Genomic DNA, 57671 nt, shown 5'->3' with positions numbered 1-57671 from the left:
AATGAACTGGATCACGGCGCCTACATGTCCGAGACCATGCGTATCGACTCTTCCAACAGCCGCCTCGAAGCGCTGGTGGAAATCTATCGCATGATGCGTCCGGGCGAGCCGCCGACGCGTGAAGCAGCCGACACCCTGTTTGAAAACCTGTTCTTCTCCGAAGACCGTTATGATCTCTCCACCGTAGGCCGGATGAAATTCAACCGTCGCCTGTTCCGTGATGAGTCTACCGGTGCCGGTACCCTGACCAAGTCCGATATCGTCGACGTGATGAAGCGTTTGATCGACATCCGTAACGGTAACGACGAAGTGGACGATATCGACCACCTGGGTAACCGTCGTATTCGTTCCGTGGGCGAAATGGCAGAAAACCAGTTCCGCGTCGGCCTGGTCCGCGTTGAGCGGGCGGTGAAAGAGCGTCTGTCTCTGGGCGATCTGGACACCCTGATGCCGCAGGATCTGATTAACGCCAAGCCGATTTCGGCGGCCGTTAAGGAGTTCTTCGGTTCCAGCCAGCTGTCCCAGTTCATGGATCAGAACAACCCGCTGTCGGAAGTCACCCACAAGCGCCGTATTTCGGCCCTGGGCCCGGGCGGTCTGACCCGTGAGCGTGCCGGCTTTGAAGTGCGAGATGTACACCCGACCCACTATGGTCGTCTGTGTCCCATCGAAACGCCTGAAGGTCCGAACATCGGTTTGATCAACTCATTGGCCTGCTACTCGCGCACCAACGAATACGGTTTCCTCGAGACCCCGTATCGTAAAGTGATCGACAGCAAGATTACCGATGACGTGGATTACCTGTCTGCCATCGAGGAAGGTCACTTCGTGATCGCCCAGGCCAACGCGGCCATCGATGAAGAAGGCCGTCTGATGGACGAACTGGTTCCGTCGCGTCACAAGGGTGAAGCCACCTACATGAACGCGGATCAGGTCCAGTACATGGACGTGAGCCCGCAGCAGATTGTTTCTGTGGCGGCCTCCCTGATCCCCTTCCTCGAGCACGATGATGCCAACCGAGCCCTGATGGGTTCGAACATGCAACGTCAGGCCGTACCGACTCTGCGCGCCGACAAGCCGCTGGTAGGTACCGGTATCGAGCGCGCGGTGGCGGTAGACTCCGGTGTGACCTCGGTTGCCAAGCGTGGCGGTATCGTCGACTACGCCGATGCCTCGCGCATCGTGGTCAAGGTGAATGAAGAAGAGATGCTGCCGGGCGAAGCCGGTATCGACATCTATAACCTGACCAAATACACCCGCTCCAACCAGAACACCTGTATCAACCAGCGTCCTTGCGTGATGCCGGGCGAGCGGGTACTGGCCGGTGACGTACTGGCCGATGGCCCGTCTACCGATCTGGGTGAACTGGCGCTGGGTCAGAACCTGCGCGTGGCATTCATGCCCTGGAATGGTTACAACTTCGAAGATTCCATCTTGCTGAACGAGCGGCTGGTAGAAGAAGATCGTCTGACCACCATTCACATTCAGGAACTGACCTGTATCTCCCGTGACACCAAACTGGGTCCGGAAGAGATCACCGCCGACATCCCCAACGTGGGTGAAGCGGCGCTGAGCAAGCTGGATGAGTCCGGTATCGTCTACGTGGGTGCAGAAATGCAGCCCGGCGATATTCTGGTCGGCAAGGTGACGCCGAAAGGCGAAAGCCAGCTGACTCCCGAGGAGAAGCTGCTGCGAGCCATCTTCGGTGAGAAGGCGTCCGACGTGAAGGATTCTTCACTGCGGGTTCCCAACTCCGTATTCGGTACTGTTATCGACGTGCAGGTCTTTACCCGCGATGGCGTGGAAAAAGACAAGCGTGCTCAGGACATCGAGCACATGCAGCTCAAGCAGGCCAAGAAAGATCTGACCGAAGAGTTCAGCATCCTCGAAGACGGCGTTTACGCTCGTGCTCGTAATGTGCTGATTGCCTCCGGTGTCAGTGCGGCCCAGGTCGACAAAATTCCTCGTAACCAGTTGCTGGAACAGGCGATTGACGACGAAGCCAAGCAAATCGAGCTGGAACAGCTCGCCGAGCAGCAGGCCGAGCTGAAAGCCGACTTCGACAAGAAGTTCGAGAACAAGCGTCGCAAAATCACCCAGGGCGATGATCTGGCCCCGGGCGTACTGAAAATCGTCAAGGTTTACCTGGCGGTCAAGCGTCGCATTCAGCCGGGTGACAAGATGGCGGGTCGTCACGGTAACAAGGGTGTTATCTCCACCATAGTGCCGGTAGAAGACATGCCGCACGATGAGCACGGTACCCCGGTCGATATCGTACTGAACCCGCTGGGTGTACCGTCGCGGATGAACATCGGTCAGATCCTCGAAACGCACATGGGCCTCGCGGCCAAGGGCGTGGGCGAGAAAATCGACCGCATGATCAAGGAACAGCAAGAGCTGGCCCGTCTGCGCGAATTCATCCAGGAAGTTTATAATCTGGGTGACAAGGTGCAGCAGAAAGTGGACCTGTCCACCTTCAGCGACGAAGAAGTCCGTGTGCTGGCCAACAACCTGCGCAAGGGTGTGCCGATTGCCACGCCTGCCTTTGACGGTGCCAGCGAGCACGAGATCAAGCGCATGCTGAAGCTGGCCGATCTGCCGGAATCCGGTCAGATCACCCTGTTCGACGGTCGTACCGGTAACACCTTCGAGCGTCCGGTCACCGTGGGCTATATGTACATGCTGAAGTTGAACCACCTGGTGGACGACAAGATGCATGCCCGTTCTACTGGCTCCTACAGTCTGGTTACCCAGCAGCCGCTGGGTGGTAAAGCCCAGTTCGGTGGTCAGCGTTTCGGTGAGATGGAAGTGTGGGCACTGGAAGCATACGGTGCCGCCTATACTCTGCAGGAAATGCTGACCGTCAAGTCGGACGATGTTAACGGCCGGACCAAGATGTACAAGAACATCGTGGACGGCGATCACCGCATGGAGCCGGGCATGCCCGAGTCCTTCAACGTATTGTTGAAGGAAATTCGCTCCCTCGGTATCAACATCGAGCTGGACGAAAGTTAAGGCGACAGACTGCCTCGGAAATAACGGCGCCCCTTCTTCCTTTGGGAAGGGGGGGTGCCCAGGTAGAACTCCTCACAGGAGACTAACGTGAAAGACTTGCTTAAGTTTTTGAAAGCGCAGAATAAGACCGAAGAGTTTGACGGTATCAAAATCGGTCTGGCTTCGCCGGACATGATCCGCTCTTGGTCCTATGGCGAAGTCAAGAAGCCAGAGACCATTAACTACCGTACCTTCAAGCCGGAGCGTGACGGCCTTTTCTGTGCCCGGATTTTCGGTCCGGTCAAGGACTATGAGTGTCTGTGCGGTAAGTACAAGCGCCTCAAGCACCGCGGTGTTATCTGCGAGAAGTGTGGCGTTGAAGTTACCCAGACCAAGGTGCGCCGCGAGCGTATGGGTCACATCGAGCTGGCCAGCCCGGTTGCCCATATCTGGTTTTTGAAGTCCCTGCCCAGCCGTATCGGCCTGTTGCTGGACATGACCCTGCGTGACATCGAGCGGGTACTGTACTTCGAATCCTTCGTCGTTATCGAACCGGGTATGACCAACCTGGAGCGAAGCCAGATGCTGTCTGAAGAACAGTACCTGGATGCGCTGGAAGAATGGGGTGATGAATTCGACGCCAAGATGGGTGCCGAAGCCGTACTGGCTTTGCTGCGCGACATCGATCTGGAAAGCGAAATCAACACCATGCGCGAAGAGCTGGGTCAGACCAACTCCGAAACCAAGCGCAAAAAAATTACCAAACGCTTCAAGCTGATGGAAGCCTTCTTCGGCTCGGGCAACAAGCCCGAGTGGATGGTGATGACAGTGCTGCCGGTACTGCCGCCGGATCTGCGTCCGCTGGTACCCCTGGACGGTGGTCGCTTCGCGACTTCGGATCTGAACGATCTGTACCGTCGGGTGATCAACCGTAACAACCGTCTGAAGCGCCTGCTGGATCTGGCCGCGCCCGATATTATCGTGCGTAACGAAAAGCGGATGCTGCAGGAATCTGTGGATGCGCTGCTGGACAACGGTCGTCGTGGCCGTGCCATCACCGGCTCCAACAAGCGCCCGCTGAAGTCCCTGGCCGACATGATCAAGGGTAAGCAGGGTCGTTTCCGTCAGAACCTGCTGGGTAAGCGCGTGGACTACTCCGGTCGTTCCGTTATTACCGTGGGTCCGACGCTGCGTCTGCATCAGTGCGGTCTGCCCAAGAAGATGGCGCTGGAGCTGTTCAAGCCCTTCATCTACGGCAAACTGGAAGCGCGTGGCCTGGCTACCACCATCAAGGCGGCCAAGAAAATGGTCGAGCGCGAGGAAGCCGTGGTCTGGGATATCCTGGACGAGGTGATCCGCGAGCATCCGGTACTGCTGAACCGGGCACCGACCCTGCACCGTCTGGGTATCCAGGCGTTCGAGCCGGTGCTGATCGAAGGCAAGGCCATCCAGCTGCACCCGCTGGTGTGTGCGGCTTATAACGCCGACTTCGATGGTGACCAGATGGCGGTACACGTACCGCTGACCATTGAAGCGCAGCTTGAAGCCCGTGCGCTGATGATGTCGACCAACAACATACTGTCACCGGCCAACGGCGAACCCATCATAGTTCCTTCACAGGACGTGGTACTGGGTCTGTATTACATGACCCGCGACAAGATCAACGCCAAGGGCGAGGGCATGTTGCTGACCAGCGCGAAAGAGGCCGAAAAGGTCTATCGTGCCGGCCACGCCGAACTGCACGCCCGGGTCAAGGTACGGATCACCGACTTCGAAAAAATGGAAGGCGGTGAAGTGGTTGAGCGTACTGCCATCCGTGACACTACCGTTGGTCGTGCCATCCTGTCGCTGATCGTGCCCAAGGGTCTGCCCTTCGAGATGATCGATCAGGCGATGGGCAAGAAGCAGATCTCCAAGCTGCTGAACGGTTGTTACCGTCGTCTGGGTCTGAAAGACTCCGTCGTGTTCGCCGATCAGCTGATGTATACCGGTTTCCATTACGCCACCCTGTCCGGCGTATCGGTCGGTATCAACGACATGGTGATCCCGGATGCCAAGAAAGACATCATTGATGAAGCGGAAGCGGAAGTAACCGAAATCCAGGAGCAGTTCCAGTCTGGTCTGGTTACCGCCGGCGAGCGTTACAACAAGGTTATCGATATCTGGGCCAGCGCCAACGAGCGTGTGTCCAAGGCGATGATGGAAAACCTGTCGAAAGACGTGGTGGTCAACCGTGACGGTGAAGAAGAGCTGCAGGATTCGTTCAACAGCATCTTCATGATGGCCGACTCCGGCGCTCGTGGTAGTGCCGCCCAGATCCGTCAGCTGGCGGGTATGCGTGGCCTGATGGCCAAGCCGGATGGCTCCATCATCGAAACGCCGATTATCGCGAACTTCCGTGAAGGTCTGAACGTACTGCAGTACTTCATCTCGACCCACGGTGCTCGTAAGGGTCTGGCGGATACCGCACTGAAGACCGCGAACTCCGGTTACCTGACTCGTCGTCTGGTAGACGTGGCCCAGGATCTGGTCATTACCACCGATGACTGTGGCACCTATAACGGTCTGTGGATTACCTCCCTGATCGAAGGCGGTGACGTGGTTGAGCCCCTGCGTGAGCGGGTGCTGGGTCGTGTGGTTGCGGAAGACGTGATCAAGCCGGGTACCGAAGACGAAATCATGGTTGCCCGTAACACCCTGCTCGACGAGAAGTGGTGTGACGAGCTGGAAGAGAACTCCGTTGACCGGGTCAAGGTACGCTCCGTTATCACCTGTGATAACGACCATGGCGTTTGTGCCCACTGTTACGGTCGTGACCTGGCTCGTGGCCACCTGGTGAACCAGGGCGAAGCGGTCGGTGTTATCGCCGCTCAGTCCATCGGTGAACCCGGTACCCAGCTGACCATGCGTACCTTCCACATCGGTGGTGCGGCTTCGCGGGCAGCAGCAGAAAACAGCATCCAGGTGAAGAACGCCGGTACCGTCAAGCTGCAGAACGCCAAGTTCGTTACCAATGCCGACGGCAAGACCGTCATCGTGTCCCGCTCTTCCGAGCTGAACATCATCGATGACATGGGGCAGACCCGGGAAAACCACAAGCTGCCTTACGGTGCGCTGCTGGACAAAGCCGACGGTGAAACCGTGCAGGTTGGCCAGGTAGTGGCAACCTGGGATCCGCACACCCACCCGATCGTTACCGAGGTGGCGGGTCAGATCAAGTTCATCGACATGATCGACGGCGTGACCATCAGCCGTCAGACCGACGAACTGACCGGTCTGTCCAGCATCGTGGTGATGGATGTCAACGAGCGTCCGAGCTCCGGTAAAGAGCTGCGTCCGACCGTGAAACTGGTCGACGATGCCGGCAAGGATGTGTTCATCCCCGGTACCGATCTGTCTGCGCTGTACTTCCTGCCTGGCCGCGCCATCGTCAGCCTGGAAGATGGCGCCGTGGTGAACGTGGGTGACGCGGTTGCGCGTATTCCGCAGGAATCCAGTGGTACCAAGGACATCACCGGTGGTCTGCCGCGGGTTGCCGACTTGTTCGAAGCCCGTCAGCCGAAAGAACCGGCCATTCTGGCCGAAGTATCCGGCACCATTTCCTTCGGTAAAGAGACCAAAGGCAAGCGCCGTCTGGTCATTACCCCGCTGGAAGGTGGCGATGCCTACGAAGAGATGATTCCGAAATGGCGTCACCTCAACGTGTTCGAAGGTGAAAAGGTCGAAAAAGGCGAAGTACTGGCCGACGGTCCCGAATCTCCGCACGATATCCTGCGTCTGCGCGGTATCAGCCCGGTGGCGAACTATATCGTCAACGAGGTGCAGGAGGTTTACCGTCTGCAGGGCGTTAAGATCAACGACAAGCACATCGAGACCATAGTGCGTCAGATGCTGCGTCGTGCCGAGATCATGAGCGCCGGTGACTCCGACTTCATCACCAATGAACAGGCCGAAGTGGTGCGTATCCGTCAGGCCAACCGCGCGCTGGAAGCAGAAGGCAAACAGCCGGTTGCTTACCGCCACGTGCTGATGGGTATTACCAAGGCATCTCTGAGCACCGAATCCTTCATCTCGGCGGCGTCCTTCCAGGAAACCACCCGAGTGCTGACCGAAGCAGCCGTCTCCGGCAAGGTAGACGATCTGCGCGGCCTGAAGGAAAACGTGATCGTGGGCCGTCTGGTACCTGCCGGTACCGGTTTCGCCTACCATCAGGGCCGTCATGCCAACCGTAATCCGGAACAGCCGGTGATCGTATCGGCAGACGAAGCCGAGCAGAACCTGGCTAACCTGCTGAACGCGGCCGGCGGCAACGAAGAATAAAGTTATCTCGACTCGCTGATAAGACAAGGGCTCCCGCAAGGGAGCCTTTTTTTGTTTCAGCCAGGAGTAAGCCGTGAGGGGCCGATCCCCTCACGGCTTATACCAATCTGAGTAAAAATATGATCTATTTGAAACTGGATACTCGAGGAAACAGAGCCACCTCACACGACACGCCACTGGTAAATGACACTCACCGTTGCAGCTTACTGCGAACATTCACTGGATGTTCGGTCAAGCTGCAACCGCTCGTCACGGCGAGACAAGCTCGCCCCCTGAGGGCTCGGGAAATGCCGTCCATGGCATTTCATGGTCGTGGGAGCCGATCTCTGTTGCCTCTCCTCAAGCACCGAGCTGTCTGCAGGTCGCTCCCACAGGCGACGCTGCAGCATTGGGGCGGATGAAGGGTTCTACTCCAGCGACCATCATATGACAGGATGTCATGTGCTGAGCGTCGCAGGGATGCGGTTCAGCGTGTCGGTGGAGTAGTCCCTTCGTTCGACCTTTACCGTGAAGCCAAGTAGATCAGTTAGTTTCCCAGATTGGTATTACTCTTCACTTGTGTCTCATATTCTTTATAAGTATAAAAAATCATCTTTTATTCTTTATTGTTTTCCCTTGCCCTGGCTTAAGCTATATCCAATCTGGAAAAGTGGAAGTTAATGTCATGCTTTTAAAGGAACTCGCGGCGTCTGCCAGCCCGCTCAACGAACAGCAAGTCCATAAGCTTACTCAGGTGGCAGCCGAGTTGAGCGCGACTCAGCTGGCCTGGGTCAGCGGTTATTTTTACGGCATCAGCCAGCAGCCGAGCGGCATTGCCGCTCCTGCGGCGGCGGCTCAGCCTGCCGGCAAGCTGACCATTATCTATGCCTCTCAAACCGGTAATGCCAAGGGCCTTGCCGAGAGCCTCAAGGCCCAGGCGCAAGCCGCCGGCGTGGCGGTCGAGTTGTTTAATGCGGCCGACTACAAGGTCAAGCAGCTCAAGAAAGAGACTCACGTACTGATCGTCGCCAGCACCAATGGCGAAGGCGAAGCGCCCGATGATGCCATCGAGTTCCATAAGCAACTGAAAGCCGGCAAGGCCGGTAAGCTCGACGGCCTGCATTACGGCGTGCTGGGACTGGGAGATTCGTCTTACGAATTCTTCTGCCAGACCGGTAAAGACTTCGACGAGTACCTGCAAAAAGCGGGTGCAACCTCCTTGCTGGGCAGACTCGACTGCGATGTGGATTACGATGCCGCCGCCGAAAGCTGGAGTCAGTCGGTTGTCGCACTGGTGCAAGACGCGTTGCAGGCGGATGCCGCCAATGACGTGGCGCCCGTGGTGCCCCTCACTCAGGGCGCGGTCAGCCTGTACAACAAAAAGAACCCCTTTGCCGCCGAGCTGGTAACCAACCAGAAGATCACCGGCCGGGATTCTGACAAGGATATCCGTCACTTCGAGATTTCGCTCGATGGCTCCGACCTGAGCTATCAGCCAGGCGATGCGCTGGGTGTCTGGTTCAGTAATGACGAGAAGCTGGTCGATACTCTGCTGGCTCTGGTTGAACTGGCCCCCGAGACTTCGGTCAAGGTAGACAATGAGCCGGTCGGTATCCGCGAGGCGCTGATCAACCATTACGAGCTGACCCAGGGCTATGTCGGCTTCGTGCAGGCTTATGCCGAGCTGTCCGGTTCCGACAAGCTGAAGGCGCTGGTGGAAGACAAGGCGGCCCTGCGTGAATATTGCGCCAGCCATCAGATCCTGGACATCGTTCGGGAGCAGCCAGCCGGCCTGACCGCCGAGCAATTGCAGGGTGCGCTGCGCCGCCTGACCCCGCGCCTCTATTCCATCGCTTCTGCCCAGGCGGAAGTGGAAGACGAAGTTCATCTGACCGTAGGTGTGGTGCGCTTCGAGCAGGACGGCGAGCCGCGCAGCGGCGGTGCTTCCTCTTTCTTGTCTGATCGGTTGCAAGAGGGTGGCCAGGTACGGGTGTTCGTTGAGCACAACGACAATTTCCGCCTGCCGGCCAACGACGAGACCCCGGTGATCATGGTGGGTCCCGGTACCGGCATAGCGCCGTTCCGCGCCTTCATGCAGCAGCGTGAAGCGCAGGATGCCACTGGCCAGAACTGGTTGTTCTTCGGTAACCCGCATTTCACCCAGGACTTCCTCTATCAGACCGAATGGCAGCGCTACGTCAAATCCGGCTTGTTGAACAAGATTTCTCTGGCCTTCAGCCGCGATCAGCAGGAAAAGGTCTACGTGCAGCACAAGCTGCGCGAGCAGGGCGCCGAGGTGTATGCCTGGCTGGAGCAGGGCGCCCACTTCTATGTGTGTGGCGATGCCAACAAGATGGCCAAAGACGTACACGAAGCCCTGATTGAGCTGGTGGCCGAGCACGGTGGCAGAAGCCGCGAACAGGCCGAAGAATATGTAGATGCGCTGCGCAGTGCCAAGCGTTACCAAAGGGATGTTTACTGATGAGCGAACAAAAACTGTCCGACAACGAGCGCCTCAAGCGCGAGAGCAACTTTCTGCGCGGCACCATAGAGCAGGATCTGCAGGACGAACTGACCGGCGGCTTCAACGGCGACAATTTTCAGCTGATCCGTTTTCACGGCATGTATCAGCAGGACGACCGCGATATTCGCAACGAGCGTACCGCCCAGAAGCTGGAGCCGTTGCACAATGTCATGCTGCGCGCCCGCCTGCCCGGCGGCATCATCAACCCGGACCAGTGGCTGGCGATCGACCAGTTTGCCGAAGAGAGCAGCATCTACGGCAGCATTCGTCTGACCACTCGCCAGACGTTCCAGTTTCACGGCGTGCTCAAGCGGGATATCAAGCACATGCACCAGGTGCTGAACAGCACCGGTATCGATTCCATCGCCACCGCCGGTGACGTGAACCGTAACGTGCTCTGTACCAGCAACCCGGTCGAATCCGAGCTGCATCAGGAAGCCTACGAGTGGGCCAAGAAGATCTCCGAGCACCTGCTGCCCAAGACCCGCGCCTATACCGAAATCTGGCTGGACGGCGAGCGACTGGACACCCCGGATGAAGAGCCGATTCTCGGCTCCACCTATCTGCCGCGCAAGTTCAAGACCACGGTGGTGATACCGCCGCAGAACGACGTGGACGTGCACGCCAACGACTTGAACTTCATCGCCATCGCCGACAACGGCAAGCTGGTGGGCTTCAACGTGCTGGTGGGCGGCGGCCTGGCCATGACCCACGGCGACAACGCCACCTACCCACGCAAGGCCACCGACTTCGGCTTTATTCCGTTGTCCCACACCCTGGAGGTGGCGGCCGCCGTGGTGACCACCCAGCGTGACATGGGTAACCGCAGCAACCGCAAGAATGCCAAAACCAAGTACACCCTGGAGCGGGTGGGGGTTGAGGTGTTCAAGGCGGAAGTGGAGAAGCGGGCCGGCATTGCCTTTGCCGACACGCGGCCTTACGAATTTACCGAACGCGGCGATCGCTTCGGCTGGGTGGAAGGCATCGATGGCAAACACCATCTGACCCTGTTTATCGAAAACGGTCGTCTGCTGGATTATCCGGGCAAGGCGCTGAAGAGCGGTATGCGTGAGATTGCCAGGGTGCACAAGGGCGACTTCCGCCTGACCGCCAACCAGAATCTGATCATCGCCGGCGTCGCCGCCGAGGATAAGGCTCAAATCGAGCGGCTGGCACGGGAGCACGGCCTGCTGGAAGAGGGGGTCTCGGAGCAGCGCAAGAACTCCATGGCCTGTGTGGCCCTGCCGACCTGTCCGCTGGCGATGGCCGAAGCGGAGCGTATGCTGCCTGCCTATGTCACCGACATCGAAGGCTTGCTGGCCAAACATGGTATGGCCCATGAAAACATCATTTTTCGGGTGACCGGTTGCCCCAACGGCTGTGGCCGCGCCATGCTGGCCGAGATTGGTCTGGTGGGCAAGGCGCCGGGACGCTACAACCTGCACCTGGGCGGTAACCGGGAAGGCACCCGTATTCCGCGTATGTACAAGGAAAACATCACCGACGCCCAGATCCTGGAAGAGATGGACGGGCTTATCGGCCGCTGGGCAGCCGAGCGGGAAGCGGGTGAAGGTTTCGGTGACTTTGTTATCCGGGCCGGCATCATAGCGCCGGTGATCGACTCAGCGAGGGATTTTTATGACAGCAACAATGTCCTCTAGTCTGTTGCCCGGCCTGGATGAGCTGAACCGGCTGTCCCGGGCGGAACAGGAGGAGTCACTGGCTCCTCTTAACCGGCAACTGGCGGCCATGAGCGCACCCGAGCGGGTGCGCTGGGCGCTGGAGAATCTGGAAGGGGAGCCGGTGCTCTCCTCCAGTTTCGGCATTCAGGCGGCGGTGATGCTGCATCTGGTGACGCAAGAAAAAGCCAATGTACCGGTGATCCTCACCGATACCGGTTACCTGTTTCCGGAAACCTATCGTTTTATCGATGAGCTGACCGAGCGACTGGGGCTCAACCTCAAGGTCTATCGGGCGGCCGGCTCGGCGGCCTGGCAGGAGGCCCGTTACGGCAAGCTGTGGGAGCAGGGAGTAGAGGGCATCAGCCGTTACAACCAGCTCAACAAGGTGGAGCCGATGCAGCGTGCCCTGCGCGACCTGCAGGCGGGCACCTGGTTTTCCGGCCTGCGCCGCAGCCAGTCCGACACCCGCGGCAAGCTCGAAGTGCTGGGGCTGCAGAACGGCCTGTTCAAGTTTCTGCCGATCATCGACTGGAGCAACAAGGACGTTCACTACTACCTCAAGGAATTCGATCTGCCCTACCATCCGCTGTGGGAGCAGGGCTATGTCTCGGTTGGCGATGTGCACACCACCACCAAGTGGGAGCCGGGCATGAGCGAGGCCGATACCCGCTTCAATGGCCTGAAGCGAGAGTGTGGCCTGCATGAAACCCCCGAGTCGGACGGCAGCGGCATCTGACCGAACAGCACAGGCCGACGCTGGTCGGCCGTGCTTCATTTTCTTTTCTTCCTGATATCCCCTCCCATCGTTAATTCTAATTTGGAATAAAAAATCATTTTATATTCTTTTGTGCGCTAGTCATTTCTGTTTATAGTCGGTCTATCTCAATGAATCAACGGAGCCGGCCATGGAGCATCTGCCCCTGTTTATCAAAATCAAGCAACGCCCTTGTCTGGTGGTGGGTGGTGGTGCCGTGGCGGCCCGCAAGGTACGGGTCCTGCTGGCGCGGGGCGCCCGGGTCACGGTCGTGGCGCCCGAGCTTTCCCCCGAGCTGCAGCAACTGCAGGACCGGTTTGTCTGGCAGAATGATGTGTTTGCCGAAGGCTATCTCGACGACCAGTTTCTGGTGGTGGCGGCGACCGACAACACCGAGGTCAATGCCCGCGTCTATCAGCTCGCCAATCTGCGCGGTCAGCTGGTCAACAAGGCCGACGACAGCAAGCGCTCGGCGGTGATCTTTCCTTCCATCGTCGAACGTCTGCCGATTCAGGTGGCGTTCAGCACCGGTGGCGATGCGCCCTGGCTGGCACGTCTGTTGCGCGCCCGGCTGGATGCGCTGTTGCCGAAACACTGGGGGCAGCTCAGTCAGGTGGCGGGAAAACTGCGCCAAAGGGTCAAGCGAACGCTGAGCAGCAGCGAGGCGCGGCGTCGGTTCTGGGCCCGAACCCAGGACGATACCACCCTGCATGCCTTTTTGAAGCAGGGCAATCTGGCCGCCGCCGAGCGCTGGCTGCAGCAGGAAGTACAGAAGCCCCAGACCGGTGAAGTGATACTGGTGGGCGCCGGCCCCGGCGATCCGGATTTGCTGACCATCAAGGCGCTCAACGAATTGCAGAAAGCCGAGGTGGTACTGTTCGATCAACTGGTGTCGGAAGAAATACTAGCGCTGATCCGCCCCGAAGCCGAGCTGATGTCGGTGGGCAAGAAAGCCGGTCATCACAGCGTGCCCCAGGATCAAATCAATCAGTTGCTGGTAGAGCAGGCCCAGGCCGGCAAACGGGTGGTGCGGCTGAAAGGCGGCGATCCCTTCATGTTCGGCCGCGGTGCCGAAGAATTGCAGACCCTGAAGGCCGCCGGTATTCGCTATCAGGTGGTGCCGGGCATCACCGCCGCGGCCGGTGCCACCGCCTATGCGGGCATTCCTCTGACCCACAGAGATCATGCCCAGAGCGCGGTCTTTATTACCGGCCACAGCAAGCAGGACGGCAAGGAGCCGGATTGGGCCTCGCTGGCCCGGGGTCGGCAGACGCTGGTGATCTACATGGGGCTGATGCGTTCGGCGCATATTCAACAGCGGCTGGTTGAGAACGGCCTGGACGCAGCCACCCCGGTGGCGCTGATTGAACGCGGCACCACGGCACAGCAGCGCGTGGTACGTGGTCAGCTCAAAGAGCTGGCTGCGTTGGCGGAGCAGGTAGTCAGTCCTTCCCTGATGGTCATCGGCGAGGTGGCGGCACTGGCCGACTCGCTGGCCTGGTTCAACCCCCAGCCCGACACCGAGCTCGAGCAAGAACAGTACGCCTGAAGACATCCTCCCGTGAGGTAAAAGGTGCGGCGGCAGCGTCGCACCTTTTACCTTGTTCGCCTCAGACCCACTCTCCCGTCATTTCTGACTCAGTTGCCCAAGCGGCGAAAGCAGTTCCTGCAATTCACGCCGGTAATCGGCCGGGGTGGCTTCGGTCATCAGCCCGGCCAGCTCGTTACCTATGGTGGTGAAGCGGTAATACAGCAGGCGAATGCCTTTCTTTTGCGGTTGCAGTGTCATCTGCTGCGGGTTGAATTCCAACCGTAGCGGTGTGGTGACCGACAGCTCGCCGGACTCCAGCTCCGCCTGATGCAAGAGTCCCAGTTCAAACAGCTGCATCAAGCCCGCATAAGGCAGGCGATAGCGGCCCAGATTCAACTTTTGCTGGCGCTGGCCCTGCAACAGGGTGCGGTACTGGTAGCCAAACAGCAGCCGCAGGTTGTCGTCACCAAAATGGCAGCTGAGGGCGCTGGCTTTCTGCAGCAGCAGGGCATCCTTCTGGGTCATCTGTCGCAGGCGGCTCAGGGCTTGAATGGAGCAATGGCCGGGCTGGTTGATCTCTTGCGCCAGTATGTTGGCCCAGAATTGTTGCATGGCGGGATGACGAATATTCTCGGCCAGCTCCAGATAACAACTCAGCCAATCCGGATCCGGATCGCTGCCGACGTCGTCGGAACAGTTGTCGCTTGCCAGACTGACGATGGTCTCCAGATTTTTCTGACGGGCCGCCTGTTCCAGCTGGCGCCGAATCTCGAACCGCTCGCCAAAGCTCAGCGGTGAGTCACCGTGCAGCAACCCCGCCAATCCCCGTTGCTCGGCCAGGCCGAGCAGCAGCGCCCTGCTGTTCCTGATTTTATGCTCCTGTACGGCGGTTTTCGTCTTCATAGACTTCTGTTGTTAACCAGGTTGCAGTCATGTTAAAATTAAGGTCTTATCTTAATTTCCAAGAGGAGCGCCGGATGCACATGCAACAAATCCAGAAAGGTAAATCCAGCATCGGCAAGTTGCTTCTGTTGGTCGCCTATTTTTCAAGCCTGGGCATACTGGCGACCCTCATCGCCATCATAGAGTAACCCTCGCTAAAAAATAAGGTCCGCAATGAGGCCTTTTTACCGCGCCGGCTCGGTAGATATTCGGTGCCGGCACGCCAACAGGCGAATGCGCTGCCATCGCCAAACAGAACAGCCAATAAAAAAGAGCACCGAAGTGCTCTTTTTTACGTCTGGTTGCCGGCAGGCTATCAGGCCTTGTTGTAACGCTCGGCAGAGCTGAGGATTTCGGCTTCGGCCGCGGCCTTGTCGCCCCATCCTTCCAGTTTGACCCACTTGCCTGCTTCCAGCTCTTTGTAACGCTCGAAGAAGTGCTTGATCTGGGCTTTGAGCAATTCGGGAACATCCTTGATGTCCTGAATATGATCGTATTCCTTGCTCAGCTTGCTGTGCGGAACGGCCACGATTTTGGCATCTTCGCCAGACTCGTCGGTCATGTTCAGTACGCCAACCGGGCGGCAGCGGATCACGGAGCCGGGTACCAGTGGATGCGGAGTGGGTACCAGTACGTCAACCGGATCACCGTCCAGAGACAGGGTGTTGTTTACGTAGCCGTAGTTGCAGGGATAGAACATGGGGGTAGACATGAAACGGTCCACGAAGATGGCGCCGGTGTCCTTGTCGACTTCATATTTGATGGGATCGGCATTCTGCGGGATCTCGATCACTACGTAGATATCTTCGGGCAGGCTCTTTCCGGCCGGTACCTGGTTCAGGCTCATGACGTTTCCTTTAATGTTGTCTGTGACGGGTTTGATAACCGAGTTTATCACCCTTACCGGGAGACATCTGTTATACAAATGGGTAACGGTGATCAGGGCGCATATTATAACCACTGTCGCACAGATCACCATACAAGTGCCCAAAGCGGCGGCGGATTGTTAGAATGCGGTCAATACAGCAGCCAAGGGCATTTTATGCACATTCATATTCTGGGTATTTGCGGCACCTTCATGGGCGGACTGGCGGTGCTGGCCAAACAGCTGGGCTATCGGGTCACCGGCAGCGACGCCAACGTCTATCCGCCGATGAGCACCCAGCTCGAGCAACAGGGCATCGAGTTGATTGAAGGTTACGATCCGGCACAGCTCGATCCGGCACCGGATCTGGTGGTGGTGGGCAACGCCATGAGCCGGGGCAACCCCTGCGTGGAGGCGATGCTCAATCGTCGCATTCCCTATACCTCGGGCCCCCAATGGCTGCTGGAACATGTGCTGCAGGATCGCTGGGTACTGGCGGTGGCCGGCACCCACGGCAAAACCACCACCGCCGGCATGCTGGCCTGGATTCTGGAAGACTGCGGCCTGGCGCCCGGTTTTCTGATCGGTGGCGTGCCCGGCAATTTCGAGGTGTCCGCCCGGCTGGGCGAGGCGCCTTTTTTCGTGATCGAAGCCGACGAATACGACAGCGCCTTCTTCGACAAGCGATCCAAATTTGTTCATTACCGCCCCAGCACCCTGATCCTCAACAACCTCGAGTTTGATCACGCGGATATCTTCGACGATCTGGCGGCCATTCAGCGACAGTTTCATCATCTGCTGCGCATGGTGCCCGGCCACGGCCGGGTAATGGTACCGACCCGCACACCGGCGGTGGATCAGGTGCTGGCCATGGGTTGCTGGAGCGAAGTGGAATACGCGGGTGAAGACGGCCTGTGGCAGGCTGAACCGCGGCAAGCCGACGGCAGCCATTTTACCGTGCTGCTCGACGGCAAGCCGGTGGGCGAGGTGCGCTGGGGTTGTATCGGCCTGCACAACGTGCACAACGGCCTGATGGCCCTGGCAGCGGCCCGCCATGCAGGCGTGCCGGTGGCGGAAGCCATCAAGGCGCTGTGCCTGTTCGTATCGCCCAAGCGACGGATGGAGCTGAAAGGCGAGGTGGCCGGCATTCGGGTATGGGACGACTTTGCCCATCACCCCACCGCCATCGAATGGACCCTGGCCGGGCTCAAGGCTCAGGTGAGGGCTCGAGAAGGCGGCCGGGTGCTGGCGGTGCTGGAGCCGCGCTCCAACACCATGAAGATGGGCGTGCACCGGCAGCCGCTGGCGGACTCGCTGCAACTGGCGGATCAGACCTACCTGTTCCGGCCCGCGGATCTGAACTGGGATCTGGCCGCGGTGGCCGACGCCTGTCCGCAGGGGCGGGTGTTCGAGCAACTGGACGGACTGATCGCGGCCCTGGTCGAGGCGGCACAGCCGGGGGATCAGATACTGGTGATGAGTAATGGCGGTTTCGGCGGTATTCACGGCCGCCTGCTGCAGGCACTGGAGGCGGCTCATGTCTGCGCATAAATACCCGCGTCATCGACAGGTCACCCTGGCCCTGTCCGGCGCCTCCGGCGCTCCCTATGCGCTGGCGCTGCTGGGGCGCCTGCTGGCCGCCGGTATGCAGGTGCACCTGCTGGTATCCAGTGCCGCCCGGGTGGTGCTGGCGACCGAAGAGGGCGAGCAGTGGCCGGGCAAGCCGGATGCCCTGGCAGCCCTGCTGAGCGAGCGTTATCAGGCGGCGCCGGAGCAACTGCAGGTCTATGGCAAGGAAGAATGGTTTTCGCCGGTGGCCTCCGGCTCCGGCGCCCCCCGGCGCATGGTGATTTGTCCCTGCTCCATGGGCACGGTGGCGTCCATCGCCAGTGGTGCGTCGGACAATCTGATCGAGCGGGCCGCCGATGTGGTGATCAAGGAGAAGGGTCAGCTGATCCTGGTGCCACGCGAGTCACCGTTCTCGGCGCTGCATCTGGAAAATCTGCTCAAGCTGGCCAACCTCGGCGTGACCATCATGCCGGCGTCGCCGGGGTTTTATCATCAGCCGCGCACCATTGCGGATCTGGTCGATTTCATGGTGGCGCGTATTCTGGATCACCTCGATGTGGATCAGGAACTGGTGCCGCGCTGGGGCTATGGCCAGAAAAAACAGCCGGGAGCTTGAAGCGTGTCGGCGTAGCGCAACCGCGCTGCTGCTTCGCGTGGCGCATCCGCGTTTGTGCAGAGGTGGGCGAATTCCGTTAGAATACCGCTTTAATCACAGTCGGGCATTTCAGGCCCAACGGAGCTAAAAATGAAACACAGAGTGGATATCCTGATCGGCACCGATGAGGTAAACGCGAGGATCCAGGCCCTGGGCGATCAAATCAACGCCCATTATCAGGGGGTGGACGAGCTGGTGATGGTCGGTCTGCTGCGCGGCTCCTGTGTGTTTATGGCCGACTTGTGTCGCAAACTTACCCTGCCGGTGCGGCTCGATTTCATGACCGCTTCCAGCTACGGCAGCAGCATGGAAAGTAACCGTGACGTCAGAATCCTCAAGGATCTGGATGACGAAATCCACGGCAAGCACGTGTTGATCGTCGAAGACATCATCGACACCGGTTACACCCTGAGCAAGGTGAAGGAAATACTGTCGCTGCGCAATCCGGCCTCGCTGACCATTTGCTCGCTGCTCGACAAGCCCGATCGGCGTGAAGTACAGGTGCCGGTGGACTGGATAGGCTTTACCATTCCCGACGAGTTCGTGGTCGGCTACGGCATCGATTACGCCCAGCTTTATCGCAATCTGCCTTATATCGGCAAGGTGATACCGCTCGATTAAGCTTTTGCTTACTCATCAAATCAACCTGGGGCGGGGCAACGGATTGATGTCCGTTACCTGCCCCGGGTCTTTTTTATTCCATGGAGCCAATAATGACCAAAGCACTGGAGATTGATGGCCTGCGCAAGATCTACGCCGGTGGTGTAGAAGCATTGAAAGGCATAGATCTGACAGTCAACAAGGGCGACTTCTATGCCTTGCTCGGCCCTAACGGAGCAGGTAAATCCACCACCATCGGTATCATCTCTTCACTGGTGAACAAGAGTGCCGGCACGGTAAAGGTATTCGGTTTCGATATCGATACTCAGCTGAATCAGGCAAAGACCCAGATCGGTCTGGTGCCGCAGGAATTCAACTTCAACCCGTTCGAAAAAGTGCAGCAAATCGTGGTCAACCAGGCCGGTTTGTATGGCATTGAGCGCAAAGAGGCCAAGGTACGCGCCGAACGTTACCTGAAGCAGCTGGATCTGTGGGACAAGCGGGATGTTCCCGCCCGCACCCTGTCTGGCGGCATGAAGCGACGACTGATGATCGCCCGGGCGCTGATGCACGAACCCAAACTGTTGATTCTGGATGAGCCGACCGCCGGGGTGGATATCGAAATTCGCCGGGCCATGTGGGATTTTCTCAAGGCTATCAACGAGCAGGGCATTACCATCATCCTGACCACCCACTACCTGGAAGAAGCGGAGATGCTGTGTCGGAATATCGGCATCATCGACAAGGGGCGCTTGGTCGAGAACACCAGCATGAAAGGCCTGCTCGGTAAGCTCAACGTGGAAACCTTCATCCTGGATCTGGCCGCCGATTGCCGTGAACCCTTTCTGTCCGGTTTTAACTGGCAGTTGCTGGACGATCACACCCTGGAAGTGGAAGTGAAGAAAGATCAGGGCTTGAACGGCGTCTTTGCCCAGCTTAACGAGCAGGGCATTCGCGTGCTGAGCATGCGCAACAAGGCCAACCGGCTGGAAGAATTGTTTGTCACTTTGGTGGAGCAGGGGAGAAAAGCATGAGCGCCAAGCAATATTACGTCGCCTTTCGCAGCATTTTGCACCGGGAAATCGTGCGCTTTACCCGTATCTGGGTGCAGACTCTGGTGCCGCCGGCCATCACCATGACCCTGTATTTCGTGATTTTCGGCAACCTGATTGGCAGCCGTATCGGCGAGATGGGCGGTTATTCCTACATGGCCTTTATCGTGCCGGGACTGATCATGATGTCGGTGATCACCAACTCCTATTCCAATGTGGCCTCGTCGTTTTTCAGCAGCAAGTTCCAGCATAACGTGGAAGAGCTGCTGGTGGCGCCGGTGCCCACTTACGTCATCATCGCCGGCTATGTCGGTGGCGGTGTGGTGCGGGGCCTGCTGGTGGGCTTGATCGTCAGTATGGTGTCGCTGTTTTTTGTCGACCTGCAGATCAGTCATTTGTTCAGCGTTATCTTTACCGTTTTTCTGACCTCGGTGCTGTTTTCGCTGGCGGGGCTGCTCAATGCCATTTTTGCCCGTACCTTCGACGATATCAGCATCATTCCGACCTTCATCCTGACGCCGCTGACCTATCTGGGCGGGGTATTCTACTCCATCGACCTGCTGCCCGAGGTATGGCAAACCATCTCGCACGGTAACCCGGTGCTGTATATGGTGAACGCCTTCCGCTACGGTTTTCTGGGTATCAGCGATGTACCGCTGACCGTGGCCTACGGCATCATCATCGGCTTTATCGCCCTGTTCTACGGGCTGGCTTGGTATTTGATTCACACCGGGCGCGGATTACGCTCCTGAGTTTAAAAGGCAGCCGGTTGGCTGCTTTTTTGTTATTAAAGCAGCTGAAAGCCGGGTAAGGGGCTCAATACCTCCCGGCTCGCCATGTTATCAATCTCATCAAGAATTAGACCCTGGTCCGGTGGAGTCGAGGCAACAGAGCCGTCTCCCACGACACGCTACAAGTACATCCATGTAAGCTCGGAAATGCCATCCATGGCATTTCACGGCCGAGGGAGGCGGTCTCTGTTACCTCCTCTTGAGCACCGAGTGGCCTGCAGATGGCGCCAACAGGCAACTCCGTAGTACGAAGGAAGTCAAAGGGATTTGCTCCGCCGACCGTCACATGACAGGGATGTCATGTGCTGAGCGTCACATGGACGTGCTTGAAGCGTGTCGGCGGAGCTGACCCTTTGGCTGACTTTAACAGAGTAGAAAACCGCAGTGCCACCAAACAAAAAAGGCAGCCAACGGGCTGCCTTTTGTCTTTTACCTGCGGGTTATGGTGGCGATCAGGCCAGTTGCAGGGGGATGTTCTTGCTGGTGCGTACTATGTTGTTGTCCGCATCCAGATACACCAGATTGGGATCGTAGCTTTCGATTTGCTGCTCGCTCATCGGCGCATAGGCACAGATGATGATACGGTCGCCCACGGCGGCCTTGCGGGCGGCGGCGCCGTTCAATGAAATCATCCTGGAGCCACGTTCGCCGGAAATGGCGTAGGTGTGGAAGCGCTCGCCGTTTTCGATGTTATAGATATCGATCTGCTCGTATTCGCGGATATTGACCGCGTCCAGCAGGTCCTGATCGATAGCGCAGGAGCCTTCGTAGTTCAGCTCGGCGTGGGTGACCCGGGCCTGGTGCAGCTTGCCTCTGAGCATAATGCGTTGCATGTCCATCTTTACCTTGTCTCCATTGGTTACTGCCTTCACGGCGAGTCTAATCCCCATCCGGCTGTGCTGTCGAAAAGCGAGGGGTAGTGTTCTACAGGGGCACTACCCGGTTGTCTATCAGTCGGGCCTTGCCGAGAAAGGCGGCCATCAGAATGACCACGGCCCGGCTCTGTGCCGTTAACGGCAGCAGGGTATCCGCATCGACGATATCGATACCGTCGGTACGAAAACCGGCGTCGTTCAGGCGAGCACTGCCTGCTGTGGCCAGCCGTTCAATATCCCGCTCGCCGTCGGCGAGGCGAGCGGCCAGCCAGTTCATGGTGGCGGCAAGCTCGGGGGCCAGCGCGCGTTCGGCGTCGGTCAGATAACCGTTGCGGGAACTCAGCGCCAGGCCGTCTTCGGCGCGCACCGTGGGTACCCCCAGGATCTCGACCGGCATATTCAATTCGGCAGTCATTTTACGGATCAGCGCCAGCTGCTGGTAGTCTTTTTCACCGAAACAGGCCAGATCCGGCTGCACCAGGTTGAACAGCTTGCACACGACCGTGCTGACGCCGTCGAAGTGACCCGGACGCAGGGCGCCTTCCAGTACCTCGGAAACGCCGGGCACCACAACCCGGGTTTGCTGTTGCTGGCCATTGGGGTACATCAGCGCCGGCGTGGGGGTGAAGACGATATCCGCCTGTTCACCCAGCCGCTCGCAGTCCTGCTCCAGGGTGCGGGGATAGGCGTCGAGATCGGCGGCCCGGTCAAACTGCAGCGGGTTGACGAAGATGCTGACCACCACGCGATCGCAACGGCTTCCGGCCTGCTTGACCAGCTCCAGATGTCCCTGATGCAAATTGCCCATGGTGGGCACGAAACCGATACGCTCGCCGTGACGGCGCCAGCCGTTGATGACGGCTCTTAATTCGTCGAGGGTGCTGACCAGCTGCATCTTCTGTCCTCAGTTAAAACTGTGTTCCGGGCCGGGGAAACGGCCCTCGGCCACGTCGGCCACATAGGCTTCGATGGCGGCTTTGACGTTGCCGTTGTCGGCCAGAAAGTTCTTGGTGAACCTGGGCACATAGCCGGTGGTGAGTCCCAGGGCATCCTGCATCACCAGTACCTGACCGTCGGTCCGGGCACCGGCACCGATGCCGATCACCGGTATGCTCAGCATCTGGCTGATGTCGGTGGCAAGCCGGCTTGGCACGCACTCCAGCACCAGCAACTGAATGCCGGCGGCTTCCAGTGCTCTGGCATGACGTTTGATTTGTTCGGCCTGCTCGGTTTCGCGCCCCTGCAGCTTGAAGCCGCCGAACACGTGCACCGACTGCGGCGTCAGCCCCAGATGGCCGCACACCGGAATACCCTGGCGGGTCAGCTGGGTCACGGTGTCGGCCAGCCAGTCGCCGCCTTCCAGCTTGACCATGTGGGCACCGGCGCGCATCAGGGTGGCGGCACCGGCACAGGCCTGCTCCGGATTGCTGTAACTCATAAACGGCATGTCGGCGACGATAAGCGATTTTGAGCAACCATTGGCCACCGATCTGGTGTGATAGGCGATATCGTCGACTGTCACCTTGAGGGTGCTGTCTTCGCCTTGCAATACCATGCCGAGGGAGTCGCCGATCAGAATGGCATGCACGCCGGCCTGTTCGAACAGCTGGGCAAAGGTGGCATCGTAGGCGGTGATCATGGCAATTTTCTGCCGGGCCTGTTTCATCGCCAGCAGGCGTGCCGTGGTGATTTTAGTCATGAGAGATTCCTTTACTGCGGGGGCAGTCGGGTCATGCTGTTGGCCGGGCACTGCTGCAGCAGCCGGGCCAGGGAAGTGCCACAGGGCAGTATCAGGCCCGGGGCCAGATCCGCCAGCGGGTAAAGCACGAATTCCCGTTGCTTCATGCCATAGTGGGGGACCGTCAGCCGTTCATCGTCTATGTGGCGTTCGCCATAGAGCAGCATGTCCAGATCCAGGGTGCGTGGCCCCCAGCGTTCTTCCTTGCGTACCCGGCCATGCGCCAGCTCTATGCGCTGCAACGCATCCAGCAGGGCGTGTGGCTCGAGCGAGGTGTCAAACGCAGACACCCCGTTGATATAGCGCGGCTGATCCGCCGGCCCCATGGGCAGGCTTTGATACAGCGGCGAATGTCGCAGACTGCCTGGCGTGGCCAGATCAGCCAATGCGAGCTGCGCCGCCCTTATTTGCGCCAGCGGCTCGCCAAGGTTGGCGCCGAGGGCAACAAATACCCGGGTCACGCGTCTTTTTTCCGACGCGGGCGGCGGCGTGGCCGCTTGCGTGGTTTACGCGGTTCGGCATCGCTGGCCGTATTGGCCTGACCTTGCTGCGCTCCACGAGCCTGAGGCTGACGGTGTTGCTGTTGCCGGTCGACCGGATTGGCAACCTGAAACTCGGTCCACCATTCGGCCAGCTCTTTCAGGCGCGGGTCCAGCTCGGCCCGCAGCAGCAAGAAGTCGTAACCGGCGCGGAACTTGGGATGCTCGAGCAGGCGGTGCGGCCGTTTGCCGTTGCGCTTGGTGAGACGATCCTGCAGTTGCCAGATATCGCGGACTACCGAGCTGAAACGGCGCGGAATGGCGACGGCTTTCACCTGGCGACCCAGCACATCATCGGTGGCCAGCATGAAGGCGTCGTAATGATTCAGGCCGCCTTCATTCATGAAGGCCTGGGTGCGGGTTTCTACCGGTCCCCACAGCAGGGCGGCGTACAGGAAGGCCGGAGTCACCCGCATATCCTGGGCGATACGTTCGTCGGTGTTGGTCAGCGCCAGCTCGATAAAGCGACCGTAGCGATTGTTGCCCTTGCCCATGACCTCGGCCGCTTCCGGAAACAGCGGCGCAAAGAGCCCGTATTGCTGCAGCTGGCGATAGGTTTCCAGACCGTGGCCGGCAAGAAACAGCTTGAGGGTTTCTTCAAACAGGCGGGCCGGAGGAATATCGCTCAGCAAGGGCGCCAGTTCCTGAATCGGCGCTTCGGTGCGGGGGCTGATGGTCAGACCCAGCTTGGCGGAGAAACGGACCGCCCGAATCATGCGCACCGGATCTTCCCGATAGCGGGTTTCCGGGTCGCCGATCAGTTCGAGGCGGCGCGCTTCCAGATCCTTGATGCCATTGGCAAAGCCAACCACGCTGAAGTCGGCAATGTTGTAATAGAGGGCGTTAACGGTAAAGTCGCGGCGCTCGGCGTCTTCTTCTATGGTGCCGTAGACGTTGTCGCGCAGCAGCATGCCTTCGGAAGACTGGGAAGAGACGTTTTTGTTGGTATTAACCTGATGGTGATGACCACGGAAAGTAGCCACTTCGATGACATCGCGACCAAACAGCACATGGGCCAGGCGAAAACGGCGACCAACCAGACGGCAGTTGCTGAAAAGCTGCTTTATCTGTTCCGGTGTGGCGTTGGTGGAGACATCGAAGTCTTTGGGCTGACGGCCCAGCAGCAAGTCACGCACCCCACCACCGACCAGGTAGGCTTCAAAGCCCGCCTTGTTCAGGCGATACAGTACTTTGAGGGCGTTTTCGCTGATTTGTCGGCGCGAAATACCATGTTGGTCGCGTGTCAGCACCACGGGTTGCAACGGCAACGCCTCCTGTTGTCGGGTAAGCAGCTTTCTACAAAAGCCAGCAATCTGGGAAAAAATAGGACACCTCGCAAGGCCTTAAGCTAAAAAAATCGGCGCACTATAATAGCGCAGGGCGCTGAAAATGCGAACTGTCTGCGCACTTCAGCTCGATATTTGGTCTGCCGGGCACTCGATCCAGGCGCCAGTGACGGCAGGCCCAGTGCAGTAGTTCGGCAGCACCGGCGCCAAACAGCGCCGGTGGGGGTTCTTGTCCGAGAAAATCCAGCGCGTGCCAGAGCGCCTTGCCTGGTTGCCGGTCATCCAGTGCCGGGGCGTGATTCTGCTTGGACAGCTTGTTGCCCGCATACAGCGCCAGCGGCAGGTGCAGCCAGCCGGGCTCCGGCGCCTTCAGCATGCGATAAAGGGCAATCTGGCGCACCGTGGGATCGAGCAGGTCGGCCCCTCTGACCACTTCGGTAATGCCCGCCTCGGCATCGTCGACTACCACCGCCAGGTTATAGGCGTAGAGCCCGTCGCGACGACGCACGATAAAGTCTTCTTCGGCCAGCGCTCCCGGTACGGAAATGTCCCCCTGCAGCCGGTCGTGAAAGCGGTAAACCGGCCGATCCATCACCAGCCTGGTGGCCGCGTTTTCGGCCGGCAGTGCAAGATCACGACAATGGCCGTTATAAAAGCCGCCGGCGGCACTGATCATCTTGCGGGTACAATGGCAATGATAGGTCAGCCCTTGTCGTGCCAGCTTGTCCAGCACGGCACAGTAGGCATGGTGTCGTTGACTCTGGTACACGATGGGGCCGTCCCAGTGCAGGCCAAAGGCGTCCAGGGTGCGCAAGATGGCATCGGCCGCACCGGGAACTTCCCGCGGCGGATCCAGGTCTTCAATCCGCAGTAACCATAGTCCCTGATGACTTCGGGCTTGCAGATAGCTGCCGAGGGCGGCTATCAGAGAGCCGAAATGAAGGGGGCCGCTGGGCGAGGGGGCAAAGCGCCCAATGTAGCGGTTGGACGCTGTTCTATTCATGGTATCAGGGACGGCTTAGTAACCGGCCATCTGTTTTTCCTTTATCTCGGCCAGGGTCTTGCAGTCGATGCACAGATCGGCGGTGGGGCGAGCTTCCAGACGACGGATGCCGATTTCCACGCCGCAGTGTTCGCAATAGCCGAAGTCGTCTTCTTCTATTTTCTGCAGGGTTTTCTCGATCTTCTTGATCAGCTTGCGTTCACGATCCCGGGCACGCAATTCAAGCGCGAATTCTTCTTCCTGAGCGGCTCTGTCTACCGGGTCGGGGAAGTTGGCTGCCTCGTCTTTCATGTAGCCCATGGTGCGATCCACTTCTTCGCGCAACTGATTGCGCCAGGCACCCAGAATTTTGCGAAAATGCGTCTTTTGCGCATCGTTCATGTATTCTTCGTCGGGCTTCGCCTGGTAAGGCTCAACACCGGCAATGGCCAGAATACCGAGAGATTTTTTGGTTTCGACTGCTGGCATTCCGTATCTCCTAAAAAGCAATATTGCGTCAACCAAGGTTAAGAAGCGGCTATCTATAGCAGAAACCATAATGACAAGGCAATTTTGCATTGCTGTTTCTGCGAAAATCAGCCCTTAAATACGACCATGACCACTTTTTTCTGAAATGACTCTGGTTGAGTGGGCCGGATGATAAAGAGCGGCAGCTTCTCGATGAGCCCTCCATATGGGGACGGGGAATGGCATTTTCAAGAGTAGAGTCGCAGTGGTGATACAGATTACCATCGAACTCTATTCATGAACTATAGGTACAATCGTGCAGTTTTCCTCTTCTTTGTGCCGTGGTCAGCTGATTCGGCGTTACAAGCGCTTTCTGGCCGACGTCATTCATCCGGGCTCTTCAACCGAGGCTCCGCTGACCATACATTGCCCCAATACCGGCAAGATGACCGGTTGCGCCGAACCGGGCTGGACGGTCTATTTCTCTACATCAGACAACCAGAAACGCAAATATGCTCACACCTGGGAGCTGGTCGAAAACCGGCGCGGCGACCTCATCTGTGTCAATACCGGGCGGGCCAACCCCTTGGTGGCCGAGGCACTGGCGCAAAAACGCATTCCCTCGCTGGCGCAATATGACGATATAAAAGCCGAAGTTCGCTACGGCAACGAGGGCAGCCGCATCGACTTTCTGCTGAGTGGCGGCGATGAGCCCGACTGTTATGTGGAGGTCAAGAGCGTGACCCTGCTGGATGAAACCGCGGGGGAGCCGGGCGGTCAGGGCTATTTTCCGGATACCGAGAGTGTCAGGGCACAGAAGCACGTGCGGGAGCTGATCGACTGCGTTCATCACGGCCACAGGGCGGTGCTGCTGTTCTGTGTGCTGCATACCGGCATCGATCGGGTCAGCCCGGCGCAGCACCTGGACCCGGTCTATGCCGGTCTGGTGCTCGAGGCCCTGACCGCCGGCGTGGAATGCCAGGCCTGGAAGGCGGATATCTCCCCCGAGGGCATGACCCTGATTGAACAGCTACCGTTTGCGGTGTGAGTTTTCTCCTCGCGCCTCACTCCTCACTTCCTTTCACTTCGGCCAGCGGCCAGCGTTGCAGACAGTGATAAACCGGCCCTTGCTCGGTGAGGGTGGAGCGGTACAGGCACAGCGCCGTTGGTTGGTAATGAAAGGGTCTGATGGTGGGCAGCTCGTCGGTGTTGCAGTGGCGAAACAGGGTCACGTGAGGGCGGTAGGCCTTGTGCGGCTTGTCCAGACCCAGGGCGCGGCATTTCAGCTCCACGGCCTCGGCCAGTGCCATCAGCGCCGGCGGCGGTGCGCTCGGCCCCAGCCAGACCACGCCGGCCCGGGAAAAGCAGCCCAGCTGGTCCAGCACCAGTGCAAAGCCGGGCAGGGGCAGCTTGTCCAGCAGGTGCAGTAACGAGGCCTGTTGCTTCGGGTTGCACTGGCCGAGAAAGTGCAGGGTCAGGTGCAGTTGTTCCGGCGGAACGCGTCGGCCGGGCAGGGCCAGCCGGCGTTGCAGCCGGGTCAGTTCGGGCGCCAGCGCCTCGGCGGGAAAAGCCAGGAACAGCCGGTTATCCTTGCCTGCCATTTTTGTCCTCCCAGGCCGCTGATACCAATCTTAGTAAATTTGTGATCATATGAAATAGAGGCAACACAGCCGCCTCCCTCGACACGCCATGAACCCATCCGTGGGGGCTCGGAAATGCCGTCCATGGCATTTCACGGTCGTGGGAGCCGTTCTCTGTTGCCTCCCCTTAAGCACCGAGTTGCCTACAGATACCACCCCAGGCGACTCCGCAGCCTAGGGACGGATGAAGGAGTCTATTCCACCGACCATCATATGACAGGGATGTCATATGCTGAGCGCTACAGGGATGAACTTGCAGCGTGTCGGTGGAATAGGTTCTTCGTTCGGCCTTTTCAGAGCAGGTGAATAGAACAGTTACTTTCTCAGATTGGTATGACTCATCCCGAGCCGAGCTATTTGTCAACGGGCCGTCGCCATGCGAAGCCTGTCGTCATTGGGCAGGCACTCGCTCGTCGCCAAACCGGCATAGCCGGTGTATTGCAGTGCCTGCTCGGGTGGCAGGGGCCTGGCAAACAGGAAACCCTGGCCATAGTCACAGCCTATCTTGTTGAGAAACTGCATTTGCTCAACGGTTTCAATGCCTTCGACAATCACTTTTAGCCCCAGCTTGTGCACCATGGCGGTAATGGCTTCCACCATCTGGCGGTCGACGGCACTGGTTTCCAGATCCACCACAAAGGAACGGTCGATTTTCAGAATATCGACGGGAAAGTGGCGTAGTTGCGACAACGAAGAATAACCGGTGCCAAAGTCATCAATCGCAATACGGATACCCAATTTTTTTAGTTTTTCAATCAACACCATGGCCAGCTCGACATTTTCCATCAGCATGGATTCGGTAATTTCAAGCACCAGCAACGCGGGTGGAATATTCAGGCGTAGCAACAGGCTTTCTACCCGCGCTGCAAATTCCGCCTCGCGCAACTGGCAGACACTCAGGTTGACCGCCACCGGCTTCACGCTTTGCTTCGCCTGCATTTGTTGCCGAATAAAATGACAGGCCGCCTCAATGACCCAATAACCAATAGGCACAATCAGTCCGGTCTGCTCTGCCACCGCAATAAAGGTGCCCGGATTTTGTATTCCCCGGCCCGGTTGCTTCCAGCGCAGCAGCGCTTCGAATTTTTTTACCTCGCCAGATGAAAAGGAAACGATGGGCTGGAATACCAGGACAAATTCCTCCCGGCAGAGGGCCCGACGCAACGCTTCCTCCAGTCGTATCGAGGCAAGCGCCTGTTCCTGCATTTCCTTGTTGTAAAAGGAAAGCTGGTTTTTACCCGCTCGTTTCGAGCTATACATGGCAAGATCGGCATTGCGTAATAACTCGCCACCACTGGACCCGTCTTCCGGTGCCAGGGTGATGCCAATACTGGTGCCAATCACGGTCTCGTTCTGAGCCAACTGAACCGGCATGCCGATATTGGCGATTATTTTTTCGGCGACGATTCGTGCGTTGTCGGCGCCGTTTATATTGACAAGTATAATTGCAAACTCATCACCACCCAGGCGGCCGACGATATCGGTTTCTCTTACCGTGGCCTTGAGTCGTCGCGCCACTTCAGTCAATAACCGGTCGCCGTCTTCGTGTCCGGTTGAATCATTGATGCGTTTAAAATCATCGAGATCCAGATACATCAGCGCCAGGCTGCCACCTTCGCGCCGAATATTCAAAAGTGCCTGCTCCAGCTGCTCGGTCAGAAAGCGCCGGTTGGCCAGACCGGTGAGTTCATCATTAAATGCCAGCTGCTCCAGTTGAAAGGTTTGTTTTTTGACCAACTCTCGCAGTCGCTCCGGCTCCAGCAGGATGCGGCGTATCAGCAGCGCGAATACGCTCGCCGTGATCAGGCTGAGGGTGAGGCCGACGATAATCTGAAAGGTGAAGTCGATTGGCCGGCTCATCGCTATGGTCCATTCGCCATTGGGAACCTTGACTCTTTTTCTGACCTGCTGCTGATCCAGCTCGTTACTGGAGCGGGCAAAGATATCCACCTTGCCGGTGTCGGGGTGTAAACGCGACAGTTGAAAGGCATAGCCTTTTTGTTTCAGTTGATCGAGCTCGGTAAACGACAGCAGATCATCCAGATAAATCAATGCCGTCGCAAAGCCCCAAAACTGTTGCTCGCCGTTGTTTTCAAGGAACACCGGATTTCGTCCCACCATGCCCAGGCGTCCCTGCACCAGCATAAAGGGGCCGGCCAGCGTCAGGGTCTTGCTTTCGATGGCTTCCCAGGCTTCCTTTTTCCGTTTATCACTCACCAACAGGTTATGACCAATGCCCTTTTCATTACCCGCCAGCGGGTATATTTGCCGAGTTATGCCATCGGGGGCAAGCTGGAGACTGGAAACACCGCCCAGGGTCTGGATGACTTCTGCGGCAAAGTTGTCGAAATCCCTGAACTGACCGTTACTGCGCCGCACTTCCTGGGCAAGAATATAGGTCGATGATAACGAACGGGTCAGGCGCCGCTCTATGGACGCCGCCTGGACACTGACCACCTCTTCCATCAGCAGCTGCTGATCCTTGCGATCGGCCACAATACTCAGGTGAATGTAATACCCCCCGGCGGCAAAAACACATACAAACGCCATCAGGGTATAAAGGCTGCTGAGCCTGAATGTAAGCATTTATTTCTCTTACCTGGTTTGCCAGGAACATTTGAGTTTGGCGGTGTTGCGGCACCAGGCAAGACGACTCAGCAATACCTGCATCAGCACAACAAACCTCGTTCGGTCACTTGTGCACCACTATACATGGGTTCCGATTCTGAGCATCATCTTGCCCCGGCTTCTGACAGTGGCGGTAACGTCAACCGCATAGTCCTTTGCAGCGGCTTTTGGCACAATATAGTGGTTTTCGAACAGTCAGGTAATCATGTGAATCAGCTCCCTATCGTCGACGCGCTGCCGCAACTGCAACCGGCGCTGGCGGCGTCCCAGATCATCATTGAAGCGCCACCCGGCGCCGGTAAATCCACCTGGCTGCCGTTGTGGCTGCTGAAGCAACCCGAAATCCAGGGCCGCATCATCATGCTGGAACCCCGGCGGCTGGCGGCACGCACCATAGCCCAGTATCTGGCGACGCAACTGGGCGAAACGCCGGGTGGCCGCATCGGTTATCGCATGCGTGGCGAAAGCCGGGTGGGTAAAGACACCCGGCTGGAAGTGGTTACCGAGGGGGTGCTGACCCGCATGCTGCAGGCCGATCCGGAGCTGGACGGGGTCGGGCTGTTGATCTTCGATGAATTTCACGAACGCAGCCTGCAGGCGGATCTGGCGCTGGCCTTTGCCCTGGAATGCCAGGCGCTGCGTGAAGACCTCAACATCATGGTGATGTCTGCCACCCTGGAGGGGCTGGCGCTCGATAGCCTGCTGCCCGAGGCCGCCGTGGTGCAGAGCGCCGGGCGCAGCTTTCCGGTGACGGTGGAATATCAGCCCCGCAATCAGCACAGCCGGCTGGATGAAGCCATGGGCCGAGCCATTCTTACGGCACTGGATCGTTTCGATGGCAGCGTGCTGGCCTTTCTGCCCGGTGAGCGGGAAATTCGTGGCACCCAGGACTGGCTGAGCGGCAAAACCGGCTCGGAGGTCGAACTCAGGCCGCTCTATGGTCGGCTGACGCTGGCCGAGCAGCAGGCGGCCATCGCACCGGCAAAGGCGGGGCGGCGCAAGGTGGTGCTGGCTACCAATGTGGCGGAAACCTCGCTCACCATTGACGGCATCAGCATAGTGGTGGACTCGGGCCTGGAGCGGCAGGCGCAGTTCGAGCCCCAGTCCGGCATCACCCGGCTGCACAGCCGCCAGATTGGCCAGGCCTCGGCGACTCAGCGGGCCGGCCGGGCCGGGCGCTTGCAGCCCGGTACCTGTGTGCGGCTGTGGGGGCAGGAGCAGCAGGAGCGGCTGGCGCCCCGGCGACCGGCGGAAATCGAACAGAGCGACCTGGCCGGTTTTGTGCTGGAATGTGCCGCCTGGGGCGCCGAGCCCGAGCAATTGCCGCTGTTGACGCCGCCCCCCGCCACGCTGCTGGCGGCGGCTCGCAGCCAGCTCTCAAGCCTGGGCCTGTTGAGTGGCTCCCAGTTGACTGCGCTCGGGCGACGAGTCTGGCAACTGGGCACCGAGCCCTGGCTGGGGCAGCTGTTGCTGACGGCGCAGGACTGGCAACGGCAGGGTCGGGCCGGCGCCTTGGCCGACGCCGTCTATCTGGTGGCCCTGCTGGAAGAAGGCCGCTGGGATAATGGCCCCTTGTCGGGGCAGCTACTGGCGCGGCAGGGACGGCTGAAACCGGCGGCCCGGCGCTGGTTCAAACGCCTGCAGCAGAACGAAAGTGCGCCGTCGGGCCAGTATCTGGGGCCTCTGCTGGCCAACGCCAGACCCGAATGGGTGGGGCTGTTGCGCCAGCAGGGGCGTTATGGCCTGGCCGGCGGCCTGAGTGCGGATCTGCCGCAGGGCAGCCCCTTGCTCGGCAAGCCGATGCTGGCGATGGCGGCGCTGGGGCGGGGCGAACGGGGCATCTTTATTCAGGCGGCGGAGCCTGTCAGCCTGGAGCAATTGCAGCAGTTTGTGCCCGAGCGTTTCGGCGAGCGGGAACATCTGGAGTGGGATAACGATGCCAACCGGGTGCGGGCCGAACGCCAGTGGTGCTTTGGCGGCCTGATATTGCAGCGTTCACCGCTGAGCAAGGTCAGCCCCGAACAGCGGGCTCGTTGCCTGCTGGAAGAAGTGGTGCGGCGTGGCTGGTCGGCCTTGCCACTGAATGAAGCAAGCCGGCAATATTGGCTCAGATTGAAGCTGGCCGGACAAAAACTGGCCGATAGCGGCTTCGAACCCTGTGACGAAAGCGGCTGGCTGGCCGAGGCAGAACACTGGTTGCTGCCCTATCTGACGGGGCTGGGACGATGGGAGGAGCTGGCCCGGCTCGACTGGGTCGGTATTTTCAAGAGTCGGCTGGACTGGTCACAACGGCAATTGCTGGATACCCTGCTACCGTCGGCTATCGAGCTGGCCACCGGTACCAGGGCCAGTATTCGGTACCGGGAAGACGAGGATCCGGTGCTGCCGGTGCGGCTGCAGGAAATGTTCGGTCAGTCCGACACCCCGGAGCTGGCACGTGGTCGGGTGGTGCTGGTGCTGGAGCTGTTGTCGCCGGCCCGTCGTCCGTTACAGATTACCCGGGACCTGGCCGCCTTCTGGGCCGGGTCCTATCTGGATGTAAAAAAAGAGATGAAGGGGCGTTACCCCAAGCATGTGTGGCCCGATGATCCCGCCAATACGGCGCCGACCCGGCACACCAAGAGGCATAGTAAGCACTGATTATGGCAAAACAGACTCGTAAATCGAAAAAGAAGCCCGTGAAGCCCCGCCGTTCATGGTGGGGCCTGCTGTTCAAGCTGGCGCTGGTGGGTACCGTGTTGATGGGCATCTTCGGCATTTATCTGGACAGTCAGGTAAAGGAGCGCTTCGAGGGCCAGAAATGGGCGCTGCCGGCACTGGTTTATAGCCGGCCGCTGGAGTTGTTTCCGGGACAGAAGCTGTCTCATGCCCAGATGCTGCGCGAATTGCAGTTGCTCAACTACCGCAAGGTAGCCAATCCCGGTCGGCCGGGTGAATATGCGGTGGCCAACAATCGCATCGAGATTCATCGCCGGGCCTTCAATTTCTCCGACGGCGCCGAGGCGGCCCGCTCTATTCTGCTGACCTTCGAGGGCCAGCGGCTGAAGCGGATGCAGAATCCGGACAACGGCCGTGAGCTGGGTTATGCCCGCATGGATCCGGTGTTGCTTGACCGGCTCAACGTGGAAAAGCGGGAAGATCGCCTGCTGGTGCGGCTGGATCAGGTGCCCCCCTTGCTGGTGACCGCCCTGCTGACGGTCGAGGATCGGGACTTTTATGAGCATGACGGCGTGTCGCCGCTGGCGATACTGCGCGCCCTGGTGGTCAACATCAAGGCCGGGCGCACCGTACAGGGCGGCAGTACCCTGACCCAGCAGCTGGCCAAGAACTTCTTCCTGAGTCAGGACCGCAGCCTGTGGCGCAAGATCCAGGAAGCCTACATGGCGTTGATCATCGACTTTCGCTATGAAAAGGACGAGATCCTCGAGGCCTACCTCAACGAGGTGTATCTGGGACAGAACGGCGCTCAGGGGGTTTACGGCTTTGGTCTGGCCAGTTATTTCTATTTCGGTCTGCCGCTGAACGAGCTGAATCCGGATCAGATAGCGCTGATGGTGGCGCTGGTGAAGGGGCCGTCCTATTACGATCCCTGGCGTAATACCGCACGGGCGCAGAAACGGCGCGATCTGGTACTGCGGTTACTGGCCAACGAAGGCCATATCGACCGCCAGACCTACGAACGGGCCAGCAGCACGCCGCTGCAGTTGATCGAGCGGGGCCGCATGGGCTATGGCCGCACTCCGGGCTTCATGGGGCTGTTGCGCCAGGAGCTGAAAGAGCGGTTCGGCGCCGATTTTCTGCGTCAGAACGGCCTCAAGATTTTCAGCAGCCTGGATCCGATTGCCCAGCACAGCGCCGAGCAGGCGGTGATAGAGCAGCTGAAGCAGTTGCGCGCCAGGACCAAAAAGTCAGATCTGGAAGCGGCTATGGTGGTCAGCAACTGGCGCAAGGGGGAAGTCAGCGCCGTGGTTGGCGGCGCCGATCCCAGCTTTGCCGGTTTCAACCGGGCGCTGGCGGCGCGGCGGCCCATCGGTTCGCTGATCAAGCCGCCGGTGTATGCCGAGGCCCTGGCCAACGGTTATACCCTGGGCAGTGCAATCAAGGATGAACCCATCAGCCTGCGTAGCGACTCGGGACAGGTGTGGCGGCCCAACAACTATGATCGCCGGTTCCGGGGCCAGGTGATGCTGGTTGATGCCCTGGCCAAGTCGCTGAACGTGCCGACGGTGAACCTGGGCATGGCCATCGGACTGGACAAGGTAATCGAAGGCCTCAAGCGAATGGGGGTGGAACAGCCGATTCCCGCCTATCCGTCCTTGATGCTGGGTACTCTGGAGCTGACACCACTGGAGGTCAATCAGCTGTATCTGACCCTGGCCAATCAGGGACTCTATCAGCAGTTGACCTCGATTCGGGCCATTCAGGACGATCAGGGTGAGCTGCTGTACCAGCATAACGCCAAGGCGGTGCGGGTGCTGGAGCCGGAAGCGGGTTATCTGGCGCTTTATGGCATGACCAAGGTGGTGGGCGGTGGTACGGCCGCTCATCTGGCGGCGCGATTCCCCAACCGGGTAATGGCGGGCAAGACCGGCACCACCAACGATCTGCGGGATACCTGGTATGCGGGACTGGATAACGAAGAGCTGGTCAGTGTCTGGGTGGGCCGGGATGACAACAGCGTAACCGGACTGACCGGCTCCAGCGGCGCGTTGCGAGTATACAGTCGTTATCTGGACGGACGGGGGGTCGACTCGCTGGATCTGACGGCACCGGCCGGTATCGATCAGGTCAACTTCGCGCTCAGCGATGGGATGCCCGCCGACCCGCGCTGCGAGCAAACCCGGTTGCTGCCGGCCAGGGCCGCCGGTTTGCCGGCGATTCGGGATTGTCGACCCAGTATGCCGACGCTGCCTGAAGCCGGTGAGCAGATTGGCGACTGGCTGAAGGATATCTTCAACTTCGCCCGCTGATATTTTTGTAAAGCGTGAGGGGTGAGGTGTCAGGTGACCTCACCCCTCACCCCTAACGGGCTCCGTTACTTCGCTCATAGAAAGGTGAAAGCGGCCATCTCCGTATATGCTCAATAGTATGTAGATGGAGGAGCTGCTCATGTTTTCTTTTCATCATGTCACCCTGAGTGTGCATGACCTGTCTGTTTCTGAACGCTTCTACAAGGGGTTGGGATTCGAGTCGGTTTATCGTTGGCAGGATGATGCAGGCCAACTGCAGATTTGCCATCTACGACTGGGTCAGGCTTTGCTGGAGCTTTACTGTTTTCGCCCCGATGATGAGACCGAGGTGTCTTCTTTTCCGCCCTGGGCCAGCGGCTACCGGCTGGGGCTGCGTCACTTTGCCTTGCAGGTCGATGATCTTGACCAGGCCTTGAGTGCCCTGCACGGTGCGGGTGTACTGGCGGACAAGCCGTCGCCGGTGACCGGGCAGACCTGTTTGCGCTATGTCTTTATTGTGGATCCGGATGGTAACAGCGTGGAGTTGCTGGAAGGGCCGCTGGTCGAGATCCAGCGGCCGGAGTAGGCTGTTTAGCCTTTCATGATGGCGAAGGCTTTGTCGGCGGCCGCCAGGGTATGCGCAATTTCCTGCTCGCCGTGGGCCAGTGACATGAAGCCGGCTTCAAAGGCGCTGGGCGCCAGGTAAACGCCTTCTTCCAGCATCAGGTGGAAGAAACGCTTGAAGGCCTCCAGGTCACAGCGAGTCACCTGCTCGTAGCTGCTGATGTTCTTCTCTTCGCTGAAGAAGAAACCGAACATGGCGCCCACCTGCGTGGTGGTGAAAGGAATGCCGTGCCTGTCGGCGGCGGCCTGCAGGCCGTCTACCAGGGCCTTGGTGGTCTGTTCCAGCTGTTCGTAAACACCCGGCGCACTGATGGCATTCAGGGTGGCCAGACCGGCCGCCATGGCCACCGGGTTACCGGACAGGGTGCCGGCCTGATAAACCGGGCCGGTCGGGGCCAGGTACTCCATGACCTCGCGGCGACCGCCGAAGGCACCCACCGGCATGCCGCCACCGATGATTTTACCGAGGGTGGTGAGATCCGGCTTGACGCCGAAACGCTGCTGGGCACCGCCGAGGGCCGCGCGGAAACCGCACATCACTTCATCGAAAATCAACAGGGCGCCAAATTGGTCACAAATGGCGCGCAGGCCTTCGAGGAAGCCGGGAGCGGGCGGAATGCAGTTCATGTTGCCGGCGATGGGCTCGACGATGATGCAGGCGATGTCGGCGGGCGCCGCTTCAAAGGCCGCCTTGACCGAGTCCAGATCGTTGAAGGTGGCGGTCAGGGTGTGCTTGGCAAAGTCGGCAGGTACGCCCGGCGAGTTGGGCTGACCCAGAGTAAGGGCACCGGAGCCTGCCTTGACCAGCAGGCAGTCGGCGTGGCCATGGTAGCAGCCTTCAAATTTCAGAATCTTGTCGCGACCGGTGAAGCCACGGGCCAGGCGAATGGCACTCATGGTGGCTTCGGTGCCGGAGTTGACCATGCGTACCTGCTCCATGGACGGTACCAGCTGGTAGACTTTCTCCGCCATGGTCACTTCCACTCCGGTGGGCGCGCCGAAACTCAGGCCGCGTTCTACCGCTTCGAGCACGGCTTCGCGTACCGCAGGGGCGTTGTGGCCCAGGATCATCGGGCCCCAGGAGCCGATGTAATCCACATAGGACTGGCCGTCCACATCGAAGATATAGGCACCGTCGGCGCGTTCGATAAAGCGCGGCGTGCCGCCGACGCCGTTAAAGGCACGTACCGGAGAGTTCACGCCACCGGGAATAAAGCGGCGGGCCTGGGCAAATAAATCGTCAGACTTGGACATGTCAGCATCCTTTGAATTGGGTCGGAGTTGGCGCTTGCGGCCAGGGTGCTTGGACTATAACAAAAAGCAGTCGAGCCGAGAATGGTCGCCTTTGTCGCTGGCGCCGAGGTGGCGGCTTTGGCACAATTCGCCGCTATCGTAATCGGGAGTGTTTTATGCACCAGCCGTTCGGGCGTCGTGTAATGGTGGTATCCTTGGTCATCAATCTGTTGCTACCGGCGTTGCGGGTCGAGCGGCAGACGCTGTTGAGTACCGAAAGCAGTCAGCCGGCGACGGGCCGGAGTCCTGCGCGGACCCTGAGTCTCAACTGGCCCACTCCGGACAATACTTGAACTGTTTACTCGGGTATTAGATAATTTCGGCTGATAACTAATCCAAGAGGTAGTGATGAGCGATGCAATTCCTTTGCCGATCCAGATGAGCGATGCGGCAGCCAACAAAATTCAGGCCCTGATCAGCGAAGAGGAAAATCCCGATCTGCGCCTGCGAGTCTATATCACCGGTGGTGGTTGCTCGGGCTTTCAGTACGGCTTTACCTTCGATGAAAAAACCAACGAAGGCGATACCGTCATCGAAAAGAACGGCGTCATCATGGTGGTGGACGGCATGAGCCTGCAGTACCTGATTGGCGGTACCGTCGATTATATCGACGGTCTGGAAGGCTCCCGTTTTCTGGTGACCAATCCCAACGCCACCAGTACCTGTGGCTGTGGCTCCTCTTTCAGCGTTTAACGGATAATAAGGCGGCCTGATGTCCCTATTTGACTGGCTCAATGGAGCCGAAAACGAGCAAGAACCGGCACCCATGGTCGATGCCGTCGACAAGCTGGCCCTGTATCAGCGAGCCTGGTGCCCCTATTGCGAGCGGGTCAAGATGGTGGTGGGCGAGCTGGGCCTCGATATTACCGAGTGCGACACAACCGAGCCGGATCACCTGCAGGCGCTGATGGCCGGCGGTGGTCAGCGCATGGTGCCCTGTCTGCGCATCGAGCCGGAGCCGGGTCGGTATGTCTGGCTGTACGAATCGGCGGATATTATCGCCTACCTGCGTCGTTATGCCGGTGCGAACAAGTGAGTGAATTTGAACTGCATCCTCGACTGGCGGCGGACACCATCATACTGGGTGACCTGCCGCTGTGCCGGGTATTACTGGCCAAAGACAGCCGGTATCCCTGGCTGATACTGGTGCCGAAGCGTGCCGACATTCGCGAAATACACCGGTTGAACGAAGAAGAACAGTTGCAGCTGATGCGCGAGTCCTGCGCGGTGGCGTGCTTGATGGAAACCGAGCTGGTGGCGGATAAAATCAATGTGGCTGCGTTGGGCAACATGGTGCCCCAGTTGCACCTGCATCATGTGGCCCGTTTTACCCGGGATGCCGCCTGGCCGGATCCCGTCTGGGGTAAACACCCGGCCCAGGCTTATGGTCAGCCAGGGGTTGAAGCTACCTTGTGGCAGCAGCGCCTGAGCGCCATTGACGGTTTTAAAGTGGTTGGTGTTCATCGGTGACAGGGAAATGGTGAAGTGCCAAACACCGACGTTTTGGATTAGTGGCGTACTCCTCACTCCTCACGATTTACCCTTCACCGTTTCCTGTCTTAATTGTTGGCCAGCATCACTTCACTGACCTTGCTCAGCTGCGCCAGCAGCTTGTCTGCCCTGGGGCGAAATTTGGCCAGCTCGCCTCGCGACAGAAAGGCGGCCTGGGGCAAGTCCACGCTCTTGGGATCCTTGTGCACCCCGTTGACCAGAAACTCGTAATGCAGGTGCGGGCCGGTCACTCGACCGGTGGCACCGACGGTGCCGATTTGCTGCTCCTGCTTGACCTTCTCCCCTTTTTTCACCATCCGCTTGTTGAGGTGCAGGTACTTGGTGAGATAGGTGCGATCGTGGCGGATCACCACATAATTGCCATTGAAGCGGCTGTAACCGGACTCCGCCACCACGCCACTACCGGCGGCCACCACCGGAGTGCCGGTGCGGGCCGCATAGTCGATGCCGCGGTGTGGCTTGACCTGGCCGGTAACCGGATGCAGCCGGCGCGGATTGAAGTTGGAGCTGATATGGGAGAAGTTGACCGGCGCACGCAGAAAACTTTTGCGCATGGCCCGGCCTTCGGGCGAATAGTAATTGCCGTCATCGTGGCGTATGGCTCGGTATACATTACCCTGATTGATAAATTCGGCCGCCAGAATATGGCCGGTGTCGACCAGAATGCCGTCCTTGTAGCGCTGATCGTACAGCACGGCGAAGCGATCGCCGGCACGGATGTCGAGACCAAAGTCCAGATCCCAGGCGAACATGGCGGCCAGACTCATGATCTGGCCCGCACTGAGACCGGCAGTAACACCGGCATTCCAGAAGTTGGAGTTGACCGAGGCCTGGGCGTACTGGGTGCGGTGCTCCAGCTGGACGCTGATGATGCGGCTGCGCAGCCCGGATTCGCTCTGGCGAATGTCGAGGGTGCGTGCCGCATCCAGCGGATAGCTTAGACCGAAAAACTGTCCTTTTCTGTCGAAGGAAAAGGTCAGTTTATCGCCGGGATGAATTTTTTGCAGCGATCTGGCATCGGCGCCGAGCCGGTTGATATCGTGCAACAGGACGGAAGGCAGCCCCTGGCGGGCAAAGATCGAAGACAGGGTATCACCGCGACTGACCTTGACCATCAGCTCGCGCGCGGGCAGGTGCTCGTCAACCAGGGGCAGGTCTTGCACCTCTATCTCGAGTGGTTGGCGTGCGTCCTGAAACTTCGCAGGGACGGCAAGGTCGGCGTGAACGCGGCTGGCCACGGCCGGCTCTGTGGGCATCATGATCAGCGCCACCATGGCGGTGCTCAGCAGTCCGAGGGCGATTTTATGCACACGGGGCAATGTCTTGAGTCTGTAAATAACGGGCATGTGATACTCTTCCCTGAATCAAGCCCAGATTTTACAGCCTTTCCAATTTATCCGCCATTCCAGTAATATGCTTGCCTTATTTTGTTTGGATCGTCTAAATCGCCGTTCCGAATAACAGACCGTATTCAGAACAGCCATTCAGGTGCATAGCACAGGAGTAGAGTCGTCATGTCCCAGCTGGAAGCGGCATTAGCGGAAATCAAGCGTGGTGCCGAAGAGATACTGGTTGAAGAAGAGCTGGTTGCCAAATTAAAGGAAGGGCGTCCCCTGCGGGTGAAACTGGGCATGGATCCCACCGCGCCCGATATTCATCTGGGACACACGGTGATCCTCAACAAGCTGCGCCAGTTTCAGGATCTGGGCCATGAGGTGCTGCTGCTGATCGGTGATTTTACCGCTCAGGTCGGTGATCCCAGTGGCAAGAACAGCACCCGGCCACCGCTGACGCCGGAACAGGTGGCCGACAACGCCAAAACTTACGCCGAACAGGCGTTCAAGGTGCTGGACGCGGAAAAAACCCGAATCGTCTACAACTCGAGCTGGCTCGGCGAGCTGGGCGCAACCGGCATGATCAAGCTGGCGTCCAAACTGACCGTGGCCCGCATGCTGGAACGGGACGACTTCAAGAAGCGTTATGGTTCCGGTCAGTCCATCGCCATCCATGAATTCATGTATCCGCTGCTGCAGGGCTACGACTCGGTGGCACTCAAGGCCGATGTCGAGCTGGGCGGCACCGATCAGAAGTTCAACCTGCTGATGGGCCGCGAGCTGCAGAAAGACGCCGGTCAGTCGCCGCAGGTGGTGCTGACCATGCCGTTGCTGGAAGGCCTGGACGGCATCAAGAAGATGTCCAAGTCGGCCGGTAACTACATCGGAGTGGACGAGGCACCGGGCGAGATGTTCGGCAAGATCATGTCGCTGTCCGACGAGTTGATGTGGCGTTACTTCGAGCTGCTGTCTCGTCGCAGCCTGGGCGAGCTGGCTGCGCTCAAGCAGGAGGTGCTGGATGGCGCCAACCCGCGGGATATCAAAATTCTGCTGGCCAAGGAAATCATCAGCCGTTATCACAACGAGGCGGCGGCCGAGCAGGCGCATCAGGACTTTGTGCAGCGTTTCCAGAAAAACGCCATTCCCGACGACCTGCCGGAAGTCACCCTCAACGCCGGTGCCGAAGGCATCGCCATCGCCAACCTGCTGAAAGAGGCGGGTCTGGTGGGCTCTACCTCCGAAGCGCTGCGCATGATCAAGCAGGGCGCGGTCAAGGTAGACGGCGACAAGCTGGAAGACGGCAAGCAGGTGGTCCAGGCCGGCGAAGCGGTCTACCAGGTTGGCAAGCGCAAGTTTGCCAAGGTCACCGTAGCCTGAAGCTGACGGTTATCGACATGTAAAAAGGCCTCGTCAGAGGCCTTTTTTGTATCAGCCCCATCTGTAGATGGGGCTCATGCCAATCCCATTAATGATCTGGTCATATTAAGGCCCAACACAGCCGCCTCCCACGACACGCTACTGGTAAATGACACTCACCGTTGCAGCCTACTGCGAACATTCACTGGATGTTTGGTCAGGCTGAAACGGTTCGTCCCGGCGAGACAAGCTCGCCCCTGGGGGCTCGGAAATGCCGTCCCTGGCATTTCACGGTCGAGGCAGGCGTTCTCTGTTGCCTCTTCGGAAACACCGAGCAGCCCGCAGGCGGCACCTACAGGCCATGCCGGAGCTTCAAGGAGGACGAAGGGATCTGCTTCACCGACCATCACATGACAGGGAGGTTATGTGTTGAGCGTCACAGGGAGGTGCTTGAGCGAGTCGGCGAAGCGGGCCCTTTGTCCGATTGTACAGGCCCGAGTCAGCGGTTCAGAGAAAAGGCCGGCAGTGACAGATGCCAGCGAATGGCGGCGACGCGCAGGATGAAGGTGCCCAGCATGCCGAGCATGGTGGCCAGTAATGGCGTTATGCCAATAGCCAGCGAGCAGGTATAGAGCACGCCGCCCAGAATGCAGGCGGTGGCGTAGATTTCCCGCTGCAACACCATGGGTACCTCGCGCGCCAGCACGTCGCGGATCATGCCGCCGGCCACCCCGGTGATCACCCCCATCACCACCGCCACCATGCCGGAGGTTCCGTAGCTGAGCGCCTTGTCGGTACCGATAATGGTAAAAATGGCCAGACCGAAGGCGTCGGCCAGCGGCAGAATATACCAGGGCAGCCGCCGGGGAAGTTGGGCAATATATTGCCCGAGCAGCGCGGTAACCAGTATCACCCACAGATAGAGGGTATCTGCGGTCCAGAACACCTGCTCGGCACCGATGATAAGGTCACGGATGGTGCCACCGCCGATGGCGGTGACCGCCGCCAGCACGATGACGCCAAAGCCGTCCATCCGCAGTCGGCCGGCCACCAGTACGCCGGAAAAGGCGAATACCGCCGTGCCGAACAGATCACTCCAGTAGAACACCGACTCAACCAGGGGCTGCATTGTTTATCTCTTCATGTAAAAAGGGCGCCATTGTATAGAGGCGCCCCGACGAACACAATTACACCTATTGGTAGGCTCTGGCTTTATCCAGTTGCCGGCACAGCTGGCGAATACCGCCGGGCGTGCGCGGTGTAAAACGATGCAGACGATCGGCGTCTATGGTCAGCAAATGGCCGTGCGCCACCGCCTGCAACGCCGGCCATTGCCGCCAATGCTGCAGATCTTCGTGCTCGTCTGCCAGTATCACCTGCGGATCCTGCGCCAGCACCTGCTCGGCATTCAACGGCGGATAAGGCGCCGGACTGTCGGCCATGATATTGACCCCGCCACACAGTTTCACCGCCTGGCCCATCCAGGTGCTGTCGTTGGCGGACATCAAGGGAGTGCGGGCAATCTGATAAAACACCGTCACCGGGCCGGCATCGCGATACTCCCGTTCAATCTCGTCCAGCTGCCGTTGATAGTCGGCAACCACGGTAGCGGCCTGGGGTGAATGGCCGGTCAACTCACCCAGTTGCTGCAGTTCATCACCCAGGGCGGCAAAGGTGTCGGGCGCGGAATAAAACACGGTGATACCCAGTTGTTCCAGTGGCTGTACCATTTGTTGCTGGGCATTGCCCCAGGCCACGATCAAGTCCGGCTGTAGCGCCAATATCTGCTCCATGTTGAGTGAGCGATAGTTGGCGACCTTGGGCAAGGCGGTGGCTGCCGGTGGGTAGTCACTGGCGTTATCCACCGCAATCACCTGATCACCGGCGCCGATGGCAAACAGCATTTCGGTGATATGGGGGGCTAGGCTGATGATACGGCGGGCCTCGTCGGCACGGGCCTGATGTGTGCCGAACAGGGCGCCAAACAGCAGGGGGAGTAACAACAAGACTCTGGGTTTAACCATTAAAAACTTCATCATGAAAGCCGTAATCATGAAACGTTTAACCATAAAACTCTTAACCATGAAACAAGGGCACCAGCATCAGGGTCCAGGCCAGCGACAGCCAGAACAGCAGGGCGATAACCAGCCGCCACAACAGCGCCCGGGTCGAAACGGCATTCAGGTAGTTCTTGCTGCCCAGCTTGGGATAATAATCGGTGGCGTCGGTGTAACGGCGCGGGCCGCCCAATCCGGCATCTACGCCGGCCGCCGCGACCGCCAGTAAACGACCACTGGCCGGAAAGGCCCACAGTCGACCCTGGGGCCAGGCCTTGATGGCGCGCAGCGACCCCGGATAGATAAGTAGGGTCAGAGCCAGCACCTGGAACGGTAACCAGGCCATGGCGCGATACAGCACCGACGGCAGCAGACCGAAGGCCCGCCAGTGCACCAGCTTGCGCGGCCAGGACTGCACCGCCAGCCGCAACAGGGCGAACAGCAGGGCGGCATAGATGCCACCGGCCAGATACCAGCACAACAGGGCGAAATCGCCTGCCAGCCGTAATACCGCCACCTCCGCCAGCGTCTTGTGCAGCCCCAGCGACGACAGCGGATCTGTCTGGCGCAGACACAAGGGGGCCAGGGTTAACCGGGCCAGTGGTGTCTGTTCGCTACTCTGCTGCAGGCATAAGGGTAGGGCGCGGCTGAGCCGGCCCAAATCCAGACAACACCACAGCAACAGTGGCTCCAGCAGGGCTGGCCAGGGCGACAGCACCGTCAGCGACCAGTAGGTAGCCATCAGCGGCAGCAGCAGGCAGAGCAGCAGCGCCCCCCCGGCAACATGCAGATAACGCGCGGTATAGCGCTCGCCATTGAGGCGACTTCCCAACTGCATCAGACCCTGGGTCAGGCTCTGTTGCAGGCGAGTGGCCGGCAGTAGCAAGCTCAGTAGTATGGCGATGCTGAGCAGAGTCACGGGCTGTTCGAGCAGCGAGAGGGCGATCACCGCATTCAGCTCGGCATGCGCGCGATCATGGCCAGCACCATGGCGCTGGAATGCTTGGCGGCGACCTCGAGAAAGGCTTCAAAAGACTCGGCCTGTTCCTTACCGGCAATATCGGACAGGGCACGAACCACGACGAATGGCACCTGGAACTGATGGCACACCTGGCCCACGGCACCGGCTTCCATTTCACAGGCCTTCATGGTCGGAAACTGGGTGATGGCTTTCTGCAGCTGATCTTCCCGGTGCATAAACTGATCACCGGTACAGATAAGGCCGACCGCCGAATTAATCTCGTCCTGTTCGGCCAGACACTCTTGTGCCAGTGCAATCAGTCCGGCATCGGCAACAAATGCCGCCGGTTGCTGCGCCATCTGCCCCATTTCGTAACCGAAGGCGGTCACATCCACATCGTGAAAACGGACTTCGCTGGACACGACTACATCACCCACATGCAGCGCCGGATCGAAACCGCCGGCGGAGCCGGTGTTGATGACGGTATCGGGTGCGAAGCGTTCCAGCAGCAGGGTGGTGGCGATGCTGGCGGCAACTTTACCGATGCCGGAGCGGGTAATCACCACCTCTTTGCCTGCCAGGGTGCCCTGGTAAAACTCACAATCCGCCACCGTGATGGTCTGGGCGTTTTCCAGCTGAGCGCGCAGCTCGGCCACTTCCTGCTCCATGGCGCCAATAATACCGATAGTCATAAGGGGTTCTCTCGCAACGAAAATAATGGGGAGTTTATCATCATCGACCCAAAAGGCCGATCGGGGATCTGTATCTCCTTAGGGAGCTGACTCTGCTGGAATCTGGGCGGTGTTTACAGGTCGAACAAAGGGCCTGCTCTTTGTCCGATGGCTGTGATACCAATCTAAATAAAAATATGATCTATTTTAAAGCTGGACACGAGAGGAAACAGAGTCACCTCCCGCGACACGCCATAAACCCATCCATGGGGGCTCGGAAATGCCGTCCTTGGCATTTCACGGTCGCGGGAGCCGCTCTCTGTTGCCTCTCCTTAGCACCGAGTTGTCTGCAGGCCGCTCCACAGGCGACTCCGCAGCATTGGGGCGGATGAAGGGTTCTACTCCAGCGACCATCACATGACAGGACGTCATGTGCTGAGCGTCGCAGGGATGCGGTTCAGCGTGTCGGTGGAGTGAACCCTTCGTTCGACCTTTATCGTGAAACCAGGCAGATCAGTTAGTTTTCCAGATTGGTATGAGAGCGGCGGATTCGTATTGCTGTAAAAATAAAAAAGGCCGCTCGATGAGCGGCCTCTGCAACGGAGTGAAGCGAGCTTACACCCCGATGTAGTCCATGATGCCTTCGGCGGCCTTGCGGCCTTCGGCGATGGCGGTCACCACCAGATCGGAGCCGCGTACGGCATCGCCGCCGGCAAAGATCTTGGCGTTGGAGGTCTGGTAGGCGAAGTCGGCCTGCTCGGGGGCGATGATGCGGCCCCACTTGTCGGCTTCAATACCGTACTCTTTCAGCCAGGGCTGGTCATGAGGCTGGAAACCGAACGCCATGATCACCACGTCGGCCGGCAGCACCTGCTCGGAACCGGCAACCGGCTCCGGACGGCGACGACCGTTGGCGTCGGGCTCGCCCAGCTGGGTGGTAACCACCTCGACACCGGTGACCTTGCCGTTGCTGTCGGTCTGCACCCCGGTGGGCTGCAGGTTGAACATGAAGTTCACCCCTTCTTCCCGGGCGTTCTGCACTTCACGACGAGAACCGGGCATGTTGGCCTCGTCCCGACGGTAGGCACAGACCACGTGCTCGGCATTCTGACGAATGGAAGTCCGCACACAGTCCATGGCGGTATCACCACCACCCAATACCACGACCTTTTTTCCGGCCATGTCGATGTAGTCGGATGCCTGCTTTTCGAAACCCAGCACCCGGTTGGCGTTGGAGATCAGGAAGGGCAGGGCGTCAAAGACACCCTCGGCATCTTCGTTGGTCAGACCGCCGCGCAGGTACTTGTAGGTACCGACCGCCAGGAAAACTGCATCGTAATCGTCGAGCAGGGTCTGAAAGCCGACATCCTTGCCCACTTCGGTGTTCAGGCGGAACTCGATACCCATTTCGGTAAAGATTTCACGACGACGGCTCATCACCGTCTTCTCCAGCTTGAAGGACGGAATACCGAAGGTCAGCAGACCGCCGATTTCCGGGTAACGGTCGAAGACCACCGGGGTCACGCCGTTACGTGCCAGCACGTCGGCACAGGCCAGACCGGCAGGGCCGGCACCGATAACGGCGACCTTGCGATCGGTTCTCACCACGTTGGACATGTCCGGACGCCAGCCCATTTCAAAGGCCTTGTCGGTGATGTACTTCTCGATGTTACCTATGGTCACGGCACCGAACTCGTCGTTGAGGGTACAGGAACCCTCGCACAGACGATCCTGCGGACACACGCGGCCACACACTTCGGGCAGGCTGTTGGTCTCGTGACACAGGTCTGCCGCCTCGAAGATGCGTCCCTCGTTGGCCAGCTTCAGCCAGTTGGGAATGTAGTTGTGTACCGGACACTTCCACTCGCAGTAGGGGTTGCCGCAGTCCAGACAGCGGTCGGCCTGCATTTCGGCCTGGCTGTCAGAAAAGGGTTCGTAGATCTCCACGAACTCGATTTTACGGGTGCCGATCGCCTTCTTGGGCGGGTCGACACGTTGTACGTCTATAAACTGAAATACGTTCTGGCTCATCTCACAATCTTCCTTTACTGCGCATGGACCCGCAGTTCTGCGGTGGAACGGCTCTGGTGGCCCAACAAGGATTTAACATCACTGGATTTGGGTTTGACCAGTTTGAATTTGGGCAGGTACTGGTCAAAATTGGCCAGAATTTCCTGTGCCCGGTTACTGCCGGTTTCCTGCAGATGTTGCGTGATGATACCGCGCAGATGTTCCTGATGGATCATCAGTTCATCCAGACCCAGCAACTCAACCAGCTCAAAGTTGGTCTTGAGTTCGAAATCATCGTCTTCATCCAGCACGTAGGCAAAGCCTCCGGTCATGCCGGCGGCAAAGTTGACCCCGGTACGGCCCAGTACGGTCACGATACCGCTGGTCATGTATTCACAGCCGTTGTCACCCACGCCTTCAACCACGGCGATGGTACCGGAGTTGCGCACCGCGAAACGTTCACCGGCACGGCCGGCGACGTACAGGTGGCCACCGGTGGCACCGTACAGACAGGTGTTGCCGACCAGGGTTGCTTCGTGCGAGGCGAAGGCCACGCCGACGTGGGACTTGATCACCAGCTTGCCGCCGGTCATGCCCTTGCCGACGTAGTCGTTGGCGTCACCGGTCAGGATCATTTCCAGACCGCCGGCGTTCCAGACCCCGAAGCTCTGGCCGGCGGTGCCGTCCAGATGCATGCGAACCGGATCCGCCGCCATGCCCTGATTACCGTGACGCTGGGCGATTTCGCCGGACAGACGCGCACCTACAGAACGGTCAGTGTTGCGGATGGGGTAGTAGAAGTCGCCGCCGGTCTTGCCTTCGATGGCGCCGAGGGCATCTTCGGTCATGCGCAGGTTCAGCACACCCTTGTCGAAGTTGGGGTTGCCGGTCTGGCAGAACACACCCAGACCCGGCTTGGGCTCGGGCTTGGCAGTGATGCCGGACAAGTCCAGCTTCTGCTGCTTGGCGGTCAGGCCAGGCAACACTTCCAGCAAGTCGGTACGGCCGATCAAATCGGTCAGTTGGGTCACGCCCAGTTGTGCCATCAGCTCGCGGGTTTCTTCGGCGATGAACTTGAAGTAGTTCTCTACCATTTCGGGCAGACCGTGGAAGTGTTCCTTGCGCAGCTTTTCGTCCTGGGTGGCCACGCCGGTGGCGCAGTTGTTCAGGTGACAGATACGCAGGTACTTACAACCCAGCGCCACCATGGGGCCGGTACCGAAGCCGAAGCTCTCGGCACCCAGAATGGCGGCCTTGACGATGTCCAGGCCGGTCTTGAGACCGCCGTCCACCTGCAGCCGTACCTTGTGGCGCAAGCCGTTGGCCACCAGCGCCTGCTGAGTTTCGGCCAGGCCCAGTTCCCAGGGGGAGCCGGCATACTTGACCGAGGTCAGCGGGCTGGCACCGGTGCCGCCATCGTAACCGGAGACGGTGATCAGATCCGCATAGGCCTTGGCCACACCGGTGGCAATGGTACCCACGCCGGGCTCGGACACCAGCTTGACCGACACCATGCAGCTCGGGTTGATCTGCTTGATGTCGAAGATCAGCTGGGCCAGATCCTCGATGGAATAGATGTCGTGGTGCGGCGGGGGGGAAATCAGGGTCACGCCCGGTACCGCATAACGCAGCTTGGCGATTTCCGTGGTCACCTTGTGGCCGGGCAGCTGACCGCCCTCACCGGGCTTGGCGCCTTGGGCCACCTTGATCTGAATGACCTCGGCGTTCATCAGGTAGTGCGGGGTCACACCGAAGCGACCGGAAGCCACCTGCTTGATCTTGGAGTTCTTCAGGCTGTTGAAACGACGGGCATCTTCACCGCCCTCGCCGGAGTTGCTCTTGCCGCCGAGGCGGTTCATGGCCACGGCCAGTGCTTCATGGGCCTCGGGGCCGAGGGCACCGATGGACATGGCGGCGCTGTCGAAGCGGGGGAACAATTCGCTTGCCGGCTCGACTTTGTCCAGCGTTATGCCTTGGCCATCCTGCTTGAGGGTCAGCAGGTCACGCAGCATGGCAACCGGACGCTCGTTGACCAGCTTGGAATAAACCTGGTAGTCCTCGTAGTTGCCGGAGCGCACCGCGGTTTGCAGGCTTTTGACCACATCCGGGTTGTAGCTGTGGTATTCGCCGTCGTGCACATACTTGAGCAGGCCACCCTGACTGAGGGGCTTGCGGGCAATCCAGGCCACGCGGCTCAGGTTGAACAGGTCCTGCTGGAAGTCTTCGAAAGAAGCACCCTGCACACGGCTGGATACACCTTGGAAGCACATCTCGACCACGTCCTGATGCAGACCTATGGCTTCAAACAGCTGAGAGCAGCGGTAAGAGGCAATGGTGCTGATACCCATCTTGGACATGACCTTGTACAGGCCCTTGTTGATGCTGTTGCGGAAGTTGAGCAGCGCATCGCGCAGAGGCATCTTCAGCACGCCGTCTTCCACCATGCGGCCCAGGGTTTCATAGGCCAGATAGGGGTAGATGGCGGTCACGCCGAAGCCGAGCAGAACCGCAAACTGGTGCGGATCACGGGTGCTGGCGGTTTCGACGATGATGTTGGAGTCGCAGCGCAGGTTGTGTTCGACCAGGGTGCGCTGAATGGCACCGGCGGCCATGGCCGCGGGAATCGGCAGCTTGTCCTTGCTGATATAACGGTCGGTCAGTACCAGCAGCACGGTGCCGGTCTCTACTGCCGTTTTGGCTTCTTCACACAGGCGTTCGATGGCGGCCTGCAGGCCCTCTTCCGGTGCGAAGTTCAGATCCAGCACGGTATTCTTGTGATGGGTCTGTTCCAGATTCATCAGCTGATGAAAATCGGAGTACAGCAGAATGGGTGATTCAAACTGAACCCGATGGGCGTGGCCGTGGGTCTCGTTGAATACGTTCTGCTCGCGGCCGATCAGCGTGGCCAGCGACATGACGTGGTTTTCGCGCAGTGGATCGATCGGCGGGTTGGTCACCTGGGCAAACATCTGGCGGAAGTAGTCATACACGGAACGGGACTTGCTGGACAGCACCGCCATGGGGGCATCGTCACCCATGGAGCCGGTGGCTTCCTGGCCGTTCTCGCCCATGACCCGAATCACCTGATCCAGCTCTTCCATCGAGTAGCCGAACAGCTTCTGATAGGTACGAAGGGAGCCGGCGTCCAGCTCGCACTGACCGGCCTTGTCTTCGGGCAGATCTTCGAAGCGAGTCAGCACACGCTTGTGTTGGGTCATCCATTCCTTGTAGGGATGGCGGCTCTTGAGATCGTCGTCGATCTCGAAGCTGGTCCAGATTTTGCCTTTGGCGGTATCGACCACGAACAGCTCGCCCGGGCCGACCCGGCCTTTTTCGACCACTTCGTCCGGGGTATAGTCCCAGATGCCGATTTCGGAGGCCAGGGTGATAAAGCCGTCTTTGGTGCGCACGAAGCGCGCCGGGCGCAGACCGTTACGATCCAGGGCACAGGCGGCGAAGCGACCGTCGGACATCACGATACCGGCGGGACCATCCCAGGGCTCCATGTGCATGGAGTTGAAGTCGTAGAAGGCGCGCAGATCTTCGTCCATTGCCGGGTTTTTCTGCCAGGCCGGCGGAATCAGCATGCGCATGGCCCGGAACAGGTCCATGCCGCCGGCCAGGAACAGTTCCAGCATGTTATCCAGGCTGGAGGAGTCGGAGCCGTCGGTGTTGACGTAGGGGGCGGCGTCTTGCAGATCCGGCAGCAGCGGCGAGCCAAACTTGTAGGCACGGGCCTGGGCCCAGCGGCGGTTACCGCCGATGGTGTTGATCTCGCCGTTGTGGGCGAGAAAACGGAACGGCTGTGCCAGCGGCCAGCGGGGCTGGGTATTGGTAGAGAAGCGCTGGTGAAACACGCAAATCGCCGATTGCAGACGAATATCCGCCAGATCCAGGTAAAATCTGGGCAAATCGGCGGGCATGCACAGGCCCTTGTAGGTCATCACCAGATTGGACAGGCTGACTACGTAGAAGTATTCGTCATTGATGCGTTTTTCGATGCGGCGACGCACTATGTAAAGGCGGCGCTCAATATCATTTTCGACCCAGCCGGCGGGGGCATTGACGAATACCTGCTCGATGCGGGGCAGAGAAGCCTTGGCGATGTCGCCCAGTACCTGGGTATTCACCGGCACGTCGCGCCAGCCAACCAGGCTCAGGGTTTCCTTTTCCAGTTCTTCGTTGACTATCTGGCGGCACTGTTCGGCCAGTACCGGATCCGGATTGAGAAACATCATGCCTACGGCATACTTGCGGCCCAGGTTCCATCCCTTGTCTTGAGCGACAGCGCGAAAGAAACTATCCGGTTTTTGCATTAACAGACCGCAACCGTCGCCGGTTTTACCGTCGGCGGCGATGCCGCCGCGATGTTGCATGCGATCCAACGCCGAAATCGCGAGTCGGACAAGCTTGTGGCTGGCTTCGCCTTCTGTATGGGCGATCAGGCCGAAACCACAGTTATCTTTCTCAAGCGAGGGGTCATAAAGAGACATTGCATTCCTCCATTGCTCAAGCCGTTGGGCCGAGCGACTACTTTTGTCAGCACGACATGCTCTGAAGCGTCCGTTGCCATTGGTGGCTAATTTACCAAAATATAGGGATTTTTTTGTGAGGTCAATTAAAGGAATAAAGAGAGAAGTCGCTGTTTATCCCGGGGTGAAGTAGGATATTCCAATGCAAAACCCAGATGTTTGGCTATAAATCTTAAGTTGCAGATTAATGTTGGGTTTTTATTCTGTGATTTTAAATCATACAGCAGAATGTAAAATTGAATGTTTTTTGTTGTTTTTTTACTACACAATAAAGGTAAACTTTGAGGTAGATCTCATTTTGTCCCGCCGGAAAAATGAGCATAACGGCATTTCCTGCAAAAATCCTTTGTTATTATGGGATTATAAATGCACTTTTAGTGCATTAAATTTCAATTGTGATGTTTTACCCAACGAGACAGAGTCTGTTTGATGTAAAATTACGTGCGGATTAAAGGTTCCGCGTGTCTCTATATTGACGGCAACAAGCTCGTACATCATCGGCATGACAGCCCGCGGCTAAGCCGGTATCCTGCTTTTATGCTGTTGTTGACGGGAATAACCGATGAAACCCATAAAAACATGGGCTCAATACTATGTTGATCTGATGACCAAGCTGGGCATAGTGCGTTTCAGCATGTTGCTGGCCGCCTGCATCATACTGCTGGCCATCTTTATCCAAGTGGGCGTGACGCTGTTTCTCAGGGGAACGGTCGAATCCATCGATATGGTGCGCTCCGTCTTCTTCGGCCTGCTGGTCACGCCCTGGGCGGTGTACTTTCTGTCGGTGGTGGTGGATCAGCTGGAGGACTCGCGCCAGCGCCTTAGCCGGCTGGTGCAGCGGCTGCAGCAGATGCGGGAGCGGGATCTGGAGCTGAACAACGAGCTGCAGGAAAAAATAGAGTTGCTTAATCGCCAGATAGAAGAAACCCACAAGGCAGAGACCGCACGCCAGCAGGCCATCGGCGATCTGGAGGCGGAAGTCTACCAGCGGGAGAAGGCACAGCTGGAATCTCAGGAGCGCTCCGCCCTGTTGCGCTCCTTCATCGATACCTCACCGGATCTGGTGTATTACCGCAACGAACTGGAAGAATTTTCCGGCTGTAACCGAGCGATGGAAGATTTGCTTGGCCGTCAGGAAAAAGAGCTGATCGGCCTGACGCCTTACGATGTGTATGCGGAAGATGTGGCTGAGAAGGTGGTAGAAACCGACAAGGAAGTGTTCGCCCGCAACGAGAGTCAGACTTACGAGCAATGGCTGCAATACCCGGATGGGCGCCGAGCCTGTTTCGAGTTGCGCAAGGTGCCCTTCTTCGATCGTAACGACAAGCGCCTGGGATTGTTGGGCTTCGGCCGGGACATTACCGAGCGCAAGCGCTATCAGGAGGTGCTGGAAAAAGCCAGTCGTGACAAGACCACCTTTATCTCCACCATCAGTCATGAGCTGCGTACGCCACTGAACGGCATCGTTGGCCTGAGTCGCATTCTGCTGGCCACCAAGCTGGATCAGGAGCAGCGACAGCACCTCAAGACCATTCACTTCAGCGCCGTGACCCTGGGCAATATCTTCAACGATATCATCGATCTGGACAAGGTAGACCGCAGCCGGCTGGAACTGGCGCCGGAGCCGATGGACTTCCCCGGCTTTCTGGATGATCTGGAAAGCCTGGCCCGGCTGCAGGCCGAGCAGAAAGGCTTGTATCTGCACTTCGATCGGGATGGTGATATTCCCGAGTGGATTCTGGCCGACGGTACCCGCTTGCGGCAGGTGTTGTGGAACCTGGTTGGCAACGCGGTCAAGTTCACCGATGACGGTGGCGTGACCATTCGTTGCATGGCCGACGAGCTGACGCCGGGCGAAGTGACCCTGCGCTTCGATATCGAAGATACCGGCATCGGCATTCCGACCGAGCTGCAGCAGAAAATCTTTGCGCTCTATTTTCAGATCGAGGGCAACAAGCACGCCACCGGCACCGGCATCGGCCTGGCGGTGTCGCAGCAGTTGGTGAATGCCATGCACGGCACCATAGAGCTGGACAGCGAACCCGGCGAAGGCTCCTGCTTCAGCATTACCATCACGGTGCCCAGCACCCAGGCGCCGGTAGACGATCCTGCGGTGGCACACCTGCCGCCGCTGTCGATGTTGCTGGTCGAAGATGTGGAGCTTAACGTGACCGTCGCCTGCGCCCTGCTGGAAAAGCTGGGCCACAAGGTGACCGTGGCCCGCGATGGCGGCGAAGCCTTTGCATGGTTGGCACAGCGGTCCTTTGATCTGGTGTTCCTCGATATCCAGCTGCCGGACATGACCGGCTTCGATATTGCCGCCCGTCTGCGGGAAGAGGCGCGGGAACAGTCGAAGAGCCTGCCGCCGCTGGTGGCGCTGACCGCCAATCTGATCAGAGACAAAGAGGAATATCTGGCCCGGGGTATGGACGATGCCATCAGCAAGCCGCTGTCGTCCAAGGCCATCAAGGGGGTGCTGGCCCGCTTCTTTGCCCATCGACCCCAGCCGCAGCACCAGCCGCAGCTCCAATCCAAATCCCGACCGGCGCCGGTAACCGCCATGCCCGCCACGGAAAACGATACCGAGGCCGACGCTCACGCCGAGCAGCAGGAAATACTGGATACGGTGTTTCTGACCGATTATGTGGATACGGTAGGCGCCGGCATTCTGTTATCCAGCGTCGACATGCTCGACCAGATGGCCGGTGATTATCTGAACAGGCTCAATGACTTTATGGCCGAGAAGGATAAAGACGGCATTGTCGACGAAGCCCACAAGATCAAGGGCGCCGCCGGCTCGGTCGGATTGAAGCGGGTGCAGCAGTTGGCGCAGCAAATCCAGAGTCCGGATCTGCCCGACTGGTGGCAACAACTGGATGCCTGGGTCAATGAGCTGAACGCCCTGTTACCGGCGGATCTGGTGATACTGCGCCGATGGCTGGAGCGCCGGGTATGAGTGATTATCAGGCGCTCATCCTGAGTGAGCGTCAGTTGCCTTCCGCCAATGAAGAGGCGGAGCCTGCGTCGGCATTGGCCGCCATAGAGGCGGATCGCAGCCGCATCGTGCAGTGTTCGCCGGTGCGACGGCTGCAGCAAAAGACCCAGGTGTTTCCGCTCGACGTCAAGGCCTCGGTACGCAGCCGACTGACCCACTCGCTGGAGGTGAAGGAAACCGGCCGCCAGCTTGCGCTGAAGGTGCTGGCCGAAATTGGTCAGGAGGTCGACAAGGAAGCCTTCGTCAGCCTGGTGGAAATGGCCTGCCTGCTGCACGACGTCGGCAATCCGCCATTCGGCCACTTCGGCGAGGTGGTGATGATTGACTGGTTGCGCACCCGGCTGCCGCCGCTGTTCCGCCAGGCCATCGGCAAGGGCTCGCGTCAGTGGCCCATGTTGATGACGGATTTGCAGCAGTTTGAAGGCAACGCCCAGAGCCTGCGGCTGCTGCACAGCCTGCAGGGGCTGAACCTGACGCTGAGTCAGCTGGCGGCGCTGCAAAAGTACGTGCGCGGCGCCTACCAGCGCCAGACCGGCGGTCGCTGGCAGCAGAAACCGGGGCATTACTTCAGCGAGCGGCCGCTGGTGCAGCAGATAAGGGCACGCTTTCCCATCACCACCCGGGGACGTTATCCGCTGACCTTTCTGATGGAAGCCGCCGACGACATGGCTTATGGGGTGGCGGATCTGGAAGACGCGGTCGACCGGGGCGTGCTGAGTCTGGCGGAGCTGGAGCTGGCCTTGCTGAAGGGCGCCAATGAGTATCTGAAAAACTGCTGGCAGCAGGCGAAGGCCGATGAACCCGGCTTTTTCAGCCGCTTTCGCCAGGCCATCAACGATGACCTGCTGGTGCTGGTCAGCGAGCAGTATCTGCTGCATCAGCAGGCCATTCTCGAGGGCAGCCATGACGCGCCCCTGTTGGCGGTAGAGCAGGCGCCGGCCGAGGCGTTGCAGTGGTTGAAGGATTTCGCCCACCGGCAGGTATTCAACCGCCGTGAGGTAGAGGCGCTGGAGTTGTCGGGTTTTGCCGCGCTCAAAGGTGTGCTGGAAGCCTTTGCGCCCTTGCTGGCGCTGCCGGAGCAAGAGTTCACCAGCCTGGACAGCCGGCAGGATGCCGAGGGGCTGGTGTTGCGTCGGCTCTATCATCGCTTGCCGCCGCGCCACCTGGCCGCCTACCGGCGTGACAGTCGTAGTGCCGCCTTCTTTGAAAGCGAGCGGGAGCGGGAGTGGTACTTTCGGGTTCGGCTGCTGCTGGATTTCGTCAGTGGCATGACCGACACCTATGTGCTGGAAGAATATCGCCTCTTGTGCGGCTTTCAGGGCTGAGATCCGGTAGCCCGGTTGAAAGCGCAACCTGATTGAATAAACAGAGTTTGATCACCATAGTTTGATCATCAGGGTTCGATAACCCGGATTTGATATTGTTGCTGTCGCCGCGAGCTTTGGCGCGATAGCCCCTTGCCCTGTCAGGTACAGCCGGAGCCTTCTGTGTGCGTTATTTCCTGTTATTGATGTCGCTCTGTTTCAGCGTGCCATCGCCGGCCTCGGGCCCCTTGATGGTGATGCACCAGGTGTTGCCCGGTGAAAGCTGGCGCTCGATGGCGGCGCGCTTTCAACTGACCGAACGGCAGTTACGGCTGAACTTCAATCGCGAACGCTTCATGACGCCGTTGACGACGGGGGATTGGATCTGGGTGCCGGATCGGCCACCCTTGCCCCCGACCCTGACCATTCAACCGCCGGCGCCCCGGGCCCAGATGCCGGTAGCCATGAATACTCCGCTCCCGCTGCCTCGGCTGGGACCACCCGATCCGGCCCGGGCACCCAAAACCGACCGTGTGCTGCTCACCATTGCCACGGCGGCGCGGGCGGCGGCGACCGATCAGCTGGACCAGTTTGTGGAGCAACAGGGGACCACTCTGGCCGACAGTACCTTGTCATTTGGTTCGCGCCAGCTCAGCGAGCTGCCCTGGCTCAACCCCGAGCAGTGGAGCTGGGATTATCAGCTGCCGCTGTTTGATAAGGAGCCACTGCTCAACAGTCGCATGGCCTTACCGGTCATGGAGGACTGGCAGGGCGAACTGGGGCTGGACTACCGGGATGAACGACTGACCTACCAGGCCGGGTTGCACTTCGAACAGCCGCTGACCAACGAGATTAGCGGCCACCTCGAGCCGGTGATGGATTATCAGGCCGCCTGGGATCATCGCCGTGGTGGCCTGTTGATGTTCTTGAACCACAGAGACTGGACCCTGGGGGCGGGGCAATACCGCGCCCTGTCCGGCTGGCAGCAGCAAGGAGGCCGGCTGGAACGGCCGGCATCCGGACGGCAGTGGTTCGGCGAGGGTCGGCTGGGATTCGTGCCGGGGCTGAGTGTGTCGGGGCGGTATTATCAATGGCAGGGACGGCAACTCAGCCTGTACGGCAGCGGTGACAAATACCAGGCGGCCTTGTCCCGGCAGTGGTCGCTCAATTATGCGCCCTGGCGGATATTTCGGCTGCAGAGTTCGTTGTTGAGCAACAGCAAGCAAAAATTCGAGTCCCGGTTTCGATTGGGCATAGATTTGCCGCTGGGGATGGCGCCGGGCCAGTGGTGGCAAAGCCTGATGGAAAAACCGCGCTACGACCGTTATCGGCCGCTGCAACATCACAAGGTGATGGTGCTGGAGCACCGCTGATTGAATCGTGAGAAATGAGGGGTAAAGAGTGAGGAGTAAAACCAATCGGACTAAACACATGATCTATTTGGTCGTAGTGTAAACATCGGACAAAGGGCCCGCTCCCCCGACTCGCCGTGAATCCCTCCCTGGAGGCTCAGCCGCGCCATCCGTGGCGCGAATGGTCGGCTGAGCAGATCCCTTTGCCCTCCGTCATGCTCCGGAGTTGGCTGTTTGTAGTGGCACACTTAAAGTGGCCACCTGTTCAGAGGTGATATCATCACCTCATCAGATATACAGGTGACAC

42 protein-coding genes (1 of these 42 running past the window's edge) are annotated in these 57671 nt (G+C 59.0%); 23 read left to right on the top strand and 19 right to left on the bottom strand.

Annotated elements, in window-relative coordinates:
• The 6 genes from rpoB to cysG form a co-directional block, all read left to right on the top strand.
• On the top strand, positions 1-3015 hold the 3' portion of the coding sequence (rpoB, locus tag ABD827_RS14855) for a DNA-directed RNA polymerase subunit beta (protein ID WP_298720714.1). Its footprint begins 1014 nt before the window's first position; the window shows 3015 of its 4029 coding nt (coding positions 1015-4029); its start codon lies beyond the left edge, outside the window; its stop codon occupies positions 3013-3015.
• 87 nt (positions 3016-3102) lie between these two features.
• Positions 3103-7314 (top strand): DNA-directed RNA polymerase subunit beta', encoded by a 4212-nt coding sequence (rpoC, locus tag ABD827_RS14850; RefSeq protein ID WP_298720717.1) that lies wholly within the window; start codon positions 3103-3105, stop codon positions 7312-7314.
• Between the two features lie 664 nt (positions 7315-7978).
• Positions 7979-9775, top strand: coding sequence for an assimilatory sulfite reductase (NADPH) flavoprotein subunit (locus ABD827_RS14845; RefSeq protein WP_344965466.1), 1797 nt, complete (start codon positions 7979-7981; stop codon positions 9773-9775).
• Complete coding sequence (gene cysI, locus ABD827_RS14840) at positions 9775-11478, top strand: assimilatory sulfite reductase (NADPH) hemoprotein subunit (RefSeq protein ID WP_344965465.1); 1704 nt, start codon at positions 9775-9777, stop codon at positions 11476-11478. Before ABD827_RS14845 ends, cysI begins: the two co-directional genes overlap by 1 nt.
• Positions 11468-12235 (top strand): phosphoadenylyl-sulfate reductase, encoded by a 768-nt coding sequence (locus ABD827_RS14835; RefSeq protein WP_344965464.1) that lies wholly within the window; start codon positions 11468-11470, stop codon positions 12233-12235. Before cysI ends, ABD827_RS14835 begins: the two co-directional genes overlap by 11 nt.
• Positions 12236-12404: 169 nt before the next feature.
• Positions 12405-13802 carry a siroheme synthase CysG gene (gene cysG, locus ABD827_RS14830; protein ID WP_344965463.1) on the top strand — a complete coding sequence of 466 codons (1398 nt, stop codon included), beginning with the start codon at positions 12405-12407 and terminating at the stop codon, positions 13800-13802.
• Between the two features lie 78 nt (positions 13803-13880).
• Here the strand turns inward: cysG and ABD827_RS14825 are convergent, their stop codons facing one another.
• Entirely contained in the window at positions 13881-14687 is an 807-nt protein-coding gene (locus ABD827_RS14825) for a TIGR03899 family protein (protein ID WP_344965462.1), read from the bottom strand.
• 355 nt (positions 14688-15042) lie between these two features.
• Entirely contained in the window at positions 15043-15573 is a 531-nt protein-coding gene (gene ppa, locus ABD827_RS14820) for an inorganic diphosphatase (protein ID WP_298720735.1), read from the bottom strand.
• Between the two features lie 195 nt (positions 15574-15768).
• Here ppa and mpl point away from each other — a divergent pair, with 195 nt between their 5' ends.
• The 5 genes from mpl to ABD827_RS14795 all read left to right on the top strand — a co-directional run bounded on the left by mpl (position 15769) and on the right by ABD827_RS14795 (position 20219).
• Complete coding sequence (gene mpl / locus ABD827_RS14815; protein ID WP_344965461.1) at positions 15769-17142, top strand: UDP-N-acetylmuramate:L-alanyl-gamma-D-glutamyl-meso-diaminopimelate ligase; 1374 nt, start codon at positions 15769-15771, stop codon at positions 17140-17142.
• On the top strand, positions 17129-17776 hold the full coding sequence (locus ABD827_RS14810) for a flavin prenyltransferase UbiX (protein WP_344965460.1): 648 nt from the start codon (positions 17129-17131) through the stop codon (positions 17774-17776). Before mpl ends, ABD827_RS14810 begins: the two co-directional genes overlap by 14 nt.
• A gap of 129 nt (positions 17777-17905) precedes the next feature.
• Positions 17906-18436 (top strand): hypoxanthine phosphoribosyltransferase, encoded by a 531-nt coding sequence (gene hpt / locus ABD827_RS14805; protein ID WP_298720744.1) that lies wholly within the window; start codon positions 17906-17908, stop codon positions 18434-18436.
• Between the two features lie 92 nt (positions 18437-18528).
• Entirely contained in the window at positions 18529-19449 is a 921-nt protein-coding gene (locus tag ABD827_RS14800; RefSeq protein ID WP_344965459.1) for an ABC transporter ATP-binding protein, read from the top strand.
• Entirely contained in the window at positions 19446-20219 is a 774-nt protein-coding gene (locus ABD827_RS14795; RefSeq protein WP_344965458.1) for an ABC transporter permease, read from the top strand. Before ABD827_RS14800 ends, ABD827_RS14795 begins: the two co-directional genes overlap by 4 nt.
• Before the next feature lie 491 nt (positions 20220-20710).
• Here ABD827_RS14795 and panD read toward each other — a convergent pair whose 3' ends face one another.
• The 7 genes from panD to dksA all read right to left on the bottom strand — a co-directional run bounded on the left by panD (position 20711) and on the right by dksA (position 26167).
• Positions 20711-21091, bottom strand: coding sequence for an aspartate 1-decarboxylase (gene panD / locus ABD827_RS14790; RefSeq protein ID WP_204796344.1), 381 nt, complete (start codon positions 21089-21091; stop codon positions 20711-20713).
• A 91-nt stretch (positions 21092-21182) separates the two neighbouring features.
• Entirely contained in the window at positions 21183-22028 is an 846-nt protein-coding gene (gene panC, locus ABD827_RS14785; protein WP_344965457.1) for a pantoate--beta-alanine ligase, read from the bottom strand.
• A 9-nt stretch (positions 22029-22037) separates the two neighbouring features.
• Positions 22038-22832, bottom strand: a complete 795-nt coding sequence (panB, locus tag ABD827_RS14780) for a 3-methyl-2-oxobutanoate hydroxymethyltransferase (RefSeq protein WP_344965456.1) — start codon at positions 22830-22832, stop codon at positions 22038-22040.
• A gap of 11 nt (positions 22833-22843) precedes the next feature.
• On the bottom strand, positions 22844-23332 hold the full coding sequence (gene folK, locus ABD827_RS14775; RefSeq protein ID WP_344965455.1) for a 2-amino-4-hydroxy-6-hydroxymethyldihydropteridine diphosphokinase: 489 nt from the start codon (positions 23330-23332) through the stop codon (positions 22844-22846).
• Positions 23329-24702 (bottom strand): polynucleotide adenylyltransferase PcnB, encoded by a 1374-nt coding sequence (gene pcnB / locus ABD827_RS14770; protein WP_344965498.1) that lies wholly within the window; start codon positions 24700-24702, stop codon positions 23329-23331. Before pcnB ends, folK begins: the two co-directional genes overlap by 4 nt.
• Positions 24703-24775: 73 nt before the next feature.
• A complete protein-coding gene (gene gluQRS, locus ABD827_RS14765; protein ID WP_344965453.1) occupies positions 24776-25699 on the bottom strand; it encodes a tRNA glutamyl-Q(34) synthetase GluQRS in 924 nt (307 codons plus the stop codon).
• A gap of 15 nt (positions 25700-25714) precedes the next feature.
• Complete coding sequence (gene dksA / locus ABD827_RS14760) at positions 25715-26167, bottom strand: RNA polymerase-binding protein DksA (RefSeq protein WP_204796295.1); 453 nt, start codon at positions 26165-26167, stop codon at positions 25715-25717.
• A gap of 295 nt (positions 26168-26462) precedes the next feature.
• Between dksA and sfsA the strand changes: the two genes are divergently transcribed.
• Positions 26463-27194, top strand: coding sequence for a DNA/RNA nuclease SfsA (gene sfsA / locus ABD827_RS14755; protein ID WP_344965451.1), 732 nt, complete (start codon positions 26463-26465; stop codon positions 27192-27194).
• 16 nt (positions 27195-27210) lie between these two features.
• Here the strand turns inward: sfsA and thpR are convergent, their stop codons facing one another.
• On the bottom strand, positions 27211-27747 hold the full coding sequence (gene thpR, locus ABD827_RS14750; RefSeq protein WP_344965450.1) for an RNA 2',3'-cyclic phosphodiesterase: 537 nt from the start codon (positions 27745-27747) through the stop codon (positions 27211-27213).
• A gap of 399 nt (positions 27748-28146) precedes the next feature.
• A complete protein-coding gene (locus ABD827_RS14745) occupies positions 28147-30372 on the bottom strand; it encodes a bifunctional diguanylate cyclase/phosphodiesterase (protein WP_344965448.1) in 2226 nt (741 codons plus the stop codon).
• Positions 30373-30621: 249 nt separating this feature from the next.
• Between ABD827_RS14745 and hrpB the strand changes: the two genes are divergently transcribed.
• From hrpB to ABD827_RS14730, 3 genes are all read left to right on the top strand, one after another.
• Positions 30622-33054, top strand: a complete 2433-nt coding sequence (gene hrpB / locus ABD827_RS14740; RefSeq protein ID WP_344965446.1) for an ATP-dependent helicase HrpB — start codon at positions 30622-30624, stop codon at positions 33052-33054.
• 2 nt (positions 33055-33056) lie between these two features.
• A complete protein-coding gene (mrcB, locus tag ABD827_RS14735) occupies positions 33057-35384 on the top strand; it encodes a penicillin-binding protein 1B (RefSeq protein ID WP_344965445.1) in 2328 nt (775 codons plus the stop codon).
• A 139-nt stretch (positions 35385-35523) separates the two neighbouring features.
• Entirely contained in the window at positions 35524-35949 is a 426-nt protein-coding gene (locus ABD827_RS14730) for a VOC family protein (protein WP_298720792.1), read from the top strand.
• Between the two features lie 5 nt (positions 35950-35954).
• Here the strand turns inward: ABD827_RS14730 and hemL are convergent, their stop codons facing one another.
• The gene (gene hemL / locus ABD827_RS14725) at positions 35955-37241 is read right to left on the bottom strand and encodes a glutamate-1-semialdehyde 2,1-aminomutase (protein ID WP_344965444.1); all 1287 of its coding nucleotides are present in this window, start codon (positions 37239-37241) and stop codon (positions 35955-35957) included.
• Between the two features lie 155 nt (positions 37242-37396).
• Between hemL and ABD827_RS14720 the strand changes: the two genes are divergently transcribed.
• Genes ABD827_RS14720 through ABD827_RS14705 form a run of 4 tightly spaced genes read left to right on the top strand, consistent with a single transcriptional unit; the run spans position 37397 to position 38750 of the window.
• The gene (locus ABD827_RS14720) at positions 37397-37573 is read left to right on the top strand and encodes a hypothetical protein (RefSeq protein WP_344965443.1); all 177 of its coding nucleotides are present in this window, start codon (positions 37397-37399) and stop codon (positions 37571-37573) included.
• Positions 37574-37628: 55 nt separating this feature from the next.
• The gene (gene erpA / locus ABD827_RS14715; RefSeq protein ID WP_204796288.1) at positions 37629-37973 is read left to right on the top strand and encodes an iron-sulfur cluster insertion protein ErpA; all 345 of its coding nucleotides are present in this window, start codon (positions 37629-37631) and stop codon (positions 37971-37973) included.
• Positions 37974-37992: 19 nt separating this feature from the next.
• Entirely contained in the window at positions 37993-38316 is a 324-nt protein-coding gene (locus tag ABD827_RS14710; protein WP_344965442.1) for a glutaredoxin family protein, read from the top strand.
• A complete protein-coding gene (locus ABD827_RS14705; protein WP_344965441.1) occupies positions 38313-38750 on the top strand; it encodes an HIT domain-containing protein in 438 nt (145 codons plus the stop codon). Before ABD827_RS14710 ends, ABD827_RS14705 begins: the two co-directional genes overlap by 4 nt.
• Positions 38751-38839: 89 nt before the next feature.
• Here the strand turns inward: ABD827_RS14705 and ABD827_RS14700 are convergent, their stop codons facing one another.
• The gene (locus ABD827_RS14700; RefSeq protein WP_344965440.1) at positions 38840-40138 is read right to left on the bottom strand and encodes a peptidoglycan DD-metalloendopeptidase family protein; all 1299 of its coding nucleotides are present in this window, start codon (positions 40136-40138) and stop codon (positions 38840-38842) included.
• 168 nt (positions 40139-40306) lie between these two features.
• Here ABD827_RS14700 and tyrS point away from each other — a divergent pair, with 168 nt between their 5' ends.
• Positions 40307-41503 carry a tyrosine--tRNA ligase gene (gene tyrS, locus ABD827_RS14695; RefSeq protein ID WP_344965439.1) on the top strand — a complete coding sequence of 399 codons (1197 nt, stop codon included), beginning with the start codon at positions 40307-40309 and terminating at the stop codon, positions 41501-41503.
• Positions 41504-41981: 478 nt separating this feature from the next.
• Here tyrS and ABD827_RS14690 read toward each other — a convergent pair whose 3' ends face one another.
• From ABD827_RS14690 to gltB, 6 genes are all read right to left on the bottom strand, one after another.
• Entirely contained in the window at positions 41982-42611 is a 630-nt protein-coding gene (locus ABD827_RS14690; RefSeq protein WP_344965438.1) for a trimeric intracellular cation channel family protein, read from the bottom strand.
• A 64-nt stretch (positions 42612-42675) separates the two neighbouring features.
• The gene (locus tag ABD827_RS14685; protein ID WP_344965437.1) at positions 42676-43506 is read right to left on the bottom strand and encodes a cobalamin-binding protein; all 831 of its coding nucleotides are present in this window, start codon (positions 43504-43506) and stop codon (positions 42676-42678) included.
• Between the two features lie 52 nt (positions 43507-43558).
• Positions 43559-44458, bottom strand: coding sequence for a cobalamin biosynthesis protein (locus tag ABD827_RS14680; protein ID WP_344965436.1), 900 nt, complete (start codon positions 44456-44458; stop codon positions 43559-43561).
• Positions 44459-44493: 35 nt separating this feature from the next.
• Positions 44494-45192 carry a 5'-methylthioadenosine/S-adenosylhomocysteine nucleosidase gene (gene mtnN, locus ABD827_RS14675; RefSeq protein WP_344965435.1) on the bottom strand — a complete coding sequence of 233 codons (699 nt, stop codon included), beginning with the start codon at positions 45190-45192 and terminating at the stop codon, positions 44494-44496.
• Positions 45193-45786: 594 nt separating this feature from the next.
• Complete coding sequence (locus ABD827_RS14670) at positions 45787-47202, bottom strand: FAD-dependent oxidoreductase (RefSeq protein WP_344965434.1); 1416 nt, start codon at positions 47200-47202, stop codon at positions 45787-45789.
• A 14-nt stretch (positions 47203-47216) separates the two neighbouring features.
• Positions 47217-51674: a glutamate synthase large subunit gene (gene gltB / locus ABD827_RS14665; RefSeq protein WP_344965433.1), complete on the bottom strand. Its 4458-nt coding sequence runs from the start codon at positions 51672-51674 to the stop codon at positions 47217-47219.
• A 601-nt stretch (positions 51675-52275) separates the two neighbouring features.
• Between gltB and arcB the strand changes: the two genes are divergently transcribed.
• The 3 genes from arcB (at position 52276) to ABD827_RS14650 (ending at position 57385) form a co-directional block, all read left to right on the top strand.
• Positions 52276-54669, top strand: a complete 2394-nt coding sequence (gene arcB, locus ABD827_RS14660) for an aerobic respiration two-component sensor histidine kinase ArcB (protein ID WP_344965432.1) — start codon at positions 52276-52278, stop codon at positions 54667-54669.
• Entirely contained in the window at positions 54666-56033 is a 1368-nt protein-coding gene (gene dgt, locus ABD827_RS14655) for a dGTPase (protein WP_344965431.1), read from the top strand. Before arcB ends, dgt begins: the two co-directional genes overlap by 4 nt.
• Before the next feature lie 164 nt (positions 56034-56197).
• Positions 56198-57385 (top strand): inverse autotransporter beta domain-containing protein, encoded by a 1188-nt coding sequence (locus ABD827_RS14650; protein WP_344965430.1) that lies wholly within the window; start codon positions 56198-56200, stop codon positions 57383-57385.
• Positions 57386-57671: the final 286 nt, after the last annotated feature.

The sequence above is a fragment of the Oceanisphaera sediminis genome, from assembly GCF_039539745.1.
Lineage (GTDB): Bacteria > Pseudomonadota > Gammaproteobacteria > Enterobacterales > Aeromonadaceae > Oceanimonas > Oceanimonas sediminis.
The sequence above is the reverse complement of the archived record's forward strand: the minus strand, read 5'-3'. Positions and strand labels throughout refer to the sequence as shown.

Excerpts from the sequence above, each read along its gene's own strand:
- ABD827_RS14720 (WP_344965443.1), top strand. The coding sequence starts at position 37,397 with ATGCACCAGCCGTTCGGGCGTCGTGTAATGGTGGTATCCTTGGTCATC.
- cysG (WP_344965463.1), top strand. The coding sequence starts at position 12,405 with ATGGAGCATCTGCCCCTGTTTATCAAAATCAAGCAACGCCCTTGTCTG.
- ABD827_RS14810 (WP_344965460.1), top strand. The coding sequence starts at position 17,129 with ATGTCTGCGCATAAATACCCGCGTCATCGACAGGTCACCCTGGCCCTG.
- gltB (WP_344965433.1), bottom strand. The coding sequence starts at position 51,674 with ATGTCTCTTTATGACCCCTCGCTTGAGAAAGATAACTGTGGTTTCGGC.
- ABD827_RS14700 (WP_344965440.1), bottom strand. The coding sequence starts at position 40,138 with ATGCCCGTTATTTACAGACTCAAGACATTGCCCCGTGTGCATAAAATC.
- ABD827_RS14800 (WP_344965459.1), top strand. The coding sequence starts at position 18,529 with ATGACCAAAGCACTGGAGATTGATGGCCTGCGCAAGATCTACGCCGGT.
- arcB (WP_344965432.1), top strand. The coding sequence starts at position 52,276 with ATGAAACCCATAAAAACATGGGCTCAATACTATGTTGATCTGATGACC.
- panB (WP_344965456.1), bottom strand. The coding sequence starts at position 22,832 with ATGACTAAAATCACCACGGCACGCCTGCTGGCGATGAAACAGGCCCGG.
- dgt (WP_344965431.1), top strand. The coding sequence starts at position 54,666 with ATGAGTGATTATCAGGCGCTCATCCTGAGTGAGCGTCAGTTGCCTTCC.
- cysI (WP_344965465.1), top strand. The coding sequence starts at position 9,775 with ATGAGCGAACAAAAACTGTCCGACAACGAGCGCCTCAAGCGCGAGAGC.
- ABD827_RS14745 (WP_344965448.1), bottom strand. The coding sequence starts at position 30,372 with ATGCTTACATTCAGGCTCAGCAGCCTTTATACCCTGATGGCGTTTGTA.
- panD (WP_204796344.1), bottom strand. The coding sequence starts at position 21,091 with ATGCAACGCATTATGCTCAGAGGCAAGCTGCACCAGGCCCGGGTCACC.
- ABD827_RS14730 (WP_298720792.1), top strand. The coding sequence starts at position 35,524 with ATGTTTTCTTTTCATCATGTCACCCTGAGTGTGCATGACCTGTCTGTT.
- ABD827_RS14835 (WP_344965464.1), top strand. The coding sequence starts at position 11,468 with ATGTCCTCTAGTCTGTTGCCCGGCCTGGATGAGCTGAACCGGCTGTCC.
- ABD827_RS14845 (WP_344965466.1), top strand. The coding sequence starts at position 7,979 with ATGCTTTTAAAGGAACTCGCGGCGTCTGCCAGCCCGCTCAACGAACAG.
- ABD827_RS14825 (WP_344965462.1), bottom strand. The coding sequence starts at position 14,687 with ATGAAGACGAAAACCGCCGTACAGGAGCATAAAATCAGGAACAGCAGG.
- ppa (WP_298720735.1), bottom strand. The coding sequence starts at position 15,573 with ATGAGCCTGAACCAGGTACCGGCCGGAAAGAGCCTGCCCGAAGATATC.
- mpl (WP_344965461.1), top strand. The coding sequence starts at position 15,769 with ATGCACATTCATATTCTGGGTATTTGCGGCACCTTCATGGGCGGACTG.
- hpt (WP_298720744.1), top strand. The coding sequence starts at position 17,906 with ATGAAACACAGAGTGGATATCCTGATCGGCACCGATGAGGTAAACGCG.
- gluQRS (WP_344965453.1), bottom strand. The coding sequence starts at position 25,699 with ATGAATAGAACAGCGTCCAACCGCTACATTGGGCGCTTTGCCCCCTCG.
- thpR (WP_344965450.1), bottom strand. The coding sequence starts at position 27,747 with ATGGCAGGCAAGGATAACCGGCTGTTCCTGGCTTTTCCCGCCGAGGCG.
- hemL (WP_344965444.1), bottom strand. The coding sequence starts at position 37,241 with ATGTCCAAGTCTGACGATTTATTTGCCCAGGCCCGCCGCTTTATTCCC.
- dksA (WP_204796295.1), bottom strand. The coding sequence starts at position 26,167 with ATGCCAGCAGTCGAAACCAAAAAATCTCTCGGTATTCTGGCCATTGCC.
- mtnN (WP_344965435.1), bottom strand. The coding sequence starts at position 45,192 with ATGACTATCGGTATTATTGGCGCCATGGAGCAGGAAGTGGCCGAGCTG.
- tyrS (WP_344965439.1), top strand. The coding sequence starts at position 40,307 with ATGTCCCAGCTGGAAGCGGCATTAGCGGAAATCAAGCGTGGTGCCGAA.
- ABD827_RS14795 (WP_344965458.1), top strand. The coding sequence starts at position 19,446 with ATGAGCGCCAAGCAATATTACGTCGCCTTTCGCAGCATTTTGCACCGG.
- ABD827_RS14710 (WP_344965442.1), top strand. The coding sequence starts at position 37,993 with ATGTCCCTATTTGACTGGCTCAATGGAGCCGAAAACGAGCAAGAACCG.
- ABD827_RS14685 (WP_344965437.1), bottom strand. The coding sequence starts at position 43,506 with ATGGTTAAACCCAGAGTCTTGTTGTTACTCCCCCTGCTGTTTGGCGCC.
- erpA (WP_204796288.1), top strand. The coding sequence starts at position 37,629 with ATGAGCGATGCAATTCCTTTGCCGATCCAGATGAGCGATGCGGCAGCC.
- ABD827_RS14670 (WP_344965434.1), bottom strand. The coding sequence starts at position 47,202 with ATGAGCCAGAACGTATTTCAGTTTATAGACGTACAACGTGTCGACCCG.
- mrcB (WP_344965445.1), top strand. The coding sequence starts at position 33,057 with ATGGCAAAACAGACTCGTAAATCGAAAAAGAAGCCCGTGAAGCCCCGC.
- panC (WP_344965457.1), bottom strand. The coding sequence starts at position 22,028 with ATGCAGCTGGTCAGCACCCTCGACGAATTAAGAGCCGTCATCAACGGC.
- ABD827_RS14690 (WP_344965438.1), bottom strand. The coding sequence starts at position 42,611 with ATGCAGCCCCTGGTTGAGTCGGTGTTCTACTGGAGTGATCTGTTCGGC.